50 protein-coding genes and 1 pseudogene (1 of these 51 running past the window's edge) are annotated in these 56,002 nt (G+C 42.9%); 14 read left to right on the plus strand and 37 right to left on the minus strand.

Annotated elements, in window-relative coordinates:
- From H538_RS0120700 to H538_RS0120750, 12 genes and pseudogenes are all read right to left on the minus strand, one after another.
- On the minus strand, positions 1-957 hold the 5' portion of the coding sequence (locus H538_RS0120700; RefSeq protein WP_026679199.1) for a glycosyltransferase family 4 protein. The gene continues 129 nt to the left of window position 1, outside the view; only the first 957 of its 1,086 coding nucleotides appear in the window; it begins with the start codon at positions 955-957; the stop codon falls past the left edge of the window.
- A 115-nt stretch (positions 958-1,072) separates the two neighbouring features.
- Entirely contained in the window at positions 1,073-1,732 is a 660-nt protein-coding gene (locus tag H538_RS0120705) for a YveK family protein (RefSeq protein WP_026679200.1), read from the minus strand.
- Positions 1,713-3,104 carry an O-antigen ligase family protein gene (locus H538_RS0120710; protein WP_026679201.1) on the minus strand — a complete coding sequence of 464 codons (1,392 nt, stop codon included), beginning with the start codon at positions 3,102-3,104 and terminating at the stop codon, positions 1,713-1,715. The genes H538_RS0120705 and H538_RS0120710 overlap by 20 nt, the downstream gene beginning before the upstream one ends.
- 240 nt (positions 3,105-3,344) lie before the next feature.
- Positions 3,345-4,232 (minus strand): N-acetyltransferase, encoded by an 888-nt coding sequence (locus H538_RS26525; protein ID WP_322786427.1) that lies wholly within the window; start codon positions 4,230-4,232, stop codon positions 3,345-3,347.
- Positions 4,215-5,321 (minus strand): annotated as a pseudogene (locus H538_RS26530) (DegT/DnrJ/EryC1/StrS family aminotransferase); the annotation flags it as partial. The gene H538_RS26525 and the pseudogene H538_RS26530, both read right to left, overlap by 18 nt.
- A 4-nt stretch (positions 5,322-5,325) precedes the next feature.
- On the minus strand, positions 5,326-6,558 hold the full coding sequence (locus H538_RS0120720) for a glycosyltransferase family 4 protein (RefSeq protein WP_026679202.1): 1,233 nt from the start codon (positions 6,556-6,558) through the stop codon (positions 5,326-5,328).
- Positions 6,559-6,585: 27 nt separating this feature from the next.
- The gene (locus tag H538_RS0120725; protein WP_026679203.1) at positions 6,586-7,731 is read right to left on the minus strand and encodes a glycosyltransferase family 4 protein; all 1,146 of its coding nucleotides are present in this window, start codon (positions 7,729-7,731) and stop codon (positions 6,586-6,588) included.
- Positions 7,732-7,855: 124 nt separating this feature from the next.
- Complete coding sequence (locus H538_RS0120730; protein ID WP_026679204.1) at positions 7,856-9,187, minus strand: nucleotide sugar dehydrogenase; 1,332 nt, start codon at positions 9,185-9,187, stop codon at positions 7,856-7,858.
- Positions 9,188-9,202: 15 nt separating this feature from the next.
- The gene (locus H538_RS0120735) at positions 9,203-10,219 is read right to left on the minus strand and encodes a Gfo/Idh/MocA family protein (RefSeq protein WP_026679205.1); all 1,017 of its coding nucleotides are present in this window, start codon (positions 10,217-10,219) and stop codon (positions 9,203-9,205) included.
- 362 nt (positions 10,220-10,581) lie between these two features.
- Complete coding sequence (locus tag H538_RS0120740) at positions 10,582-11,496, minus strand: NAD-dependent epimerase/dehydratase family protein (RefSeq protein WP_026679206.1); 915 nt, start codon at positions 11,494-11,496, stop codon at positions 10,582-10,584.
- A 133-nt stretch (positions 11,497-11,629) separates the two neighbouring features.
- Positions 11,630-12,952 carry a flippase gene (locus tag H538_RS0120745; RefSeq protein WP_026679207.1) on the minus strand — a complete coding sequence of 441 codons (1,323 nt, stop codon included), beginning with the start codon at positions 12,950-12,952 and terminating at the stop codon, positions 11,630-11,632.
- Positions 12,945-14,168: a glycosyltransferase gene (locus H538_RS0120750; RefSeq protein WP_154658052.1), complete on the minus strand. Its 1,224-nt coding sequence runs from the start codon at positions 14,166-14,168 to the stop codon at positions 12,945-12,947. The genes H538_RS0120745 and H538_RS0120750 overlap by 8 nt, the downstream gene beginning before the upstream one ends.
- A gap of 462 nt (positions 14,169-14,630) precedes the next feature.
- Between H538_RS0120750 and H538_RS0120760 the strand changes: the two genes are divergently transcribed.
- The 6 genes from H538_RS0120760 (at position 14,631) to H538_RS0120785 (ending at position 19,206) form a co-directional block, all read left to right on the plus strand.
- Positions 14,631-15,377 (plus strand): glycerophosphodiester phosphodiesterase, encoded by a 747-nt coding sequence (locus H538_RS0120760; RefSeq protein ID WP_026679209.1) that lies wholly within the window; start codon positions 14,631-14,633, stop codon positions 15,375-15,377.
- 34 nt (positions 15,378-15,411) lie between these two features.
- Complete coding sequence (locus H538_RS0120765; protein ID WP_026679210.1) at positions 15,412-15,759, plus strand: hypothetical protein; 348 nt, start codon at positions 15,412-15,414, stop codon at positions 15,757-15,759.
- Positions 15,760-15,790: 31 nt separating this feature from the next.
- Positions 15,791-16,813 carry a glycosyltransferase family 2 protein gene (locus tag H538_RS24685; RefSeq protein WP_035351826.1) on the plus strand — a complete coding sequence of 341 codons (1,023 nt, stop codon included), beginning with the start codon at positions 15,791-15,793 and terminating at the stop codon, positions 16,811-16,813.
- On the plus strand, positions 16,800-17,570 hold the full coding sequence (locus tag H538_RS0120775) for a CDP-alcohol phosphatidyltransferase family protein (protein WP_026679211.1): 771 nt from the start codon (positions 16,800-16,802) through the stop codon (positions 17,568-17,570). The genes H538_RS24685 and H538_RS0120775 overlap by 14 nt, the downstream gene beginning before the upstream one ends.
- Before the next feature lie 67 nt (positions 17,571-17,637).
- Positions 17,638-18,456 carry an ABC transporter permease gene (locus tag H538_RS0120780; protein WP_035351828.1) on the plus strand — a complete coding sequence of 273 codons (819 nt, stop codon included), beginning with the start codon at positions 17,638-17,640 and terminating at the stop codon, positions 18,454-18,456.
- On the plus strand, positions 18,457-19,206 hold the full coding sequence (locus H538_RS0120785) for an ABC transporter ATP-binding protein (protein WP_026679213.1): 750 nt from the start codon (positions 18,457-18,459) through the stop codon (positions 19,204-19,206).
- Here H538_RS0120785 and H538_RS26325 read toward each other — a convergent pair.
- A complete protein-coding gene (locus H538_RS26325) occupies positions 19,203-19,370 on the minus strand; it encodes a hypothetical protein (protein ID WP_154658053.1) in 168 nt (55 codons plus the stop codon). The genes H538_RS0120785 and H538_RS26325 overlap by 4 nt on opposite strands.
- Before the next feature lie 286 nt (positions 19,371-19,656).
- Between H538_RS26325 and H538_RS0120795 the strand changes: the two genes are divergently transcribed.
- The 3 genes from H538_RS0120795 (at position 19,657) to H538_RS24690 (ending at position 23,153) form a co-directional block, all read left to right on the plus strand.
- A complete protein-coding gene (locus tag H538_RS0120795) occupies positions 19,657-21,021 on the plus strand; it encodes a sugar transferase (RefSeq protein WP_026679214.1) in 1,365 nt (454 codons plus the stop codon).
- A gap of 183 nt (positions 21,022-21,204) precedes the next feature.
- Positions 21,205-22,149 (plus strand): LCP family glycopolymer transferase, encoded by a 945-nt coding sequence (locus H538_RS0120800; RefSeq protein ID WP_026679215.1) that lies wholly within the window; start codon positions 21,205-21,207, stop codon positions 22,147-22,149.
- Between the two features lie 95 nt (positions 22,150-22,244).
- A complete protein-coding gene (locus tag H538_RS24690; RefSeq protein WP_051291602.1) occupies positions 22,245-23,153 on the plus strand; it encodes a C39 family peptidase in 909 nt (302 codons plus the stop codon).
- Between the two features lie 55 nt (positions 23,154-23,208).
- Here the strand turns inward: H538_RS24690 and H538_RS25245 are convergent, their stop codons facing one another.
- Positions 23,209-25,296 carry a SpoIID/LytB domain-containing protein gene (locus H538_RS25245; RefSeq protein WP_026679216.1) on the minus strand — a complete coding sequence of 696 codons (2,088 nt, stop codon included), beginning with the start codon at positions 25,294-25,296 and terminating at the stop codon, positions 23,209-23,211.
- 370 nt (positions 25,297-25,666) lie between these two features.
- On the opposite strand from H538_RS25245, the gene secA2 reads away from it, so the two are divergent.
- Together secA2 and H538_RS0120820 are read left to right on the plus strand one after the other, a co-directional pair.
- The gene (gene secA2 / locus H538_RS0120815; protein ID WP_026679217.1) at positions 25,667-28,036 is read left to right on the plus strand and encodes an accessory Sec system translocase SecA2; all 2,370 of its coding nucleotides are present in this window, start codon (positions 25,667-25,669) and stop codon (positions 28,034-28,036) included.
- 1 nt (position 28,037) lies between these two features.
- The gene (locus H538_RS0120820) at positions 28,038-28,952 is read left to right on the plus strand and encodes an accessory Sec system S-layer assembly protein (RefSeq protein ID WP_026679218.1); all 915 of its coding nucleotides are present in this window, start codon (positions 28,038-28,040) and stop codon (positions 28,950-28,952) included.
- Between the two features lie 32 nt (positions 28,953-28,984).
- Here H538_RS0120820 and H538_RS0120825 read toward each other — a convergent pair whose 3' ends face one another.
- The 15 genes from H538_RS0120825 to H538_RS0120900 all read right to left on the minus strand — a co-directional run bounded on the left by H538_RS0120825 (position 28,985) and on the right by H538_RS0120900 (position 46,938).
- The gene (locus tag H538_RS0120825) at positions 28,985-29,962 is read right to left on the minus strand and encodes a nuclease-related domain-containing protein (RefSeq protein WP_026679219.1); all 978 of its coding nucleotides are present in this window, start codon (positions 29,960-29,962) and stop codon (positions 28,985-28,987) included.
- Positions 29,925-30,236, minus strand: a complete 312-nt coding sequence (locus H538_RS0120830) for a hypothetical protein (RefSeq protein WP_026679220.1) — start codon at positions 30,234-30,236, stop codon at positions 29,925-29,927. Before H538_RS0120830 ends, H538_RS0120825 begins: the two co-directional genes overlap by 38 nt.
- Before the next feature lie 15 nt (positions 30,237-30,251).
- On the minus strand, positions 30,252-31,763 hold the full coding sequence (locus H538_RS0120835; RefSeq protein WP_051291609.1) for a glycoside hydrolase family 10-like protein: 1,512 nt from the start codon (positions 31,761-31,763) through the stop codon (positions 30,252-30,254).
- A 76-nt stretch (positions 31,764-31,839) separates the two neighbouring features.
- Positions 31,840-32,730, minus strand: a complete 891-nt coding sequence (locus H538_RS0120840) for a BadF/BadG/BcrA/BcrD ATPase family protein (protein ID WP_035351856.1) — start codon at positions 32,728-32,730, stop codon at positions 31,840-31,842.
- Positions 32,731-32,756: 26 nt separating this feature from the next.
- Complete coding sequence (locus H538_RS0120845; RefSeq protein WP_026679223.1) at positions 32,757-33,845, minus strand: DUF871 domain-containing protein; 1,089 nt, start codon at positions 33,843-33,845, stop codon at positions 32,757-32,759.
- Positions 33,846-33,869: 24 nt separating this feature from the next.
- Complete coding sequence (locus H538_RS0120850; protein WP_026679224.1) at positions 33,870-34,196, minus strand: PTS lactose/cellobiose transporter subunit IIA; 327 nt, start codon at positions 34,194-34,196, stop codon at positions 33,870-33,872.
- Positions 34,180-35,391 (minus strand): anhydro-N-acetylmuramic acid kinase AnmK, encoded by a 1,212-nt coding sequence (anmK, locus tag H538_RS24700; protein WP_051291603.1) that lies wholly within the window; start codon positions 35,389-35,391, stop codon positions 34,180-34,182. The genes H538_RS0120850 and anmK overlap by 17 nt, the downstream gene beginning before the upstream one ends.
- A complete protein-coding gene (locus tag H538_RS0120860) occupies positions 35,391-36,725 on the minus strand; it encodes a 6-phospho-beta-glucosidase (RefSeq protein WP_026679225.1) in 1,335 nt (444 codons plus the stop codon). Before H538_RS0120860 ends, anmK begins: the two co-directional genes overlap by 1 nt.
- Before the next feature lie 17 nt (positions 36,726-36,742).
- The gene (locus H538_RS0120865; protein WP_051291604.1) at positions 36,743-37,036 is read right to left on the minus strand and encodes a hypothetical protein; all 294 of its coding nucleotides are present in this window, start codon (positions 37,034-37,036) and stop codon (positions 36,743-36,745) included.
- An 83-nt stretch (positions 37,037-37,119) separates the two neighbouring features.
- Positions 37,120-38,406: a PTS sugar transporter subunit IIC gene (locus tag H538_RS0120870; protein WP_026679227.1), complete on the minus strand. Its 1,287-nt coding sequence runs from the start codon at positions 38,404-38,406 to the stop codon at positions 37,120-37,122.
- Between the two features lie 30 nt (positions 38,407-38,436).
- Positions 38,437-38,745 (minus strand): PTS sugar transporter subunit IIB, encoded by a 309-nt coding sequence (locus tag H538_RS0120875; protein WP_026679228.1) that lies wholly within the window; start codon positions 38,743-38,745, stop codon positions 38,437-38,439.
- Positions 38,746-39,012: 267 nt separating this feature from the next.
- Positions 39,013-42,342, minus strand: coding sequence for a CDP-glycerol glycerophosphotransferase family protein (locus tag H538_RS24705; RefSeq protein ID WP_051291605.1), 3,330 nt, complete (start codon positions 42,340-42,342; stop codon positions 39,013-39,015).
- Between the two features lie 141 nt (positions 42,343-42,483).
- Positions 42,484-44,739, minus strand: coding sequence for a CDP-glycerol glycerophosphotransferase family protein (locus H538_RS0120885; RefSeq protein ID WP_051291606.1), 2,256 nt, complete (start codon positions 44,737-44,739; stop codon positions 42,484-42,486).
- A 62-nt stretch (positions 44,740-44,801) separates the two neighbouring features.
- Entirely contained in the window at positions 44,802-45,200 is a 399-nt protein-coding gene (gene tagD, locus H538_RS0120890; protein WP_026679230.1) for a glycerol-3-phosphate cytidylyltransferase, read from the minus strand.
- A gap of 625 nt (positions 45,201-45,825) precedes the next feature.
- Entirely contained in the window at positions 45,826-46,938 is a 1,113-nt protein-coding gene (locus H538_RS0120900) for a DUF2628 domain-containing protein (protein WP_154658054.1), read from the minus strand.
- A gap of 182 nt (positions 46,939-47,120) precedes the next feature.
- On the opposite strand from H538_RS0120900, the gene H538_RS0120905 reads away from it, so the two are divergent.
- Positions 47,121-47,378, plus strand: coding sequence for a hypothetical protein (locus H538_RS0120905; RefSeq protein WP_026679233.1), 258 nt, complete (start codon positions 47,121-47,123; stop codon positions 47,376-47,378).
- A 48-nt stretch (positions 47,379-47,426) separates the two neighbouring features.
- On the opposite strand, the gene H538_RS0120910 is transcribed toward H538_RS0120905, so the two are convergent.
- Genes H538_RS0120910 through H538_RS0120920 form a run of 3 tightly spaced genes read right to left on the minus strand, consistent with a single transcriptional unit; the run spans position 47,427 to position 49,137 of the window.
- Positions 47,427-48,269: a DUF4097 family beta strand repeat-containing protein gene (locus H538_RS0120910; RefSeq protein WP_026679234.1), complete on the minus strand. Its 843-nt coding sequence runs from the start codon at positions 48,267-48,269 to the stop codon at positions 47,427-47,429.
- Positions 48,269-48,820 carry an HAAS signaling domain-containing protein gene (locus tag H538_RS0120915; protein WP_026679235.1) on the minus strand — a complete coding sequence of 184 codons (552 nt, stop codon included), beginning with the start codon at positions 48,818-48,820 and terminating at the stop codon, positions 48,269-48,271. The genes H538_RS0120910 and H538_RS0120915 overlap by 1 nt, the downstream gene beginning before the upstream one ends.
- Entirely contained in the window at positions 48,820-49,137 is a 318-nt protein-coding gene (locus H538_RS0120920; protein WP_026679236.1) for a PadR family transcriptional regulator, read from the minus strand. Before H538_RS0120920 ends, H538_RS0120915 begins: the two co-directional genes overlap by 1 nt.
- A 261-nt stretch (positions 49,138-49,398) precedes the next feature.
- Between H538_RS0120920 and H538_RS0120925 the strand changes: the two genes are divergently transcribed.
- On the plus strand, positions 49,399-49,956 hold the full coding sequence (locus H538_RS0120925) for a GNAT family N-acetyltransferase (RefSeq protein ID WP_026679237.1): 558 nt from the start codon (positions 49,399-49,401) through the stop codon (positions 49,954-49,956).
- 360 nt (positions 49,957-50,316) lie between these two features.
- Positions 50,317-50,634 carry a zinc ribbon domain-containing protein gene (locus H538_RS26870; RefSeq protein WP_281172209.1) on the plus strand — a complete coding sequence of 106 codons (318 nt, stop codon included), beginning with the start codon at positions 50,317-50,319 and terminating at the stop codon, positions 50,632-50,634.
- Positions 50,635-50,943: 309 nt separating this feature from the next.
- On the opposite strand, the gene H538_RS0120930 is transcribed toward H538_RS26870, so the two are convergent.
- From H538_RS0120930 to H538_RS0120950, 5 genes are all read right to left on the minus strand, one after another.
- Positions 50,944-52,392 (minus strand): PH domain-containing protein, encoded by a 1,449-nt coding sequence (locus tag H538_RS0120930; protein WP_026679238.1) that lies wholly within the window; start codon positions 52,390-52,392, stop codon positions 50,944-50,946.
- Positions 52,385-52,867 carry a PH domain-containing protein gene (locus tag H538_RS0120935; RefSeq protein WP_026679239.1) on the minus strand — a complete coding sequence of 161 codons (483 nt, stop codon included), beginning with the start codon at positions 52,865-52,867 and terminating at the stop codon, positions 52,385-52,387. Before H538_RS0120935 ends, H538_RS0120930 begins: the two co-directional genes overlap by 8 nt.
- An 88-nt stretch (positions 52,868-52,955) precedes the next feature.
- Positions 52,956-53,633, minus strand: coding sequence for a CoA transferase subunit B (locus tag H538_RS0120940; protein WP_026679240.1), 678 nt, complete (start codon positions 53,631-53,633; stop codon positions 52,956-52,958).
- A 5-nt stretch (positions 53,634-53,638) separates the two neighbouring features.
- Complete coding sequence (locus H538_RS0120945) at positions 53,639-54,325, minus strand: CoA transferase subunit A (protein ID WP_026679241.1); 687 nt, start codon at positions 54,323-54,325, stop codon at positions 53,639-53,641.
- A 35-nt stretch (positions 54,326-54,360) separates the two neighbouring features.
- The gene (locus tag H538_RS0120950; RefSeq protein WP_026679242.1) at positions 54,361-55,887 is read right to left on the minus strand and encodes a peptide chain release factor 2; all 1,527 of its coding nucleotides are present in this window, start codon (positions 55,885-55,887) and stop codon (positions 54,361-54,363) included.
- Between the last annotated feature and the right edge of the window lie 115 nt (positions 55,888-56,002).

The raw sequence follows: 56,002 nt of genomic DNA on the forward strand, positions 1-56,002 counted from the left end.
AGCGATAACGATCGTGATGGAGCCCCATAATGATGTGGCCTGAAACAACACTGCCGCCGCACTGAAAATAATGCTTAATGCATAAATCATGAGCACCGTTGCTTGATGAGAAAACCCCATTTTTAATAAACGATGATGCAAATGGCCTTTATCAGGTGCTGCGATCGGCTTACGATTCGCGATTCTCCTTACGATTGCATAGAGCGTATCAAATACCGGAACCCCGAGGATGATGATCGGTACAACAAAGCTAAATAATGTGACGCTTTTATAAAGTCCAAGGAGCGAAATAATCGAGATGGAGTAACCTAAAAAAAGTGATCCGGCATCCCCCATGAAAATTTTCGCCGGGTGAAAGTTATATACTAAAAATCCAAGTGTAGAGCCGATTAAAATAACCGACATGGCGACGATCAGCATATGCCCGTGCGTACCAGCAATAAAGGCGATTGTGCTTGTAATAATGACGGAAACACCTGCCGCAAGCCCATCTAGCCCGTCAATTAAGTTAATGATGTTTGTAATCGTAATAATCCAAACAATAGTTGCAATAAAATCAAGGCTGCCTAATTGAAATTGCCCGATAAGCGGAATCGTTATAAGATCAACGTTTAAACCGGTACTGGCAACAATCACCGCTGCACAAAATTGGCCAAGTAACTTTGCTTTTGCGCTTAACGTATATTTATCATCGAGAACGCCGATGATCAGTATGAGGACGGCACCGATTATGATGCCCGTTAACTGTATATGATAGAGGCCGGACAAAAAGTAACCGACAAGAACGCCTGCAAAAATGCCGATCCCCCCCCATCTTGGCATTACTTTATCGTGTACTTTTCGATGGTTCGGTTTGTCGGTTGCGTTAAGAAGACGGGCGATTCGGATAATAAATGGCGTTACAAGAATGACCGTGAGAAATGAGGCTATTGTCGCCACCAATAATCGAGTGTCCATTGTTCGTTCTCCTTCACCAATGTCACTCTTAAGTTGCCCAATTTAACCAAAGTCATTCAACTTAACTTTGTTTGCAGGACTTGAGAATTCAGCTGTTCCACGAAAGGTGGAGAAATCATCTCCTGAATACTTCCGGTAGCAATAAAAAACTCCCGCTGATCATCAGACCGACAAGCAATCCAAGAATGGCGCGTTGTTTTGGATTGTCATCGATGTTTGTCATTGTGACTGGAGTAATGACCTCTATTCCTTTGACCTTTAACCGTTTTTCTTCGAGATCAAAAAGAAATTTCTGCTGCATGACCTTCCCTTCATCTGTTGCGCGCACTGCTTTTAATGCATCTATTTTCTGATCGATTAAAGTTGTCCATCGCTTTTTCTCTTCATCGCTTTCTTTCAGCGCCTGGGCAACGATTGCCCTTAGCTCATCTTCCGCATTTTCGCTTCCTTTTAAACTTAAATTAACGGTTTTCAGCCCTTCTGGTACGGCTTGAAACCGGGACTGAATGGCAGCGGCCGGTTCTTTGAGTTTTTTTACGCGCGCTAAAAACGGTTCACTCATCATGTAATCTTTCATTTTCTCAGGGGATGAGAGTGTCGATTCTTCGAAATTAGCGAGACTAATTTTCGCTTTTGCTTCATAAAGAGGCTTCGACTGAAGCGCCATCCAATAGGCGATGCCACATGTTAAAACAGGGATCAGAATATAAACCGGCATATATTTTTTTAATCGAGAAAGGGTTCGTTTCATCATCTCACTCAAATGCTTGTCCATGATTGACTCCTCTATTTGATCTTATGAGTTCGTTTGAAAGATCTTTTTTCCGCTGAAAATGAATGAACGCAAAGGAAAAGGCAAATAAAAGCCATAAATAATTGAGCGAAATTTGCGAGCTCGGGCTGATGCATGAGAAGGAAAAAGCGATCATCCCGCCGATTAAACCTTCGCACACCATTTTTTCATATCGTAACGTTCGCTGAAATAGTTTGCAAAGCTGGACGATTGTCCAAATATAGATAAGCAAATAGCCGACAAACACAAACATTCCATAATTCACAAGAATCTCCACCCACCAGTTATGGACATTTATAATCCCCCCTGTCGGATAGTGGGAAAAATGGGCTAAATAAAATTCCGCATTTCCTGATCCAATCCCAAATCCGAAGCTTTTTTCAAAGAAAAGGAGGCTATTTTTGATGAGATTCGTACGAATATCTACAGATGTATTTCCCGCTGTGTTTAAGCTGTGTAAGCCTTGTTCAAAACGGGAGAAAAACTCCAGGGCTTTTTCCCGAAACAGAATTAGCGCGCCTGTTCCCGCAATAATGAGCCTTTTTTTTACCAGTCTGTCCGTTAAAAAGAGGAACCAAACCAGAACGCCTAAGCCAATAGCGATATCATTGGCCCTCGATGACGTTAAGAGCAGCACATAAAGAGATAAAACAAGCACGATGAAGCCGATCCCTTTTAGGAAAAAGGAAGGGATTCGATGAATGAACGCCAGAAGGAAAAAGAAGCTGACGGCGATAAAGCTGGCATAATCGTTTTCATTGACAAAAACGGCAGTGGGAATGCCCTGCTGGTACAATGGCGCAACGTTAATTCTTGAAATCGGCAAATGGTGCCTGGTGAAATGGTTCCATAAGCCGATCAATATAAGAAACGTGAACATGAGAATCCAAATGTAAAAAATGTGAAGAAAATGCTTTCGTTCGTTCAGTAAAAAGACGGCAAAAAAAATAAGCGATACACCAATGGCAAGGAAAATAAAGTCGAGCAGCCCAACTTTCAATGAACGAACCCAGGCGAGCGAGGCACACGCATAGAAAAGCCAGAAAAGATGAAATAACAAAACAGGTTTTATTCTGTTATTTTCCCAATCAAGAAAGGTCTTTTCTTTTATAAAATAAAGAGCGAATACGAAAACCATCACAATATACAGCATCCGATAGGGAAATAAGCTGACCGGGCCGATTTTGACGTTGAAAATGGCCGCTCCGAAAAACGAGCTGATGATGAGTAAATAAAGGACGATGACCGGAAAAGATAAAGGAAAGATCCACGGTTTGAACACGACTAAAAAGAGAACTGCGATAAAATAAAGGACAAATAGGGCGCTCGCTATTTTTACAGAGATAAAGGCCATAGATCTTCCCTCCTTTACGTTTGGACAATAAAATGTGCGTTTTGGAAAATAAAAAGTGACTTTAATGAAATAAATTTTGACTTTTGGAAAATAAAATCTTACTTTCGGAAAATAAAATGCGTTTTTTGGAAAATAAGCTTCACATTCCAAGCATCTTGGACATAAAATTTCAAATTTCTACGGTAAAGAGAGCCGATCGGCCAAAAAATCGCGGATTTTTATCAAAATTAGCAAATCTTTTTATTGACGTTCCAGCCTTTGTTCTTCTGGCACATCTTTTAATTTTTTCGCCGGAACGCCCGCGACAATTTCGTATGACAGGACATCCTTCGTCACTACGCTTCCTGCGGCGACCGCTCCTTCTTCCTGGATCACTTTGCCGGGTAAAATTGTACTATTCGCGCCAATTCTTCCGCCGTCTTTCACCGTCACCCCGAGAAAGTGGCTAAATCGTTCATTTGACCGCGCCATAAAGTTGTCGTTGGTTGTGACGACAGCCGGTGCGATGAACACTTCATCGCCAAGATTGGAGTAAGCGGTAATGTAGCTATTTGTTTCGAGTTTGCAGTTCTTACCGATGACGCAGTCATTTTCAACCGCAACTCCGCGGCCGACAATCGTTTTTTCTCCAATTGTCACGCGTTCACGGATCGTTGCAAGGTCGGCAATATACACGTCATCGGATATTGCGGCGCCTGCATACAGGATCGAAGACGTGCCGACGGTAACCCTAGCACCGATAGCTGTCGACGGCAGGCTATTATCATTTTTCAATGTTGAGTTGGCGGCTCGCACCGGTTGTTTTCCGATCACTGCACCGTCCTGGATAACAGATCCGTCGCCGATCACCGTCCCATCATAAATGACGACATGATTGCCGATGTTGACATCGCGGCCAATCTCAACCCGTTCGCCGATCGTTACATGCTGGCCGATGACGACATTGTCTTTTAACCTGACATGTTTTCCGATGCTTGAATAATGCCCGATTTCCAAATGGTTGCCTGTTATGGCTCCTTTTTCGATGATGACGTATTGCCCGCGCTTGATCGTCTTTTTTGGGATTTTAAAGCGTGATGTGATCGGAATTGCGGTCAACATTTTTTCCTTCTTATAAAATTCGACCATTTTCGAGATGACATATTCTTGCTGCTCGATGCGCAATTCCGGATACATCGGGAGTGACAGCACTTCCTCGGCCGCTTTTTCTGTTTCAGGGAAATCCCCTTCTTTATAGCCTAAACTGCTGAAAACGGGCTGAAGATGGAGCGGTTTAGGGTAGTACACCATCGTGCCAATTCCGTTTTCTTGTAAAAATTGCTGCAGTTCGGCCCGGCGGCTTACACGAACAGTATATTGGTGAAAGACGTGGTCATTTTCGTCTGCAACAAAAGGAGGAGTGACAAATTCCCTCATCTTTTCATCGATTAAGCTCGTATAGATCGCCGCATGCTTTTGCCGGGCTTCATTCCATTGTTGCAAAAAGGGAAGTTTAACGTGCAAGATCCCGGCCTGTAGCTCGTCTAATCGGCTATTGCAGCCTAACTCATGATGATAATATTTCGGCTTGCTTCCGTGAACGCGTAACATACGGAGTTTTTCAGCGATGTTTTCATCGTTTGTGATGACCATTCCGCCATCGCCATAGGCGCCGAGGTTTTTTGATGGGAAAAAGCTAAACGTTGCGGCAAGGCTTCGTTGTCCGGCATGCTCTCCGTTTTGCTTTGCGCCAATTGACTGTGCTGCGTCTTCAATGACGGCAATGTGATTGTTTTTAGCGATTTGACTGATCGCTTCCATATCGGCCATCTGCCCGTACAAATGAACAGGAATAATCGCTCTCGTTTTTTCTGTTATCGCCGCTTTTATTTTTTCCGGGTCGATGGTATATGTACGAGGGTCAATATCGGCGAAGACAGGCGTCGCTCCAATTCTCGCCACAGCGCCGGCCGTTGCAAAAAATGTGAACGAAGGAACGATCACTTCATCTCCTTCTTTTATCCCGCACGCAAGAAGCGCCAGCTGAATCGCGTCGCTTCCATTTCCGACGCCAATTCCATAACGTGCCTGGGACAATTTTGCAATCTCTTCTTCAAGATTTCTTACATGCTCGCCTAGAATGAAATGTGATCCTGACATGATTTCATCCAGTTTGGCTAATATGTCTTCCTTCAGCGTTCTGTATTGTTCCGTAAGATCGAGCAAAGGTACATTCATTGGTTTACCCCTCTTTCAAATGATCATTTAAAGAACAAATCGTCAGAAACCTTTCAGCCAACTTTTTCATATCATGATGATCCGTTACGTAGCGAAAGCTGTTAGATGCGATTTTCAATTTTTCATCGTTCGATAGTTGGAGCAATTTTTTCAATCCTTCGGCAAAGGCCCGCTCATCTTCTGGAACGACCGTAAGCCCCGCGCCAGCGTTTTCAACTATGTTGTTCGCGACATTTCCGGCAAATAAAATCGGCTTTCCGATCAGCAAATAGTCGTTCAGCTTATTTAAACTAATGCCGTATTTGTAAAGCGGCGTATTGAGCATTGACACTATCAGTACATCGGCGAGGTTAAGTGTTGCCATTACTTCATGTTTCGGAATGCCGCCAAAAAAATAAACATTTGGCACGTTTTCTGCTAGTCTCATCAAATTGGGCTTATCAGGGCCGTCCCCTATGAAAACATAGGCGACTTCTTCCGGGTCCGTCCATTTTGCGCTATTGACGGCCGTTTCGAGAGAGTTAGCGATGCCGTGCGCCCCGACATACATGGCGATTTTTCCATGCTTTCGTTTAATTTCATCCAGCTCCTCACGAAGAGAAGGTTCGCGATGTTTTTCAAGGATACGTTCCAATTTTATTCCGTTCGGGACGAAATGAATGATGTTTTTGTCGACGCCAAACTGGCTGATATATTCGATAGCGCCCGGAAGCGTTACGATGATCCGTTCCGCCCGTTTGTAAACAAATTTTTCAATTGCGCCAAACATGAGGACAGCGGGATGCCTTTTGGACATAGAGCCTAAATCGACGAGGGTTCGCGGCCAAAGGTCCCGAATTTCGACAACGTAAACTGCCTTTTTCCATTTGCTTAAAAAGTAGGCGGCCAAACAGGCAAATAAATGGACGGAAGAGCCTACGATGACATCTGGCGTCTCTTTCACCTTCATTCCTCTATAAAGCGCCATGAAAAAATAGCTGATCATATTGAGGACACGCTTGATTCCATTCCCTTTATAAGGGAGCGTCCACATCCACTCAAATTGAACGCCGTTCACATTCTCGCTGTAATTTTTCTTCTCTTCGTTCCGCCATTTAAATTGATAGGCTAAAAAACTGCTGGCAAAAATGCGGATTTGGTGGCCTTTCTTTACTAGTTCGTGTGCCAGATCGTAATGTCTTGTAATACCTGTATCTGTTGGTTTTAATGCGACGTGATTTAAGATCCATATTTTCAATGCCTTAATTCACTCCAATGCTGCGACTCATAATGGATATGGCTCTAACGTAGCATCCTCCACCTTTTCAAGTGACTGATACATTTGAATGAGCCGTTCGCTTTCTCTTTCCCAATTGAAGTTCTCGATAACCGCCCTTCTGCCGTTTTCGCCCATTTTCCTTGCCTCGATCGGGTGCTCGATCATCCATTTCATCGCGTCTCGAATTTCAGACGGGTCAAGCGGATCGACGCAAATGCCGCATTGGTTATCTTCAACGAACTCTCGCCAGAGTGGAAAATGGGAAGCAATGGCCGGAATGCCTGCTGACATATATTCAAATAATTTAATCGGGTAGGACACCTTGTAGCGCGGCTCGGGATGAAGCAAGACAAGGCCCGCAACCGCCTTTGAAAGCTCCGTTTTGATCTCGTTCCGGCCGAGCCATCCTTTATGATCGATATGCCGCCAGCCTGATGCGTTTTTCAATTCTTCCTTTAATCCTTTCGGTGAAAAATGGCCGGCCAACGTTAACGTTCCTTTATGCGTTTCATTGAGAAGTTCAATCGCCTTTGCCATCTCCCGCACTCCCCTTAACGCGGTAATTCCGCCAATATAGAGAAAGTTCGCTTCTTTTTCCCCGTGATTCTCGCTTTCTCCTGAAAGCTCATTTACTATTGGGAAATTATGAACCGTGAATGTATTTGGATTGTACATTTTAAAACGATTGGCGATCGTCGGCGTTGCGGCGATTACGGAGTCGAAGCGCTTTGAGGCAAATTTCTCCGCATGGCGGGCGCCTACGGAAACGATTTTTCGCATCCCAATAGGAATCCACTTTTTCGAAAGAACTTGTTCAGGAACATCCTCATGTACGTCATAAATCACTTTTTTCCCATTCTTTTTAAGGAGAAGCGCGATTCCGATCAATTCAGGGTCATGAAAATGATAGACATCGGCATCCACTTTTAAACTTTCTTTATACACTTTCCATGTCGTGCCAATCATCCGGGTGAATCGGCTTTTCGAGCGGGACTCGACTCCAATGACATGAATGCCGTTATGAATATGGCTATCGGCATTAGCGGCTACAAGGAAAACTTCGTGGCCTGCCTGGCGAAGGGATTGGCATTCTTTCACAAAAATTCGTATATCATCTGCTGGATGGACCGACGTTAAATGACAGACTTTCACAAGATTACCTCTTTCCCGGACGATTGATGAATTGATATTTCTTTTAAATGGATTGATAAGTCTTCGAAATTGATCGATATCTTCCACGAATAGCTGTATAGATCCTCGAAATTGATCGATAATCTTATAACAAATAGTAATGCTCGATTTTTGCCGCCCACTGTTTCAGCCCATTGCGCGTGTCAAAGAGGACCTTTGCATGTTCTGCAATCAGTTCGTAATTAAATGTGCTATGATCGGTCATTAAAATGACGAGATCCGCTTCATGGAGAAGCTCAGGCGTAACAGCGACTGTATCTATTATTTTGTCTTTAAAATGAAAAGATGATACATGCGGGTCGCACACTTTCCATTTTGCACCGGCCGCATCTAACTGCTCTAAAATAGGGATGGCCGGGGATTCGCGCATATCGTCAATGTCCTTTTTATATGCTGCCCCGAGTAAAACGATGGCCGATCCGTTGAGCGCTTTTTTATGCTCATTTAAAATTTTCGTGCACCTGCTAATGACGAAATCGGCCATGCTATTGTTAATTTCTCCTGCCGTTTCTATCAGTCGGGTATGATACTTATACTCCCGCGCTTTCCAAGTTAAATAAAACGGGTCGATCGGAATGCAATGTCCGCCGAGTCCAGGACCAGGGTAAAATGGCATGAATCCGTACGGTTTCGTCGAAGCGGCTTCAATCACTTCCCAGACGTTTATGTTCATTTTATGGCATAAGATCGCCATTTCATTGGCCAGCCCGATATTGATGTTTCGAAACGTATTTTCTAAAATTTTTTCCATTTCGGCGACGGCAGGGCTAGATACTTCATGGACGTCCCCTTCCAATACGGCGCGGTAAAGGGCGGCAGCAATTTTTGTACAGGCCGGGGTCACGCCGCCGACGACCTTAGGCGTATTTTTCGTATTATAAACTTTATTGCCCGGGTCGACCCGTTCAGGCGAATAGGCAATGTGCAAGTTGCGGCCGCAATCGAGCCCGCTTGATTCTAAAATCGGCTTTAACAGTTCTTCCGTCGTGCCCGGATATGTCGTGCTTTCTAATACAACGAGCATTCCTTCATGCAAGTGTTCGGCTATCGCTTTTGCCGAATTTTCGACATACGATGTATCGGGCTGAAAATAGTTGTCGAGTGGAGTGGGGACGCAAATCATGACGGCATCGACTTCGCGGATGAATGAATAATCGGCGGTTGCCCGAAGCCTTTCTGATTTCGTCAAAACGGCAAGCTCTTCATCAACGACATCGCCGATATAATTTATTCCGTTGTTCACCATTTCTACACGGGCTTCCTGAACGTCGAAGCCAATCACCTTGTACCCGGCTTTCGCTTTTTCAACGGCTAGCGGAAGGCCGACATATCCTAAGCCAACCACCCCGATCGTCGCTTTCTTCGTTTCGATCTTCGCGTACAGTTCTTTGCTGACGCCATTTAATGTCGCTATCATGTGTAAAACCCCTCCCTATGAGAAGTTCCTAACATTCACTGGCTGCTTGATGGCCGCTGACTCATACAAGGCTAATACAAACCGCAGGGCACTAAGGCCGTCTTCTCCTGATACTACAGGTGGGCGATCGTCTTTTATCGCCTTCATCATGTCTTCGATGATGACCTCGTGGCCGGATTTTTGCTGCGGAAAGTGCTCGATCCTTTCAGTTATCGTTTTTTCGTCTATGTTTTTGACAGACCAATGTTCAATTTTGGTTGCCGATTTCCCGCCAATTTTAATGCTTCCATACTCTCCGAAAAGGCTGATCGACTCTTCATAGTTTTCCGGATAAATGGTCGTTGCCGCCTCGATGACTCCAAGCGCCCCGCTTTCGAATTTAACTACGCCGACAGCTACATCTTCCGCTTCAATTTCTCTTATTCTCGTATCGCACATGCTGAAAACTTCCACCGCATTTCCTGCCAGCCAGAGCATTAAATCAAGATTATGGATCGCCTGGTTCATAAGGACGCCGCCATCGAGCGACCTCGTCCCGCGCCAGGTTGCCTGATCGTAATACGCCTGATTGCGATTCCACCTGACCGTTGCGTTGATATGGCTGATTTTCCCGAGCCACCCTTCCTCCACCACTCGTTTTAATTCGCTGATAGCGGGGCGGAACCGGTTCGGATGAACGACCGCCAATTTCACCTGATTGAGTTTAGCCGCCGCGATCATATCCTCGGCGTCTTTTAAACAAAGGGCCATCGGCTTCTCGACGATGACATGCTTCTTTCTCCCTGCAGCTAGCATCGCCAGTTTTGCATGCAGTCCGCTCGGCGTGCAGATGGACACGGCGTCGATACGGGGGTCGTCAAGCAATTCCTCTGTCTTCGTATAAGGTGTCGCATCATACGTTTGTTGATAAACGTCCATATTTTCGGGGATCGTATCGCAAACGGCGACAAGCCGCGCACCCTTACAACGTTCTATCGCTCGCGCGTGCTTTTTCGCAATATGGCCGCACCCGACAATCGCAAAATTCACCACTGGCAAAACCCCTTTGAAAATGACCTAATTAATACGTGTTCAAAAAGGAGGACAAACAGGGCCAAGAAGTTCAAGGAAGCGTAGCCTCCGCGCACCGGAGCGACGAGCAATGCAACCTGATTTACTGCGAGTTGCACCGAGGAAGCAAGCTTCGGAGCAATGCTAGTAGACACAGGTGCATATGTCCTGTTAATACGTGAGGAGCACAGGAGCAAGCTGACGCAGAAATTCGTAGGCAATGTTTCCCGGACTTTTTGAACTTCATCTTTACATTCATATGCAAAAAAAGTGAGCCTCATTAAAAGATTTGGCTCACTTTCAAAACCAAAAGCCATACGCCCGTGAGCGAATGGCTTTTAAACTTAACGATTTTCATTTAACGCCTGTATGGTCGTGCGTATCCCTTGTTCCAATGATACTTCTGGTTTCCAGCCGGTCTTCTCGACGAATTTATGATGGTCGAGACAGCTTCTGTAAATGTCGCCTTTGCGCGGCATGCCATAATTCGGTGACATCTTTTTACCCATTTCGGTTACGATGACATCAAATAATCGATTAATGGTCACTTCTTCATTCGAACTAATGTTGTAAATGCCGTCAGCAGCATGGAGTGCTGCGACATTCGCTTTTGCAACATCCGTAATGTAAATGAAATCCCTCGTTTGATTTCCATCGCCGTCAATCGTCACTTGTTCATCTTTCGCCAGCTTGTCCAGGAAAATTTTAATGACGCCGCCTTCTCCTTCTTTCGTCTGTTTCGGGCCGTAAATGTTCGCATAGCGAAGAATGGCATAACCGATTCCGTTGGTTCTGCATAATGTTTCGATGTACATTTCTGCTGAGGCTTTTGAAATGCCGTATGGAGACATCGGCATGTAAGGCTCGGTTTCCCTTAAAGGAACCCTTATATTGTCCCCATAAACCGCGGCTGACGAGGCAAAGACCACCTTTTTTACATTAAGCTTTGCCGCAAGCTCGCAAATCTTGATCGTTCCTTCAATATTTTGCTTCATATCAAAGATAGGATCGGCAAATGATGTTGGGACAATAATTTGCGCTGACAGATGGATGATCGCGTCAATTTTTTTTGCTTCGAGTACCTTTTGGACTTCCGGATCCAGAATATCCCCTTCAATCAATACGTCGCCTTCTTCCACATTGTCGCGGCTTCCAGTATAAAAATTATCGACAAGGATCGGCTGATGGCCTTGCTTTTCCAGCTCTTTTTTCGTAAAGGTGCCGACAAAACCCGCACCTCCGGTAATCAGTACGTTCATATGTATTTCCTCCATGAGGTTATGATGTCCATTCAATTTTAGCCTTTTCACTATCGATTTGCAAAAAAGAAAAAGCCTCTTTGCATTGTAAAATGCAAAGAGGCTTTTATACCAATCACCGCCACAATTTGTTTTATAGAATAGTCAACTTGCTTATTAGGCGTTTATAAATGCGAAAATCGGCCCTGTTAATGAGAAGAAAGCGGGCAATTGGTTCGCCTGCGACTTGCTTAAAAATGATCACTTTTATGGCAAAGCTTACGGCATATGTCAACGTTGCCGATAAAGCGGCGCCTTTTAATCCGATGAGAGGGATGAGCCACACATTTAAAAGGACGTTCAGCAACACATTAAAAACGGACAAATACATGTTAAGCTCCGGCTTACCGCGCCCGGCAATGTCGTTCGATAATATTTTCTCAACCGACAACAATGCGATGCCCGGCAAAAGGATTCGCAGGAGAGTAGCGCTTTCGGTGTATTTTCCCCCGAATAAAAGGACGATCCATTCAGTTGGAACGCACAAGCCAACGATAGTAAGGCCGATCGAGACCGCCATCATATTCCGGCTGACGATCGAAGTCAGCCGATTTCGCTCCTCTTCTGTATCAAAGGAAGCAATTTTCGGGTACAACACGCTGGAAAAGGACGCGGCGAAAATCGCCAGCCGTTCCGCAATGTTCATCGCAATGACGTAAATGCCGACCGCTTGATCCGCCAACAAGAAACCGATAAGAAAAACGACAAGACGATAATTTAGAAAACTTGAGAAATTGCTGATGTATGCTTTTAAACCATAGTTTACCGATTTCCGAAAATAGTCGGCCGAAAACGTCGACAGCACCAGGCGCAACTGATATTTCTTTTTTAACCAGCCGACCATAACGATGGCTGTTACGATATTTCCGCATAAAAAAGCGAAAATCGCCCCTGGCAATTTTAATTTTAAGAGAATGACCAATAGGCCAACAAATGCTAGAATGGCAAGCTGGTTAACGACCATCATCGTATTGTATGCTTTAAAATCTTGTAATCCTTGAAAAACGGTTAAAAAATATTCCCGCAAAAACAAAAAAGGAAGAGTTAGCAAACAGACGTAAAGAAGCCCATCCGGCGTATGGCTGAAAAACTGGCCGGAGTAGAAGAAAACAATGATCGCGCCTAGAACCATGCTGATTAATCCAAGCGCAAGCCCGATAACCATGTTATTCGTATACACGGTTTGGATCGTTACTTCTTTCTTGCTGACATAATAAATCGTTGATGTATTAATGCCGAGGGTGAACAACATCAGGAGCACACCGGGAAAAAGAGTAATTAAAGAATATTGTCCCTGTCCTTTTGGCCCTAAATACCTTGCAAGAACGATGAGCAACATAACACCAAATAAAATGTTCATCACTTGTCTCGTAAACGTTAAAAAGCTATTTTTCAAAAACTGCCGGTTTTCATTCATGTTCTTGATGGCTCCAATTCTTTAACCCGGTAATAAAATCGGTATAATTCTTTTTCGCATAATAGTATTCTTTCCACGTTTCATATGCTTTCTTACTATAATGTTGTTTTTCTTGCACGGATAATTTTGCAAATCCCCCGATTGCTTCCGCCAGCTGCTTCGGAGTGAGGTCCGGAGCCAATAACATCCCGTTTTCTTCTGTTACAAGCTCCTTCACTCCGCCGACATTGGTTGCAATGGCAGGTATTCCCGAGCTAAAAGCTTCCATAATCGTGACCGGTATGCCTTCACTTGAACTGACATTGATAAAGACATCAACCGGCTCTTTTTCATAAAATGCATAAATTTCCTCGTTTGTCAGGGCTCCTGTAAAACGATACGAAACATGAGGAGGCAACAAATTTTTTGCTTTCTCTTCAAGTTGCGCCCGATGCGGTCCGTCGCCGATATGTGTCCAATGAGCCTTGATCTCTATTTCTTTTAACGCGTCAACTAGAAGTTCAAGCCTTTTAACGGGTTTAATATAGGAGCATGTGACAATGCGAAAAATGCCATCGTCCGAACGTCTGGCAAGAAAACCCGGGTCTATTGTGCCTAACCGGCTCACTTTTAGCTTTTCCTTCTTGTCAGGGTATTGTTCCATCAAGTGGTTTTTCCCATCTTCCGAAATAGGAAAGATGAGATCGAGCGTTTCTATCATTTTTTGTTGCAACGGCAAATAAGGGGGAGAATGCCGGGTTTCATACAAATCTCCTCCGTGCGCGCGCGATACGGCCGTCATTTTTGGATTCGTTTCTTTCAATAACGCTAAGGCAAGCGCAGAAGGAGTCAACCAATACGAATAAAATAAACGATCGTCCAGGCACTTGAACTGCTTTTGAATATAATTGCGGATCAAAACCGCCCGGCCTAGCCAATTGATTAATATGAACGGCGCTTTCCATCCTTTTCGTTTGGCCCGGCCAAGATCGCTTTTCAGCCATTTTCGCGCTTGCCGGTCGCGAAAAAACGCTGCAACTAATTGAAGGTAGCCAACGTTACCGGAGAGTTGGTGTACGATCGCCCGGTCAAGCGTTTCCCTCCGTTTTCCTGTCCCGTTTACGGAAACAATGTCGATTTCTTCAAACTGGCAGGCAATCGTTTTTAGCTCCGTATCGAAAAAAGATTCTCCGGGATAATAAGGGTATCGATTGGTTAAGATTACGATTTTTTTCATTTGCCCACTCCGCAACAGTCATAAAACTCCTTTAAAGTAAAAAATAAAAACGCCGGTTATCATCAAATCTTCCCCGGCGCGAGTTAATGCAATATAAAATACATAATGACGAGCCAAATCGGCGCGCATAATGTAACACCCCAAAACAGCCCGATCATCAAATCTTTTTCTTCATTTTTTGCGTTCATACTACCCTCTCCCTTACCGCTCTTTGATTCAATTCTTCTTTTCGCTTTACAGTGCGTTTGTTTTCGAATAGGATGAAACAATAGTATGATCCAAATATGATATAATTTATGGTATGCACTTTTGCTGAAGTCGTATCTACATATTAGAAATTATGCCCAATAGAAGCATTTTAATACGTCCCATGGCTATATTTGGGACATTTTTAAAGCAATTTTTTACACGATTAAACGAATCCTATCATTAACCATACGTTTAATAGGAGGAGGTTGCCAAATGGAACGTACGATGATTATTGCCCATCGCGGGGCGGCTGGTGAGGCACCTGAAAATACGCTCGCAGCTTTTCAATTGGCCGTTGAACAAAAATGTGATGCCATTGAGTTAGACGTGCATTTGACAAAAGATGGAGAGCTTGCCGTCATTCATGATGACACCGTGAAACGAACGACAAACGGCAAAGGCAGAGTCGGCGATATGACAGTTAAAGAGCTGAAGAAACTGGATGCCGGCCTCTGGTTTGGCGAATCCTTTCAAAAGGAGCGAATCCCGCTTCTCGATGAAGTGTTCGAGGTTGTGCCGGATCATATTTTAATTAACGTCGAAATTAAAAATGTGCCTTCTTTTTATAAAGGAATTGAAAAAAAGCTGTATGAGAAGCTCGTTCAATATAACCGGATTGAAAATACGATTGTTTCTTCCTTTGATCATCAATGTTTAACAACAATGAAAAAGTTGGAAAACAGCTTAAAAATCGGATTACTTTATCAAGTGAATTTGCTTGATCATGTTGCTTATACAAAATTATTCGATTTTCCAATTTATTCTCTTCATCCCCACCGACATTATATAAAAAAAGAAAACATAACCGATGCGATGGAGAAAGGATTGGCGGTATATCCGTGGAACGTCAATAAAGAAAAAGAAATGAACGACTTTTTGAAGCTCGGGATTTCCGGCATCATTACCGACTACCCGGGTAAGTTATATAATTTACGTTCGGAAGCTTCAATTCCTTCGTAAAACTTTGTCTAGTTGTGTAAAATGAGGTGAGTTTATGGAAAATTATATTAAGCACAAAATTACGTTGCTAAAAGAGCGCAAAAAAACAATTATGGTTGAAAAGTATAATTATGAACGGGTCCTTCTCGCCGCCCAAAAAGAGTTAATTAATACGGAAATTGCAATCGAAATTGCTGAAGAAATGAAACGGCTTGATCCAAATTCGATCTCCTTTAACACGAAAGAATATGAGGCGCTTTTAAAATTGAAATACGACGCCGAAAAAAAACTAGAGGAAATCGAAAACTCTAAACCGACGAAAGTCTTCCTTGAACTTGAAGCAATTGACAATTTATTAGAACGGCTGGAAAACGAAAATCACCAACCAATGGCAAGCAGATGACGGTCGTGCAGTAGAAAAAAGGAGAAAGAATATGTCTTCACCGTATTTTTTTAGTTTATTACTTGTTGTTCGAAACGAAGAAAAATATATCGCAAATTTGCTTGAGCGAATGATACACCAGGATTTTGATGCGAACGCATATGAAATGATTGTCGTTGACGGGATGTCGGATGATCGGACGCCGGAAATTATTCAAGATTATGTGAACCGGTTTCCAAATCGGATTAAATTTTACACGAACCCGAAAAAGACGCTTCCTGTTGGCTGGAACATCGCCATTAAGCATTCTTCAGGGAAATACGTGCTCAGGGTGGATGGCCATAGCCAGGTGGAACCTGATTTTCTCAAGCGCTATTACAGCGTCATCCAAAAACATCCGGAAGCGACATGCGTTGGCGGTGTCATTGATACAAAAGGGATCGGCTTCTGGGGTGAAGTGAATGCCTACGTCTATTCTCATATTTTTGGCGTCGGCAATTCGAAATTCAGAATAACGACAAAAGAGTGGGAAGGATATGTGGACACCGTTCCATACGGCGCCTATAAGCGCGAAATCTTTGATAAAGTCGGCCTGTTCAATGAATCGCTTAAACGGAATGAAGATATTGAAATGCATGCAAGGATCCGCAAAGCCGGAGGGAGATTCTTTTTATCAACGACGATCCAATCCGTCTATTTTGCGCGCGATTCTTACAAGGCGTTTGTAAAAAAGTCGTACGACGACGGAAAATGGGGAATGATTGCTTCAAGGGATGGTAAAGGCACGCTAAGGTTGCGCCATTTAATCCCGCTTGTTGCCTTTTTGTTCGGCGTTCTTTTAGTTGTCGCCAGTTTCTTTTTCAAACCGGCGTTTGAAACCCTTTATACGCTTGCCGGAATTTATTTTGTGCTCTGCGTAATTTCTTCATTCCCGCTTATTAAAATCCAGGGACTCTCTTCCTTTTTCGCCGCCATTCTTGCCTTTTTCTCGCTTCATTTTTCAAGAGGGATAGGAATGACGGTTGGTTTATGCAGTCCTTATTTTTGGAGGGGGAAAGAACATGTCTCAAAATAAACGGGCGACCTTGCCGTGGGATTCGGAGAAAATATTGGCACTAAGGCAATTTTGCCAAAAAGATAGGGAACTGGAAGATATATGGACATGGTATGTACTCCGGAGAATTTCCATTTATTTCTCTCTACTTTTTTGCAAGTTAAAAATCACGCCAAATACGATTACATGGGTAAGTTTTCTTTCGATGCTTATCGCCGGCTATTGCATGGTGTTCGCCAGCAGCAAAGCCTTTTTGCTTGCGTTTCTTTTTTACAACATTGGCTTTTTATGTGATTGCATCGATGGGGAAATGGCCCGGATTCAAAAGAAAACAAGCAATTACGGATACTTTTTAGACATATTGATCCAGGCGACGAGCATTCCGATTTATTCGTCCATCGGAATCGCGCTTATCCAGTTGCAAAGCGGTATTACGCTTTCCGTAACGTATGCAAGCATCATTTATTGGATGATGGTGACCGCGACGATGTCACTTTCAATTGCCTTTGCCCTTCAATTAACCGCAAGCAAGGTAAAGGAAATTGACCCGGTGAACCAGATCAGGGTAAAGTCTAATCTCTTTGAATGGGTCGGTTTTTTCACCGGATTGCCCGGCTTTTTCTTTGTTTTATTTTTGCTGAACCTGATCGGGTTATGGCTTCCAGATTGGCTTGAACGTCTCTATATGGCAGGATTTCTCGCACTCTTTTTTGCTAAAGCCATCGTCCGCTTAAAAATTACGTTAGGATCCCTGGGAGATCAAGCAAGCGAGAATTGATTTAACCTATCGTCAAGTATATAATGAAATCTAGTGTCAAATTGAAACTATGTAACGAGGGGAAACAATGAAATTATTGAAAATCCTGGGCTTGTACGATTTGATGAAATACAAAGCCTTAGTATACTTTTTAGTTCACCGTGAAGTTAAAGTACGCTATAAAAATTCCGTACTCGGTTTTTTCTGGACATTAATTGAGCCGCTCGGGTACATGATTGTATATTCGATTGTCTTTAAAAAGATTCTAAATGTTAGCAGAGGACTAGACCATTATGAGTTGTTCCTTCTTTCTGGATTAATTCCGTGGATGTTTTTCTCAAGGTCGATCACAAGGGGCATCCGCTCGATTCGCTCGAATGCCAAACTAATTAAGAAAATCTACTTCCCAAGGCACATTTTCCCGTTGGTCATCGTCTTGTCGGAGTTTGTTTCCTTTATTCCGGCCTTTGTTTTAGTTATCCTTTATGGCATCATTTTAGGTGTCCCTTTTGACTGGCTGCATGTGTTGATCTTGCCAGTTGTCATGATTTTATACATTGTCATTGCGTATGGATTTGCATTAATTTTATCGATTTTAAACGTCTATTTCCGGGACATTGAATTAATGTCGACAATCCTGTTGCGGGCCGGACAATATTTAGTGCCGATCATTTATCCGATTTCGCGCTTTATGAAAAATCCGGATTTAGCCCATTATTTACCTTATTATTTGATCAATCCGTTAGCCGTTATTATTAATTCATTCCATACGGTTTTCGCGATTTACAAATCCGAAGCGATATCTTACTGGTACTACCTTTACGTCTTTATTTTTGCCGTTGTATTGCTGTTTGTCGGCATGGCGATCTTTAGAAAGCTTGACCGAAAAGTAGGAGAAGTGGTGTAAATGAGTATTATTGAAGTCAATCACGTATCAAAAAAGTTTAGCAAACCATATGAAAAGACGTTAAAGGGCCAACTCATTTCGATGTTAAAAAGGGAAAAAGTCCATAACCAGTTTGATGCTCTGAAAGACGTCACCTTTGATGTCAAAGAGTCTGAAGGCTTTGCAATTATCGGTCATAACGGTGCCGGCAAGAGTACGCTTTTTAAAATTTTATCGGGCATCATTCACCCTGACAGCGGGGAAATTAAAGTGAAAGGCTCTGTAGCGCCGCTCATCGAACTGAGCGCCGGTCTGCATCCGGATTTAAGCGGCCTTGAAAACATCAATTTGAATTGTGCCATTCTTGGCATCGAAAAAGAAAAAATCGATGAAATTACGCCGAAGATCATTGAGTTTTCCGAGCTGGAGGATTTTATTAACGTTCCTGTAAAATATTATTCTTCAGGAATGAAAGCACGACTCGGTTTTTCGATTGCCGTTCATAACGATGCCGACATTTTATTAATTGACGAAGTGTTGTCTGTCGGCGATAAAGAGTTCAAAAAGAAATGCAACGAAAAAATGCTTGAGATGAAAAAAGAAGGAAAAACGATCGTCATCGTCTCACATAGCTTAAAGTCACTGAAAAAACTTTGCGACCGGGCGATGATTTTGAAAAAAGGACAAGTTGTCGATATCGGCGACTTTGACAAAATGGTCGAATTGTACGAAACAAAAGTATCGAAAAAGAAACCAGCGAAGCAGGGCTAACGCTCTCCTTCGCTTTTTTTAATTACTTGTTCAAAAAGGAGGACAAACAGGGCCAAGAAGTTCGAGGAAGCGAAGTCTTCGAGCACCGGAGCGACGAGCAATGCAACCTGTTTCACTCCGAGTTGCACCGAGGAAGCAAGCTTCGGAGCAATGCTAGTAGACACAGGTGCATATGTCCTGTTAATACGTGAGGAGCGTAGAAGCAAGCTGACGAAGAAATTCGCCGGCAATGTTTCCCGGACTTTTTGAACATCCTCTTTATTGACTTTTTTTCGAACATGAGGATATAATAAATCAGATTGTAAAGCTTATATGAAGCTACTTTTATTTTTTTGTAATTTTCTCGTTTACATTTTGTTGTGAAGTGGAATGTATAAGAGAAGTTGCAGCATTCATTTCTAAAAAATTTATCTGCTCAAACTAGTTTGCTAGATAAAGGAGCACTAACTCATGAATAAGATTGAAACACCGATACAAAAAGTGGTCATTATGCTTGTTGACCTTGGCCTTTTGACTGCTTCTTATTTCAGCGCTTTTTATTTACGAAGCGAATATTTGGATGACCGTAACTGGGAATCCTATTTCCACGTCTTACCATGGATTTTATTGACCGGATTATTTTTCTTTTCGGTTTATGAACTTAACTTATATTCCCGCAAAACGATCTGGGATTTATACAGAAGCATTTTTATTTCAACAACATTTATCATGTTCTTTGCGATGGCGGCATCGTTCTTGTTCCGCGCCTTTGCGTTGCCTCGTTCGGTCATTTTGCTGTCGTACATTTTATCGATCGTATTTCTCATTACATGGAAAATCGTCATGTTTAAACTTGTGGTCCGATCAAAACAAGGCACGATTCTGCTTGTTTCGAAAGACATGGCCAGCGACCTCGGGATGATCAATAATGAACTTCCAACGATCAAAGGCATGAATATCGTTACCGTTGACCCTGAGTTGCCGCTTGAAAAAATTTACGCAGCCGTTCCGCAGGCCGACTCCATTATTATCGGCGCCAACTGTTCAGAAAAAACAAAGACTAAAATTATTTATCACGCGGTTGAAAATGACAAAATTGTTTATGTCGTCCCATCCCTATATGATTTGTTAGTATCGAAATCGGCGATTACTTCGCTTGATGATACGCTTGTGATGGGCGTAAAGCCGTTCGGCCTTTCGTGGGATCAACTTGTATTGAAACGGTTGTTTGACATTGTCGTTTCCGCTGTATTGCTTATTTTCTTGTCGCCATTGTTCATTATTAGCGCCATCGCGATCAAAATTGAGGATCCAAAAGGAAGCATCTTTTACAAGCAAGAGCGAATCGGGCGTTACAATAAAGCGTTTTACATTTATAAGTTCCGCTCCATGGTAGAAAATGCGGAGAAGATGACCGGACCTGTGTTAGCAACGGAAAATGACGACCGCATTACGAAAGTCGGGAAATTTTTGCGTTTGACGCGAATTGACGAACTGCCGCAATTAATCAATGTCCTATCTGGCAGCATGTCGATCGTCGGGCCGCGCCCGGAACGCGACTTTTTCATTAAGCAATTTACGAAAAACAATAAGTCGTATCAATACCGAAACACTGTAAAGCCAGGGATTACCGGCTACGCGCAAATCAACGGCAAATATACGACCGATGTAGAAAACAAACTCCGGTTTGACCTTTACTATATTCGAAATTATTCCTTCTGGATGGATATCGTCATCTTAATGAAAACGATCAATGTTGTGTTAGATAAATCAAAAGCGGAAGGAAGCGCAGAGAAGCCTGCGGCAAAGAAAGACAGCATGACCATCCATTCATAATTCAATGCTATGAAACTGCAAAGCTGCCAGTATACAAAACTGGCAGCTTTTATTACTTTGTTTCGGTTGATTTTTACGTTTTTTGACAGTATAATAGCTTGTGATTCTTCAATATGTTAAACAAATTGGTATTCAAATAGAAAGACTATTGAATCACCTCTTTAAAAAGGAGGAAGATCATAAATGGAACAATCAAGAGCGAATCGACATAAGAAAAAACGTTCAAATTGGCGTAAAATCATCTCATCCATCCTTGTCATTTTGCTTCTTTCAGCAGGCGGATACGGATTTTATATCTATCATTCCATCAAAGGCGCAGCCAATGAAATGCACTCGACAAAGTATTGGAGCGGTTCAAAACTGCGGACAGGCCCGCTTGATCTTGAAAGCGGCCAGCCCATTTCCATCTTGATTATGGGAGTTGACGAACGGGCCCATGATGTTGGGCGCTCAGATACGCTCGTCATGGTCACGGTCAATCCGAAAGATGAATCGATCAAAATGACAAGCATTCCGCGTGATACACGGACTGAAATCGTCGGGCACGGAACCATTGATAAAATCAACCATTCCTATGCGTTTGGCGGACCAAAAATGACGATTCAAACTGTTGAACACTTCTTAAATGTTCCTGTCGACTTTTATGTAAAAGTCAACATGAAGGCCTTTAAGAAAATTATTGATGCACTTGGCGGCATTACCGTTCAAAATAAGTTTACCTTTACGACGCACAAATATACGTTTAAACAAGGTGAATTGACATTAAACGGCGATCAGGCACTTGACTGGGCCCGTATGAGAAAGAAAGACCCTCGTGGTGATCTCGGCCGTAACGAGCGCCAGCGCCAGGTCATTCAGAAGGTCATCAATGAAGGGGCCAAACCTTCGACGTTGACAAAACTTGATGACATTATTAACGTTCTCGGCAAAAATATCGAAACGAACATGACGTTTGACGAAATGAAGACGATTCAGGCTAACTATATGGGAGCGAGAAAACATATTCAATCCGTAGAGATTGGCGGCTCTCCGCAAACGATTAACGGCATTTCTTATTATGTCGTTCCCGAGCAAGAGCGTCTCGCTGTCTCCAACGAATTGAAGAAGCATTTAGGACTTAATCAATAAGACGGGATTTTTCCCGTCTTATTTTTTTTAACAAAGGAAATGTCGAACCGATGTATAAATAGTATAAGGGAATTTTATTAAGGGGGATTGGTTAGATGAAAAAATTACGGCTTATTGTCATTGTATTTGTTGTAATGTTTGCTTTTCTTGTTGAGGCGGGAATAGGCCAGGCAAAAGTGACAAAAATAAAAAAGACATTATACATATCGGTTTCCGGCGGGAACATTAGAACAGGCCCTGGGACGAAATATAAAAGGATTGAAACATTGAAATTCGGTACGAAATTAAACGCCTATGAACAGACGACGGGAACTGACCATAAAACATGGTATCATGTGACTTACGGCAAAAATAAATCCGGATGGGCTTCTTCGATTATCGTTACGATGAAAAACCCTGTAAAGCGCGTTTTAATTAGCGCTCCTCTCATTTCCCAAATGCCTGAGCTACCCAGAGGCTGTGAAGTGACGAGTCTTGCGATGATGCTGCAACATGCCGGAAAGAAAGTTAGTAAAATGACGCTTGCGAAAAAAGTAAAAAAAGATCCGACACCGTATCGTGTAAAAAACGGGAAGACGTATTTCGGCAATCCGAACACAGGCTTTGTCGGCAATATGTATACGTTTAGTAAACCCGGATACGGCGTTTATCACGGACCTGTGTTCCAATTGGCAAGGACGTATTTAGGCAACAGGGCGGTAGACTTAAGCGGGAAAGATTTTTCTACTGTCATTCAATATCTCGATCAAAAAACGCCGGTCTGGGTTATTGCGAACACGCATTTTGCCCGTCTTTCCCCTTCCTACTTCAAAACGTGGTACACACCGACCGGCAAAATTAAAATTACGATGAAAGAACATTCCGTCCTCGTTACCGGCTATGACAACAACTATATTTATTTCAATGATCCGTTGGCCAATGTAAAAAACCGTAAAGCGGCAAAACGCAATTTCATTGCCGCATGGGAGCAAATGGGGAAACAAGCGATCAGCTATAAAAAGTGAGAAGAATGAATAGAAAAAGGCTTCATTCACTTGAATGAAGCCCTCTTTTTCATCTTTAATTTTTCATTAGAGTTGGAGTAAACATCGTTGATTTCAAACCTACACGTGAGCGGAATTTGTCTCCCTTCAGTTCAACCATTGATTGGTCTCCGGTTACCCGCAATTTAACGGCGTGTCCCCCGCTAGTCTGAATGACTTTAATATCAATCACTTCATTTCCGACTTCAGGGAATTTTTTCGCAAGATCAGCAAAGGACATTTCTTTCGTCCAGCCTTTTACCGTGTCATCCGATTTGTCATATGGATCTTCAACGCCGCGCAAATACGGGACGGCAGAAGACCAGACAAGTTCCGAATCTAACGTATGCCCGCCGGCAGAAGATGAGAAGTACGCCGTGATCAGCGTATTTCCGTAATAAATGACTTCCCCTTTCGTCGCTTGCACGAATTGATTCACATTGGCAGCTTCAACATTGACGCCTGCATAAACCTGGGATCGTTCATCGTTGTACATATCAAATTTACTTGCAGGTGATTTGATATTCGCCACCGCATAGTTTCTTGCAGCCAGAATTTGCGCTTTAATGGACTCAATCGGCCATTTCGGCGAAATTTCCCACGGAACGACACCTTGTATGTAATCTTCTACATTCAAACGGTTCACAACATCCATTTTTCCGCTTGAAGACATCGAGATTTCTAACGTTCCCCGATATTTATGACGATCGTAATATAATAATTGCCCCTTTTCAGAAACAACTTTAAAGGATCCATCTATCGTTTTCGTATTGTTCCCGTTCGTTAAGCTGAATTTCCCTTTTTGAACCGTAATCGTTGTCGCAGTCGCTTTAGCCGGTGTAAATAACACATTGCCGTTCATATCCTGGATGGTGTAATTGCCTAATCCCTGGACATCGGCTTTGCTTAAACCGAGAGATAGCGCTATCCGTACATCTTTTTTCGATGTATCGATCGTTTTAAACGTTATCCCTGTGTAATAATGGGACAAAATTTGATGGTAATTAAACCCTTCCTCCGCCATGCCTTTAGCTCCCCATTGGGTCATCCCGACACCATGCCCCCAGCCTTTTCCGGTAAATAAATACCCTTTATATGCGGGGCTATTTTGCGCCTTGTCGTGTAGCCTCGTTAATGTTTTCGGTTCGGCCACGCCGGTTTCTTTATAGTTTATTGATTTTTGGAATGCTTTTACCGCTTTATCCGTGCTCTCGCCAAACGTATTATCGATGTCAACGCGGTATCCGGCCTTATTCAAATTCACTTGCAGCTTTCTGACATCCAGGCCATTCATTCCTAAGCGTAATGTCCGGTTGAATCCTTCAGGGTATGTGACCGGTACCTCAGGCTTCGGCTCATCTGGTTTTGCCGGCGGATCCGTCTCGTCCTTTACTTTTTCTACATACTTGCCGGAAACGTAACCGTAAGAATCCTTATGCTTGATCTTCAGCCAGCCGTTCTTCTCTTCCCCGGTCACCTCAACAATTGATCCTTTCTTTAAGGAAGTAAGAATTTTCCCATTGGTGTTTGGCTGCGTTCTTACATTTAAGCCATCAGTCGTTGTTTTTCCTTTATAAAGAACTTTTGAAGCTTCCGGTTCAGGCTTATCTGGAAGTTTTTCTTCTATTTTTTTTACATACTTCCCTGATACATAAGCGTATGTACTTTTATACTTTATTTTCAGCCAGCCGTTACTTTGCGCACTGACGACTTCAACCGTCGTTCCTTTTTTAAGCGTTCCAAGCAACTTCCCTTTTGTGCTCGCGGATGACCTTACGTTTAAATTTTCCGTTGTTGTCCCTTTATAAAGAACTTTTAATGCCGCTGGCTTTGCCACAGCCGCTGTCGATTTTTTCACATATTTCCCGGACACATAGGCAACACCCGACTTATAGTTGATTTTTAGCCAACCGCCGCTGGCTGTTCCGACAACATCGACTGTCGATCCTTTCTTTAATAAGGCAAGAACTTTCCCTTTCGTACTAGGTGAAGTTCTCACATTCAAATTGGCCGTTGTCTTTCCTTTGTACAACACTTTCAAGCTGCCTGCCGCAAATGCGTTCGATGTTGAAAACAGCATAAAAATGACAAGCAGCGCAGCACTCACTCTACTAAGCTTCTTCATCTCCGCCCTCCCAATTGTATAAGATTCATAACTTCTACTTTTTATATCGGCAGGTTCCGGAAAATTTCTTCTATTTCCGACAACTATTGTCTATTTTAATAGAAAACAGGACTTATTTCCTAGTAATTTTACATAAAATTACTTGATCGGTTTCCTATTTCCTGTTGTTTATTTTTCTAGAAAATTAAATTTTTACAGAATTACACCAATTATTTTTAGGAAATCTCATCCAGAGACGGTTGATTATGATATAATCTTCCTATATGTTCCCTATTAATTTTTAGGGACTTTTGGCCGATATTTTCTATAGGAATAGTCAAAGAGTAACAGATTAGCAAACTAGTTTACGATACAAGAGGAGAAAAATATTATGCTAGGAATGGTAAAAAAAGTCATTCAAGAATACTCCCCTGACATTAAACGATTAAAGAAACAAGTGGAGCGCATTAATGAACTTGAACCTCAAATTTCCGCTTTATCTGATGATGAGCTCAAGGGAAAAACGATCGAATTTAAAGAGAAACTAGAACGGGGCAAGTCGCTTGATGACATAAAAATAGAAGCATTCGCCGTCGTTCGGGAGGCGGCGAAACGCGTTCTCGGCCAGCGCCACTATGATGTGCAGCTGCTCGGGGGGCTCGTCCTTCATGAAGGCTCAATCGCCGAAATGCAAACAGGTGAAGGAAAAACATTGGTCGCTTCCCTTTCAAGCTACTTACATGCCCTTAAAGGTAAAGGCGTTCATGTCATTACCGTCAACGAATATCTGGCCCGTCGCGATTATGAAACGATCGGAAGAATTCACCGGTTTTTAGGATTGTCGGTTGGCTTAAATTTAGCAGAATTGTCAATGGAATCGAAGCAAGAGGCTTACAAGGCTGATATTACATACGGAACGGGGAATGAATTCGGGTTTGATTACTTGCGTGACCATATGGTGCTGGATCCTTCTGAAAAAGTCCAACGGCCGCTTTATTATGCGATTATTGATGAAATTGACAGCATCCTGATTGATGAAGCCAGGACGCCGCTTATTATCGCCAATAAGTCGCACCTTTGTGCAGACCTTTTTTACATTACAAACCAGGTCGTTTCAGGATTGAAAAAAGATGTGCATTATGAAGTGGTTGTTGACTCGAAGCAACTTTTTTTAACGGAAAAAGGAACCGAAGTCGTCGAGAAAATGTTTGGTATTTCAAACCTATTTGATGCTCAGCACCAGCTTTTGTACCATTTTATTTTGCAATCATTACGCGCCCATACGGTAATGAAACGGGATGTTGACTACATTATTAAAGATGGCGAAGTGCTCTTGGTCGATTCATTCACCGGCAGGGTCATGGAAGGTCGCAGTTATTCTGAAGGGCTTCAGCAAGCGATTGAAGCAAAAGAAGGGCTCGAAATTAAGGATGAAAACGAAACTCAGGCGACCATCACCATTCAAAATTATTTCCGGCTTTATTCTTTGCTTGCCGGGATGACCGGTACAGCGTCCACCGAAAAAGCGGAATTTCAGCATACATACGGGCTACATGTGATCGAGGTGCCGACAAACAAGCCGAAACAGCGGATCGATCTTCCCGATGTCGTTTTTGCAACGCTTGAAGACAAATATAAACGGATCGTGGCTGACATTCGAAAGTACCATGAAACCGGACGCCCGATCCTTGTCGGAACGACGTCGATCGAACAGTCGGAATATTTATCCGGGCTTTTAACAAAGGAAAAGCTCCCGCATCTTTTATTGAATGCCAAAAGCGAAGAACAGGAAGCTCGAATCATCTCTTTAGCCGGGCAAAAAGGAAGTATTATGATCGCAACGAACATGGCCGGCCGCGGTACTGATATTTTGCTCGGTGAAGGTGTCGCAGAGCTCGGCGGCTTGCACATCATCGGAACGGAACGCCACGAAAGCAGGAGAATCGACAATCAGCTTCGCGGACGTGCCGGACGCCAGGGGGACCCGGGCTCTTCCCAATTTATTTTGTCGCTAGAAGATGAACTGTTTACGAAATTTGATAAAGACGAAATGGACCGCTGGAAGAAGAAGGTGGTGACGAACGAGGAAGGGGAAGTCATTCAGCCTGATCCGCTCAAGTTTGTGAATAAAATCCAGCTGGCGATTGAAGGCATCTTTTTCTCGGCCCGCGAACATTTGTTAAAAATCGATGATGTATCTGACCAGCAGCGGAAAGTTGTCTACGCCCTCCGCAACCGTCTGCTTGAGGAAACGGCTGTTTTATCGGTCGCAAGCAGTAGTGTCAAAGAGCATGCTGAGCATTTAATTGAAACGTTCTGTTTAAAAGATACGGCATGTGAAGATTGGGACATGGGCGGTTTCACTGCAAAATTGGCCGACATTTTTCCTGAGCAACCGATTCAACTTGCCAATTTTAAAGGATTGGAGTATGAAGATGTCGAAGTTAAAGTAGATGAACTTTTGGCGAAACGGAAAGAATGCCTCGATTCGTTCACCGAGGAAGAAAAACAGGCGATCGAGAAAGAAATGAAAATTTTAATGTTGCGCGCCTTAGATGAACTATGGCTGCAGCATTTAGACCGGATTAACTTTGTAAAAGAAGGGATTCATTTAAACAGCTACGCTCAAGAAGACCCGTACCGGATGTATGAACGGGATGCGTTTGAATTATTTAAAGAAATGCAAAGAGAATGGCACGAACAGCTTGCCATTCAGCTTGCACATCGGATAAAAGTAGTGCGGGCAGGAACGGAGGGATAAGATGCTTTCATTATTTAAAAAAAATAAAAATGTGGAAGAAAAGGATGCTTCTGTTGAGGCTGAAAATTTTGTCGAACGCGAGGCAACCAGGCAGGAAACACCCGGAGATGAACAAGAGGTGGAAACATATCTTGATTTTCATCCGGATTGGGACGTTTCCAACCAGGAACGATACGTTTACGGCTTTCACCATGCCCAATTGCCAAAATTAAAGCCCAATCAAGTGTCCATCTCGGGTATTGACATTGTCCAGGACAATGAATTTTTTATCGTCAATGCGTTTATTCGGAATACGGTCGAGAAGCCGATCCGGTTTGAAGAAGTAGTCCTATTGTTGCTTGATAGAGAAGGAAAAATTGCCGCCCGAAAAACATTTGACCTTGAAATTTTAGGAGAGATTCCCCCTAATGCTTGCAGGCCATGGACTTTCCTTTTTTCAGAAGAAGATGTAGTAGCGGAATCGTTTCCTATTGACAATTGGACGTTAGCTTTTGAACTAAGACAAAAGGAACCGTCCGGGCATTCGCTCATGTTGGATGAAGCATGGGAAAACAACTTAAATGACGTGCAAAAAACGAGATTGCGAGAATTGGTAAACAATCTCCCGCCACTTGCCTCCGGTGAAATTAATTTTATGGGAATTGAAGCAAGAATGAGCGATACGGACGAATTGCATGTCACTCTCTTGATCCGAAACGGCAGCGAAAAAGATATTCACATTGAGCAAATCCCGCTTTTCGTCGAAGATGCAAGTGGACAAGTTGTCGCAAAAGGCGGCTTCCAATTGAATCACTTTGAGGTAAAAGCCAACACAAGTAAACCGTGGACGTTCATCTTCCCGGAATCGTTATTGGAGACGAAGGAAATCGATCTTTCCAGATGGAGAGTCTTTTTGCCGGAACATCAGCAAGCTTAAAAAACGCCCTTCAAAGGGTGTTTTTTATTATGCTATTCAATCGATTCATCCAAAAATAAATCATACTCCCTCCATCTTTTCGTTCCCGAATGTGGCAAGTTCATTGAAGTTAATAGTTTGTAGGCAATAGAGCTAGAAGGAAGCTGTAAAAAATTCCTGAATTGCTCATTCGTGATGGAGGATTGAAAGAGAAGAAAATAGTCGTTTAAAGCATTTTTATGGGCATCTCTTGAGGAAAAAGAGCAAGTTGTGCAAACCCATTTTCCCCACTTTCTTTCCATCGAGAGTTTTTTGCATTTAGGACAATGAACGCCCATTAGAAGATCGGATCTATTAATTTGAAATCGCTGAAGTACATCGAAATTTTTGGGGACATGCCAGGTTAAAAGAAGGTTACATAATTTGCGGATATCCTTTTTGGAGAATTTTTCTTCTTTGTGGGACTCTTTATACTCGTAGATTTTCTCAAGCAGTTTTGTGCTCCGAATGACACTTTGCAGCGGTAACTGGTGATGGAGGGATGTTTTAATAATCGTGTTTGAATTCGCCATAACAACAAGGGGCTCGATCGGTATTGCGGGGAAATGTTTGTTTTTCAGCCATTCCGTAAATTTGAACGTTTGATAGTTGACCTGCTGAATCGGATCTGAAAACACTTCTTCCATCCCATTGTTTGTACGAATAAGTTGTTGGAAGGCCGGATCGAAAATCAGGGTGCCTGAAATATTTTTCACTTCGATGATGAGAATAAAAGATGTGGACAGAATTAATGTATCGATTTGAAAGAAGTATGCCCCATCTGAAAGTCGGAGATCATGGAAAATGAAGTATTCTTGATCGGGAAGGGATCTTAAATAATAGTCCAGCGACTGCTCTCCTTTAAAACCCGCCAAACTTTTTGCTAACTCTTCTTCCACTTCACTGTATTTTGGATGCGAATGATGCAACCGCCTCAATAAAGCTTCCAACTTTCTAATTTTTAGCGGTATTTTCCGATCTTTTACAATCAATAATGACACTCCCTTTCTTGATTTTTAGATTAATTTCTGCGCACGAACCACAATTCCTGCTATCAGATGTAATTTCTCCCTCAATGTGGGCAACTCTATCCGCCAATTCGGGTGCTCTATCCGCCAATTCGGGTGCTCTATCCGCCAATTCGGGTGCTCTATCCGCCAATTCGGGTGCTCTATCCGCCAATTCGGGTGCTCTATCCGCCAATTCGGGTGCTCTATCCGCCAATTCGGGTGCTCTATCCGCCAATTCGGGTGCTCTATCCGCCAATTCAAAAGCGCCCTCTTAAGGGGCGCTTTTGACAAATGCTAATCGGCTTGGCTTGCTTTCGTTGTGGAGCCGGTCGACAGCGGTGATCGCATACATATAACGCTTGCCGGGTTCCTCCGTTGTATCAACATAGGACTGCTTGCTGTCACCATTTTTTCGGACGGTTGCGATAATATGTTTCGGGTTCGTAAAATTGAAATCCTCTCCTTCGAACCGGTAAATGACATAATAGGCGGCATCACTTTTCTTTTGATCTTTCCACAAAAGCTTGACCCCTTCATCACTTCTTTTAGCTTTCATTAAGGTCGGCCGCTTCGGCGGAGCGTCGTCCAGCCACGGCATTGTCGGAACTAATGCAGGGTATGGATACACATCGTTCGCCAGGCGGTCTTTAATGCCGAGCGGATTGCGGTCCAAATCTTTAAAGCTGAAGTGCATGCTTCCCTGGATTTGCGGAAACAGCCTGTTGTACTTCAGCTGGTTCGGAAGTTCATCGGGATTGTTCCAGGCGGGATCCGAATTGTTCGCAATCTTGTAATCGGCCTGTCCAATATACAAATGAATGTTCCTGCCGTCCACTTCTTTCGTCCACCAATCAATCAACTTCTCATAAGCGGCCGGTTTAAATCCGAATGCCCAATAAATTTGCGGCGTGATATAATCAATCCAGCCTTGCTGAATCCACGTTCTCGTATCGGCAAATAAATCATCGTAGTTCGTTTGGCCAGCAGTCGTGTCCGATCCAGTCGGGTCCACCGCTTGATTCCGCCAGACGCCGAATGGGCTGATGCCGAATTTCACATAGTTTTTTTCCTGCTTGATTTTGGCTGAAAGCGTTTTAATGAGGTGATTCACATTGTCCCTTCGCCAGTCGTCTTTGTTCGCAAACTTGCCCATTCCGTATTTCTCGTATGTTTCTTGATCGGGGAAATCCTGTCCTGCAACGCGGTACGGGTAAAAATAATCATCCATATGCACCGCATCAATGTCATACCGTTTTACCACTTCCATGACGCCATCGATGATAAAATCTTCCGCTTCTGGAATACCGGGATTATAATACAGCTGACCGCCGTAGCTGACGACCCAATCACGGTGTTTTCGCGCCGGATGGTCGGCCGATAAATTATCGATCGTCAGCCCTTTTTCTAACGTAATGCGGTACGGATTAAACCAGGCGTGGAATTCTAGGTTACGTTTATGGGCCTCTTCCACCATAAACGCAAGAGGGTCATAGCCCGGGTCTTTTCCTTGCACACCGGTTAAATATTTGGACCATGGGCCGTAGTTGGACGGGTAAAAGCTATCGGCCGTCGGTTTGATTTGAACGACGACCGCATTCATTCCCATCGCTTTTGCTTTATCAAGCATTCCCGTATACTCCGCTTTTTGCTGCTGAATAGGAAGGCCAGGTTTTGACGGCCAATCGATGTTCGCTACCGTCGCGATCCAAACGGCGCGCAATTCCCGTTTGACATAAGGGGAGTCCCCACCATTTTTCGCCTTCGCCATCGTTCCGGGAAACATAACGCAACCGAAAAAACTTAAAACAAACAACCATTTTCCTGCTCGCCATGCCGACTTCACATGATCTCCTCCCAATCTATTGATCATTCATTTCTTGCATAGCCAAATAAAAAGCTCCTTTTGCCGACGAAACGTCCTCTGTGACGAAGCGTGCACGTTGAATTTTTTGCTTCACCGATGAAGTAAACGAATCTTGAAAGTACGGAATCGATTGAAGAATCCCCCCTTTCAACGCAATCTGAACATTTTGAGAAAAACCTAGCCTTTTATAAAGAGAGCCCGTTAGTTTAGCTAACTCTTCCCCTGCCTGATTCAAAATGGATAGTGCCTGTCCATCTCCGTCATTGGCTAGATTCACAATACACGGGACTAGTGCAGCCATCTCATCCTTTGTCGACGAGTAAACGAATCTTTTAATCTCTTTTACTTGTTTTAGCTGCAATTCTTTCAATAATGCTCTGCTGAGAGAGCCTGGCGGCAAACCGGCATCCGATTCGATGGCCATTTGTTTCAACGCTTGAAGCGAGATCCAATAGCCGCTCCCTTCATCGCCGAGCAAATGCCCCCATCCTCCTGTATAGTCATAGCGGGATCGATATTTTCCGATGCAAATGGAACCTGTTCCTGCAATCGTTAATATTCCTTCATTTCCTTTTAATAAGGCGGCATGCGCAATGACCGCATCATTGACAATTTTCACTTTCGCCCGGAACTCGCCGGTAAGTTTTATTGTTAACGGTTCCGGATCCGCGCTTTCGATTCCAGCAAGGCCTAAGTAAATACAGAGGCATTTTCCCGGCTCAAGTCCTTGCTGCGATTGGCGAATCGCTTCTATAATATGAGCGGTTGCCTCCCGATAGTCGATTAATACGTTGCCGAAACCACTTATTCCTCTTCCTGCCTCTTCTCCATTTAAGCGAAAAGCGACGGCTTCTGTTTTCGTTCCGCCGCCATCCACGCCGATCATATAGTCCAACCGTCCCTCACCCGCTTTCACTTCTTTAACGTAAATCGAAAAGCATCCCACGGCCCTAGAACATCGAGCAAAAAAAGTTCTTCGTCTTTGATGCGGCCGACGACGTTCGTTTTCCCCGAGTTTTTCATCTCTTTTAAGGCGATTTGCAGTTCCCCTTTGTACTGGCCGTACAATTCGTTCTCGATTAAAAGGTCGCCACGGCGAATGTCCGGCGTATACGTTGGCGGGAAGGATTCGCTTTTATATTTCACGCGGCTTTGTGTTGAACGAACAAGATAGTCTGAGACGTCCCCACGGTAAACATGAGGTTCTTCCAGCACGATTTTTTTCTCTAACTCGGTGATCGACTCATGCAAATGGACGGAAAATGTGAGCACATCACGGTCAACTTCCGCAAGCAGCCGCAATTCTTCCTCCGAAGCATAGGCGTTGGCAATGATCACATCATCGATGACGCCTGTTTGAAAAAGGTGTTTCGCCTGAACATGAATCGGCAGCCCGCGGTGCATCTCAAGGGTGCACAATCCTTCTGTTACCGGCCACGGCCCGAAAGTGGCATCGTTTGAATGGATGAATGCTGCCGTTTTCAGACCCGCACTTTTAAACTGCCTGCTACATTTAAGAAAATGTTCATAAGAGAGCCCGGTATAGCGGTGCGGGTAAAAATTATGCGAGCCAATTAACCGCTCTTTATTCGGCTGATGGCTTAAAATGTTGTCAATGTATTTCGTTCCGTTCGACATATTCAGTTCGATTTTCAAACCATACGGATTATAGGTCATCATCGCTTCCTCTCTTCCGGAAAACCCGAGGTCAAGCCGAATGCCGGACGCCCCCAGTTCATGAAAAAACGAGAGATCGCTATAGGAAATTCCGAGACGGTCAAACACCCGGGGGGAAATATCGACAATCGTTTCCATTCCTAAATCGCTGGCAAACGAGATCGTTTCCTTGAAGTCTTTGATGATCTTCCCGGCATCGCCTTCAACCGACAAAAGACAGGTGAAGATGCGCTTGAATCCGTACTGGTGGGCGAGCCCGATATATTCCTTATCTTTTTCAACCGTCGAATGTTCCGGGTAAATGGAAATGCCAAGCTGTTTCATTCTTCATCGCTCCTTTATGACGCTTTACGCTTCTTTATCTTCTTTTAGTTTTTTGATGATCCGGATCATGTGCTCGATTAATTTCTGTTCGGAAATCGCCGTCATTAAATGGTCCTGGGCATGAATAAGCAAGAGCGATTTTTCAATTTTAGAGCCATTCAATTCTTCCTGGATCAATTTCGTCTGTGTTTTATGGGCGATGAGCATTTCTTGCTGAACTTCTTTCATCAACTCTTCCGCTTTTTCGAAATCGTAATTTTCAGCGGCTGTTAATGCTTCATAGGCCAATGAACGGGCATTGCCGCCATGGGCGATCATTTGAAAAATCTCATTTTCAAAGGTTGGGTTCATCTCCTCCAATTTCCTCCTCTACTAGTCGATTGTCATCTATTCTGTACTTTTGCCCTGGAGGGAACGTAATGTTTCCTAAAATGACCGGCTCTCTTGCGCCTGTAGCATTTGGGACATTGCCCGGGTTTTGGGACAGCGTCTCATTGGCCAAAAGGGTGAAGGCAACCGCTTCTTTCGCTTCCGATGAAAATCCGAAGTCTTCTTGAATGCCAACAGAGCATTCATCTTTCAGTAGTTCTTTAATCATTGAAACGAGCGTCAGGTTATAGCTTCCTCCCCCTCCGATGATCACTTCATTGGCTTTGACTTTCGGGAAAATGAATGCCCGGTAATTTTCAGCAATTGACGTTGCCGTAAAAAACGTCACCGTTGCGAGCACATCATGCTTTGATACATGGCTAAATTTACGCAGCAGATCCGCCGTAAATTCCTTGCCAAACATTTCCCGTCCTGTCGTCTTCGGCGGTTTTTTAGCAATAAATGGATGGCTCATGCACTCGTTGAGCAATTGTTTATGGATAGCCCCTTGTGCGGCAAGCTTTCCTTCTTTATCAAATGGTACGTTAAACAATCGCCTGCACACTTCATCAATGATCATATTTCCCGGCCCCGTATCGAACGCATAAACGTCATCAAGAGACGCATTCATAGGCAAAACCGTACAATTTCCAATACCGCCGATATTTTGCAAAACACGATTTTTCTCCTGGCTACGGTATAAAACGTACTCTGTATACGGGACTAATGGGGCTCCCTGGCCGCCGGCCGCCATATCCATCGTCCGAAAATTGGAAACGACGAGCGTGTTCGTTTCATAGCTGATCACCGCTGGCTCGCCGATTTGCAACGTAGACCGAACGAAAGCTCCTTCATCATGCGGCTGATGGTAGATCGTTTGCCCGTGTGACCCGATAAAATCAAGTCTTTCAATGGGCAACTTATTTTTCTTGCAAATTTTTTTCACGGCGTCGGCAAATAGGTGCCCGAGCTTAAAATTCAAGCTGCAAATGAGCTGAGCATTCGACCGGTCTGCCGATAGGCTGCTTTCGATCTCTTTTTTAATTTCTTTGGAAAAAGGAATTGTCAAAAAGTCTATTAAGTTTACGTTTGTAGCGATGCCACTATTCTCGATTTCAACTAACGCCGCGTCGATGCCGTCAAGAGACGTTCCGGACATCAATCCAACCGCGAACATTACGCAAGCGCCGCCTCGTTAAAAAATTGCGGCAAATGCTCTTTATGGGCTTCAAGCAGTTCATCAAGGACTGCTTTGGCGACCTGGTCGCCCGGGACGAGCGGGTTAATCGTCATCGCAAGCAAGGCTTTCTCGTATGCTCCTGTAACCGCTGCTTCGGCCGCTACCCTCTCAAACGATTTCATTTGTTGGATGAGCCCGTTCACTTCAACAGGAAGTTCTCCGACTGCGATCGGCTTTGGTCCATCCTTTGTGACGACACAATTGACTTCAACTGCGGATTCATTTGGGATGCCGGCAATAGCCCCGTTATTTCGCACATTCAAGGTTTGAATGTCGCGCTTATCATTGTAAATGGAAGAAATTAAACGGCAAGCAGCATCGCTATAATAGGCGCCCCCGCGCTTTTCAAGTTGCGGTGGTTTAACCTTTAAATTCGGATCGCGGTAGAGCTCGAACAGCTCTTCCTCCAGGCGTTTTACCACTTCCGCCCGCGTCGTGCCGGATTGAAAGGATTCAAGTTCTTCCTCAAGAATTTCTTTCGTCTTGTAATAATAACGATGATAAGGGCAGAGAAGCATGCCGATCGATTTCAAGAAATCCGGCTGCCACGGAATCGGAGCGATGTTCTTCATCGTCAATTGCTTCCCGGGATCCGTCAGCATATCGATGACCCGGTTCGTCACGACTTCTCCGTCCAAATAGACGTTTAATCCGTAAACGAGGTGATTCAAACCGGCAAAATCAATGTGAACCCGGCTTTCCTCGACCCCGAGCAATTTCGCGATTGATATTTTTGTATGAATTGGCAAGTTGCAGACGCCGACAACTTTTTTATGCTGGCTGTAGCGAAGCAAGGCCTCTGTTACCATGCCCGCCGGGTTTGTGAAATTAATAAGCCACGCATTCGGACACAGTTCTTGCATATCTTCTGCGATGTCAAGTAGGACCGGGATCGTCCTCAACCCTTTAAACAGGCCGCCTGCACCAACCGTTTCCTGCCCGATCACCCCGTGCGAGAGTGGAATTCTCTCGTCTTTAATCCTCGCCTCAAGCAATCCGACGCGCATCTGAGTCGTGACAAAATCCGCATCCTTCAGAGCTTCCCTGCGATCCAATGTTAAATGGATGCTGATCGGAACCTTCGCCTTTTTTACCATTCGCTGCGCCAAACAACCGACGATTTCCAATTTCTCTTTTCCCGCTTCAATATCGACGAGCCACAACTCACGAACGGGCAATTCATCATACCGCTTAATGAACCCTTCGATCAGCTCGGGCGTATAACTCGATCCTCCGCCGATCGTAACAATCTTCACTCCTTTATTGCCCATGTTAAACACTCCTGATCTTAAATTTTCGTTAAATAGATTAATAGGTAAGATAATGCCGAACATCCGGCCAACGAGAACAGAAAGCATTTCAAAAGGGGCTTCCTTTCTTTAAAAATGGCATCGATATACGTAAGAACGATCGTCAACGCCATACTTGCCGAAATGCTCGTGCTGATAAAAAGGCTGATGTCTTTCCGAATCCCGAGCGCTGTAAGAACCGGGACAAAGACAATATTTGATCCGCAAACGATCAATAAAAACGTAAAAATGCCTTTAAGGCTGAACCTCCGCAATCTTCCTTCGCTATCCATATGCAATCACCTCAAAAGGAAAAGTGAGAAGCGCGCGAAAAACGACTCTCACTTTTATTTGGAATTCCTGTCCCTCTGTTCGCTTACATCGATAAAGTAGTGCCGCTATCAGCCTGCTCGCTTTGTTCCATCTTCGCCATCTTATGGTCATATATTTTGAAAAATGGGAAGTAGATGACAAAGGAAATGGCGATATTGATGACGACAAGGACGACAGCTCTCCAGTCGCCGCCAGTCGCCAAATAAGCACCAATCGGAGCCGGCAAAGTCCATGGCGGCATAATATACGTCGCAGATACTAACCCGGTTGTCGTTGCGACATACGAAAGAATCGTCGTGACAATCGGCGTAATGACGAACGGAATGATCAATAGCGGATTCAATACGATTGGCGCCCCAAATACGATGGGCTCATTAATATTGAATATCCCTGGAATGACCCCCGTCCTTCCCACCGCTTTTAAATATTTGGAACGGGAAAAGAAAATCATCGCAAGAACGAGACCTAAAGTCGCCCCGGAACCGCCGATCCAGATGAACCATTGGAAAAACGTTTCTGGAGCCGTATACGGCAAGTTTTGCGAACCAGTCGCCGCCACTTCCGCGTTTTTCGCAAGGTACACTTCCCATAACGGCCGCGCTACCGGACCGACAACGGAATCTCCGTGAATCCCAAACGACCAGAAGAAAACGATGAGAATAACCGGTACGAGAACGCCAAAAATGCTGTCCCCTGCTTTAACAAAAGGACTGACAACTTGTTCAACGACATGATGCAAATCGACGCCGAATACGACGGTTACAAGTGACATTAATAAAATGACGATGGCGACAGGAATGAGTGCTTCAAACGAACGCGACACCGATGACGGCACTTGTTCGGGCATTTTTATTGTAATTCGCTTCGTCTTGCAAAATCGCAATATTTCAACGGAAACGATCGAAACGAGCATCGCAACAAACAATCCGTGCCCTCCCAGATTCGTCATTGGCAGCATAAATTGTCCTTTGACGAGTTGCGGGGTAATGGTGAGTAAAAGCGCGGCTACCGATAATTGGCCGCCTGAAAGCGGGTCTAATTTATAGCTTTTTGCCAGGTTATAGCCTAAACCGAAAGAAATGTATAAGGTCATAATAAACATCGTCAGGCGGTAAGGAATTAAAATTTCAAAAATATGCTTTTTCGCCCATAGAGCGAGTGCCCAGTCTTTCGGAACCGGCGGGAAGGCCAATATCAAAAAGAAGCTTCCAACAATGATGAACGGCAGCGCGGAAATGACGCCATCGCGAATCGCTCTTAAATGGCGCTGCTCCGAAATTTTTGCCATTGGCCCGGACAATTTCTTTTCTAAAAAATCGACAAAACTCATGTAAACCCCCCCGTTACATTTAACGTTTACTTACATGTTTAAAAGTTCTTTCAACTTTTGTAGCAATAGCGGCCCTCCTAAAGGTGTATATGCTTGCGGTGGAATCGGACCACACGGGATGGAAGCTTCATCCGCAATTTTCTTTACCGAATCCAACCGGTGCCTTACTTGAGGGGCAACCATAATAGCATCCCAGCCATTGTCAACTTCGTTTTCCAATTCACCCGTACCGGTCGCAAGCACTTCCATTTCCATCCCTTGCTTTTCGGCTTCTTTTTTTAAAGCGCTTACAACAATTGCACTTGACATGCCTCCTGAGCACACAAATAAAACTTTCATCATTTATCGTTCCTCCCCATTTTATCTATCTTCAACATCCGTTTAGTCTATTGGCGAATCCCGATCACCCCCAATAAAGATTGGAAAAATTCAAACATTTACCTCTATTATACAATGATGAAATTTAATTTCAATACAATTTTATAATACTTCAAAATTTTATTTCAATCATTGTAAATCGACATTTCCAAAGGATAGCTTTCGACATACTCTGGAATGTTTGCCGGAAAACTAAAAAACGCCTTGACTGGCGTTTTTTAGTTTCGTCTATTTAGAAAAAAGTCGGTCTACAACACGCTCGGTAGCTTTTCCATCTTCTAAGCCGCAATATTTTTCATAAAATGCTTCGTACCGTTCGCCATAGCGCTGTTGAATCTGATCAATATTACGGACCGCATCGATGATGTCATCCGTCGTTCGCAGAAAAGGCCCCGGCGCTTCCTCTTCAAAATTCATATAGAATCCGCGCAGCTGATCTCGATACAACTCGAAGTCATACGTGTAAAACAACATCGGCCGCTTCAAATTGGCAAAGTCAAACATAACGGAAGAATAATCGGTCATTAAAATATCCGTAATTAAATAAAGCTCTTGAATATCCGGGTATTTCGAGACATTGTAAACAAAATCTCGAACTTCTTCCGGGATATGGATCTTGCCACTAACGACAACATGCATCCGCAAGAGAAGAATATATTCTTCCCCCAGTTTCTCTTTCAGCAGTTCAAAATCAAACGGGATATCAAATACAAATTTGTTCTTCTCCTTTTGATTGTCACGAAAAGTAGGTGCATAAAGGATAACTTTTTTATTTTCAGGCAATCCAAGGCGCTCTTTAACTATTTCAGCCATCTTCTCTTTTTCCGGTTTATAAAAAATATCGTTTCGCGGATAGCCTACCTCAAGTATATTCCCGGTATATCGAAAGGCACTTTTGAATGCATTTGTTGCATATTCGCTGGGTGAAATTAAATAGTCCCATCTTTGGCTCGCTTTATATATCCGTTCTACATAATCTTCGCTTCGTCCATGGACCTGTTTAATATCAAACGCCATTTTTTTCAATGGTGTTCCATGCCAAGTTTGAATATAAATTGTCTCTTTTCTTTTCTTCAGATGAGTAGGGAAATTTTGGTTATTAACCCAATATTTAGCTTTAGCTAAGTAATAATAATATTTTGGGCTTAACCGTGCCACACGTATCGTATGGTCATCATGAAAACGATGTTTTTTATTATAAAACCAGACTTTATTAAATTTCAAGCCACGCTTAATGATTTCCTCATAAATCATCTTTGGACTATCCGCATATTGTTTACCGACTCCACTTTCGAAAACAATTAACTTATTATCAACTGGTAAGACACGTCGCATGATATTGTATAAGAAATGCATAGTTGGAAAATAGTAGTGACTTTTTCGGAACCGTTTATAAAATGCTCTAACAAGTTCATCTTCGGATATCTTTTTAAGAATAGACTTCCTCGTTTTAAATTTGTCAACTGCCTCATAAATACGTTTACTTGCATTAAGATCCGTGTATTTTAAAAACTTAGAAGCTCTCACTTGATTTTCCGGTTTCATTAAAAAGTCATTTTTAGCATATTCTTCAATATGTTGAAGAATTTCGTTAACATCATACACAATATCCCCCGGTAGATCGTTATCTAAATCAAGATGTGACCCTCGTTTTCCTATAAATCGTTTCCTATCAAACTGGTAATAAAGAATAGGACGATGCAAGAAACTAAAGTCAAAGCCAACACTTGAATAATCAGTGAGCATCATTGCACTTTCTTTCATTAAGTATTGAACATCAACTTCCCCCTGACTTATTACTCTAACGGGCGCGTCTTTGAAAAAATGTGTGAATTTTTGCATGTTAGGGTGTAAACAAAGGATAATTTCAAATTGATATTTATTCGCGAGATCATGTAGACTCGGATGATAAACTAATTCGCGATAACGGTCAAAGTACTCACTTTCTAAAAACGCATCATCCGTAACTAGCCACTCACGCCAAGTAGGAATAATTAAAAGTTGCCTTTTTTTATCAACATCTTTTTTCAGTAAACTGTCAAAACGTGATAAACCAGTAACCGCGACTTCGTAAGAATCGTATCCAAAATCGTTAACAATCATTCGTTTTTCAAAATCAGAGCTTACGATAAACAAATCGGTAGAAAAGCTGGGAGAGCTCTTTCCATAAAAGTGAACCGTGTTTTTCGTGCCCATTACACCATGTTGCAAAAATATTTTTTTAGCTTTAACAGCTTTCTTAAATTCATTTGTACGTAATGGATAAAGATAATCGGGATGATGAGATCCAATTATACGGGTTGCCATCAACGTATGCCAAATGTGCTCCTTTGACTTAAAATAAAGGATATTCCCTAAATCTTTGATATTTCTTAATTCTGTAGAGTTCTCCTCAATAACATAAAACACATTACGTTTTGGATGATTTTGCCTCATATATTTAAAAAAATGATAACCTGTATCTTGTGCTTTATATGGACGTTCACCAACAACCCAAATTTCACGTTTTCGATAAAATAGGCGGAGCAACCAGGCCCAGCGCATCATTTTTTTCAGATAAAGAAATACATCCCTTTCAAATTCATCTACTTGAAGTGATAATTTAAACGCCTTAATTGTAAAATATGGCGTAATACCATACATTTTATTTTTGCCCTTTGCATAACCACCTTTTGCAAAGTAGCGGGCCTTAAAACGCGGGTTCCCTAATCGTATTAATGTTTTATCTTGTTGATCATGCAAATTTAGTTCTAGATATAAATCATAAATATCTTGTAGTAACGAATGTTCTATAACCGTATTTGTTAAATCAATATCAATATGATAAACATATCGATTTAGTCCATATTTTTCTTCAACATCTTTCTCGAGTAATTGTATTGAAATAGGAACCCTCGCCTCAATATTAGTATCTCGACCTTGTAAAAACAAATAACTCGATTTAATTATTTTTGAATGCTTTGTAAATATTCTCCCACTAATTTTCAATCTCTCGCCTTTTGTTTTTAACCGATCAATTGTTGCTTTTATATTTGGTTTTAATTCTTGGTTAACAGCAAAGGCTAAATTCCCCTTTTTCGTTATGAAAAAGATGCACTTTTGCCCATCCACTTCAAAATAGTCGAGACCTTCGCAGTGCGTATTTTGAAACCGGCCTAATCGAATAAGATATTCAGCATCATATCCTCCATCGTCACGCAATACAAATTCCGCTTTTTCTTCGATTGAAGCAAGCCTTTTCTCGCCAATCTCTTCTTTAGGGACGCTAATCAAAAGATAAATGTCATAAAAATCCCCTTCACTATTATCAAACAGGCTTTTGTTATCTGTTAAATGAATATTGAACTCAAACTGCGAAGAAGGAGTGATTTCCTCTATTTTGTATTTTTTTTCGTTCGATCGCGAGACAAACCATAACTCTTTCGCTTTATAAGCTTCCTTAGCGAATGCCCCCTTTATGGTTAGATGAGATCCGTTTTGTGTGATGGCAATATTTCGCTTCAGTTTAATTATTTTTTTACGAAACCATTTTCGCTTTAATTTTTGAATCAGGCTCATTCACTTTCTCCTCCCTAATGCTACCAACTTAGTCTATAATAACTTTTAAATTTTTTCTACTGGTTATTTTCGTATATTTATAACTAAAAAATAAGGACAGTCGCAAAAGTATTGCAACCGCCCTGATGGTAGTTATTCATATTATTTATTTAGAAAAACACGTTCAACGACTTTTTGGGAAGAATGTCCGGTTTCAAGATAACAAAACTTGTCGTAAAACTCATCCAATATTTCTGAAGGCTTGAAATCGTTCGCTTCAATTTCACGAATCGACCGGATGACTTCAGGCGTCGTTTTCACAAGCGGTCCGGGAGCGTACTGTTCAAAGTCAAAATAAAAGCCTCTTAGCTTGTCGCGGTATGTTTCAATGTCATAGACATAAAAGATCATTGGCCGCTTCAAATTCGCATAATCAAAAAATACAGAAGAATAGTCCGTTATCAACAAATCAGCAATTAAATAAAGCTCGCGAATGTCTTTATGGCTTGAAAAATCATAGGCAAATCCTTCAAAAGGCGCCAGGTCAAAGTTTTCAGCAACGAGATAATGCATTCTTAAAATGAGCACATAATCATCGCCAAGCTTCTCTCGCAATAAATTTAAATCTAAATCAAGATCAAATTTGTACCGGCCTTTGCCGTAAAACTGGTCATCCCGCCATGTAGGCGCATATAAGATGATTTTTTTATCCAGAGGAACACCAAGGCTCTCTTTCAATTTGCGGACAGAATCCGGGTTATTCTCCAAATGCAAGAAGTCATTTCTCGGATAGCCCGATTCAATCATTTCTTTTTCAAATTGGAACGCTCGTTTGAAAATTTCGGTTGAATACGCGTTTGGAGAAATTAAATAATCCCATCTCCGCGCTTCGCGGATAAAATTTCGCTTATATTTTTTCGTATTCGTTCCTGGCATATGAACTTCATCCATATCGGCAGCCAGTCTCTTTAAAGGGGTGCCGTGCCATGTTTGTAAATAAATAGTATGAGCCGGTTTTGGAATCCATAACGGCAAGCGGCTATTGACCACCCAGTATCGTGCCCGTGCCATTAAAAACAGCCATCGAATGGAGAAACGTCTAACGCAAGGAATACTGTCATCCCCGCGGCTTTCGTATGTTTTCCGGTTAAAGCTCCATACCATTTTATACTCTGGATGATTTTCACATAAGTATTCGTAAATAGCCCGGGGATTGTCGCTATATTGTTTTCCGGCAAAGCTTTCGAACATAATTAAGTTTTTCTTCGCCGGCAGAAATCCGACAAATTTGAATACGAGTAAATACGCCGCTTTCGTTAATTTATGGCGTTTTACTTTGCCGCCAAGCTTTTTCGCGCGGGAGATCAGCTCTCTTTTCAAACTATATTCAGCAATGCGAAGTGAAACATTTCTGCTTTTTTTCCGGGCTTTCAGGCTGAATTTTTTCTTGCCGTTTTTCGATTTCAAAATAATGGATTGACCCGGATTTCCTTTATGGCGAATCCACTTTAATGGGGACGCTAAAGGAACTTCACCTTCAATTACGTCATTATCTTGTAATTCCATCCAAAGCTTTAAAGATCGATCCTCCGGTACGGATCCGAATGGACCAAGTTCAACTTCAACTTCAAACCCCGCGGAGTCGTAATTTCTTCCTTTCTTTCCGTAACGTTCGGTTAAGTCATTTCGTTTAACCGTTCGGGCTTCAAAACGATATTCATTCCCGTCTTTATGCTTTAATACAAGCGTCTTCTTCCGATTTTCTTCTGTTGACGTTACATCAGTATGAATCACATAGCCCGTTAACGATAATTTTCCACTTTTGCTTAGCGACATCTCTTCGATTTTAGCGATGACACCCGGTTCACGGGCCTTAATTGAGACATTCCCTTTATTTGTCGTATAAGGAATGATCACATTTTCGATGGCTGGATTCGTGTAATACAGCAATTCGAGATATGGTTCGTTGCTTTTTAAACGATATCTTTTAATAACTGGCCCGCGTTCATTATCTTCGGAAGCATCCGCTTCATCCAAATCCGTTTCATTTTCCGCCTCATCGTCCTCTGCAGGATCATCTTCACCTAACGTTGTTTCTTCTTCTTCCGTCTCTTCGTCCGTTTGCTCCACTTCTAAAACGATATAAGCGTCCCAAACGCCGCCTTCCGCTAGTTGTTCAGCGTATTCTGCCAGAGGAATAACCGCTTCTAAACGGCGGAACTCATCGATCTCTTCTATTTGATGCAATGGAAATGAAAGCTCTTGAGCTGACTGGCGGTTAATGAAAAGAATCGACTTATTTACTGCATTTTCATAAGCTTCATTATGTTTAAAATGAATTTGCAAACGATACTGATCGTTTGCAAACGTTAGTGAATGAAGGGTACGATTTCGAATCGTAGTGTTTCTGACATCCATTTCTGCAATTACTCTCCTTCAATAGAAAACTCGGCTATAGCCGAGTGTAATGAACTAATCTTTTATCCGTTTTGCACAGAAAATAAATCTTCTTTAATTTTTGAAGTAGAAATACCGATCGTTCTTGGCAAATAAACAACTTCGCAATATTCTTTCAAAAAGTCAAATTTCCCTTTCCAATCATCGCCCATGACAAATACATCAACGTCATGCTCGATCACGTCGCGCACCTTTTGATCCCAGGAATTTTCCGGAATGACTTCATCCACATAACGAATGGATTCTAAAATAAGCTTTCGGTTTTCAAAGCTGTGATACGCTTTTTTATCTTTGATCGCATTAAATTCATCGGTAGAAATCGCAACAATGAGATAGTCCCCTAATGCCTTTGCGCGTTTTAAAAGATTAATGTGTCCCCAATGAAGTAAATCAAATGTACCGTATGTTATCACTTTCTTCATTTACAAATCTCTCCTAACCATTTCCAATAATAATTTTTTTAACCGAATCTTGTTGTCCTCAACTGGATTTGGTCTTAAATTTTTCGTTCACTGTATCTCTATCTATCATAAAAGCAATGGATCATCCCATAAAAAAAATTCAACCTTCATTATAAGTCGAAAGTCCCAGGATTTCAATTATTATCGAAAAATGCCTGTCTAAAATAATCCTTTCGTTTATTATATCCTGTCTCTGTCTGTACGAAATGAATGGATTTAATTCCCAAAGTATTCTACGCTATGTTATCCCCTATTTTAAGGTGCCTCAAACCATTTTTATGCTTATTAAAAAAACTGGCCAAACGTGACCAGTTTTTTTTCCTCAATGTACATACTATAGTTAATTGAATTGGACAGTTAACTTGTATGCATACGGCGAAGCTTTTCCATTCGATCTTTTACCTCCGCATAATACGTTCCTTTTTTTATTAAAATAGAGCACTTCCGCATTTTATGGTTGCGTTTTTTATCTTCTGCTACACCTAAAATGCCAAAGTAATCTTCAAAAGTTCGCGTTGATTTCTCACTTTGCCTTTTCCCTAAATAAATGCCGTATACACCCGATTCTTTCACCTTTACATAAAATTTAAAACTCAGCCGGTTTATCGATATAAAACATATCAACAATCTTCGAACGGGCAATCTTCCATTTGCCTTCTTGCTTTTTAAGTGTATGCAGCCTTGTTATCACTTGATTTTCAAACTCCGGTCCATTCAACTTGAATCTGCTTTCATTAAGCTTTACCTGGACAACATTCGGATGGATATAGACAAATTCAATATCATTCACCTGGTAAACAAAGTCGAATGTTTTAAAGGTCTTTTCCGTTCGCACCATTTTCTTATGGTAATCACTGTTTTTGGAAAATCCGTCATTATAAATCGTAGACATATAGCCTTCAAGGTCTTCTGATTGATAGCTTTCCGTATTTTTTCGGATCACATCGATGACGTCCTGCAAAATTTTTTCTTTATCCCGTTTTTCTTTGCGTTCGGCTAAAGCTTTTTGATGGGATTCGCTATCAGCTAAAACTTCCATTGTCAGCTGATGTTCCATTTTTGTTGTCTGTCTGTCCAGATAGGAAAAAAGGCTAACGACAAGGGTGATGATGATGCCATTTAAGAGAAATGCTAAGGTGGAAATTCCGATTCCGCCCCAACTAGTTCCGCCTATTTCTTTCATGGCTTTTGTGATAGCAGAAGAAGATGCTTCGATCTTTTTTATCTTTTTGATTGTTCTTCTGACATGGAAGTGATAGAGGCGATTGCCCATGAATCCCATGAATGAATGCATGATGAATCCAATGATCAAGTAGGCTATAAAAAGGTTCATTCGATTGAAAGCCAATATTAGTTCAATTATAACGAGCAAAGCGAAAAAAGCGGCAAAAGGCACATACATTTTTCGATACGACAGCCAGATCAAACCTCCGAAAAACGCACTCCAGTTCCATGTTTGGCCCACCGTTTCTTTTGACCATTGCTGTAAATAATAGTCTTTTTTCTTTTCGCCAACTACCATTCCCAGTTCATCAATTATGTTTCCGGGGACTTGCGCCAGATTCGCTTCTTGTTCTTTTGGAGCAGGATGCTCCTGAATCATTTCTAAAAGAGGACTCATTTTTGTGATGGGATGGCCGCAGTTATAACAAAATGAAGCTTTTTCCGAGACTTTTGCCCCGCATTCATGAATAATCAAGCGATCCCCCCGTTTCACTACACAGTATGTTGCAGTTTTCTTATACCCATTTATTTTACCATATGAAACGCCTGAAACAGCTTCATGGGAACCGTAATGATTCAAAGATTCACGAATTTTCCCTTTTCTGTTTTTTATGATCAAGAATATTCGATTATAATAAATATAAGGGGGGATTCCTAATGTATATTTCTCTAATTATTGTCGCTGCGCTTGTTTGCGTGATTGCATTAGTTGCGACGCTTTATGTCGGAAAGCGCGTGGATGAAACGATTCAAGCACATGAAAATACGGAAGGGAACGCTGCCGAAGAAGAACTGGCGCGCTCTCGCGATTACGAAACAAGCTCTTTCAAAAACGTCCGCAACCTGACGTGGATTTATGTCATTACATTTCTAGTTGTGATCATTATTTTCGGTATTGTTATGTATGTTTCTTAAAAGGTTGGATGGCCCTGCCCGTTTAAAGCAGGGCCATCCAACCCTATATTACTTGACGTTAAAATCAAAATCGCCGGAGCTTATATCCACTTTGAGAGCATATTTACCTGATCCTAATTTGCCGTGGATGCTGTTGTCCGATTTCGTCTGATAGTTCATCGGCAAATTGACATTTCCGGTGCCAGAACTGCTGTCAAAATCTAAAGCGAGGGAGGATGGCGCTTTGTTGACGTTAACCGTTACATCACCACTTGATCCATCAATGGCGATATTTTGTTTGATCGTATCCAATGAAAGTTCGGTATTCCCTGAATCAGCATGAACCGCAATGTCCCCCTCTAGATGCTCTCCCGTTATATCACCGGAAGAGACCCCGAGCTTAATCTTTTTGCCGGATACTTGAGCGATGTGAATATCACCGGAAGAAGTTTCGACTTGCACTTGTTCGGCCTTTACTCCTCTTACGCTCGCGTCGCCGCTTGAGATATCGACCATTATTTTTTTGTACACTTTTTCAGGAACCGATATTGTGAGTGTTGTACTCGAATACCGTATGCCGAAGCCGATACGGGAATCAAGGCTGATTAGCAGTTGGCTTCCTTCTTGCTTCACGCTAAATTTCATTGCTCTAAGCCCTGCTTTATTCCCTTTCCCCATCAGGTGAACATCAATTGCGTCTTTTTTTGCTGGTACAATTTTAACATCACTAGACCCTGCCGAAACATTAACGGAATCGATTCCACCTGCGGAAACCGATTTCCTTTTATCGATTGATACGGTCTTTCCGTAAAGAAATGAAAATGAAAAATCCTGTTTGGCAACTGCGGTTGAAACAAGCCCCACGATTCCAGCTAAAAAAACGATCGCGGATATCAACATCCATTTTCTCATTAACTTCGCTCTCCTTTCACGATCCGAACATTAAATCTTGCATAGTTCAAAATCATTCGATAAAGAAATTTCCCGATGTAAATCATCACGATGCACATAAACACTCCGAAGCCAGTCAAAGCCATTGCCATAAAGAGTCGTTCCATAAAACTTATATCTTCCAAAAAGACCGGGGATAATACACCGATTCCGCTTGTTGCTATCGCAAAAGATGCGATACATAATACGGCATAAACGACTAAAATAACAATAATCGGCATGAGAAGAAAGACAATGTTAAAGAAGCTTAAACTGACGATAGCGAGCAGTGCCTTCATCATGTTATGCATGGATTTATCAGACTGAGCTTGCGAAAGATGATACTGGGCGAGTATCTCACGGGCAAGCGTTTTCGGAGAACCGAGCTCATTAGCAATTTCATGCTCCGTTTTGCCCTCGGCCATCCCCATTTCAAAATGTTCCTCATAATCATAGATGATTTCTTTTCTTTCGCCTTCGGGCAACTTTTTAATAAAGTTTCCTAATTCGCTTATAAATTGTTTCTTTGTCATTAGACGGCCGCCTCCTTGATGAGCATATTCACTCCTTCTGAAAACTTTAGCCACTCCACAATAAGTTCTTCCATGTACGCTTTTCCTTTACTCGTAATCCTGTAATACTTTCGCGGTGGCCCTTCAGTTGATTCCCGTAAATAGGTGGTAACCAGCTCTTCTTTCGTTAACCGGCGTAATAATGGATAAAGGCTCCCGTCTGCCACCTCGATGCGCTTTGAAATATTTTGAGCCAGTTCGTATCCATATTGATCCTTTTGGTTTACTAATACGAGCACACAAAGCTCCAGAACCCCTTTCTTAAACTGAACATTCATACATTCACCGCCTTTTAGTAATCCTATCGACTAATGAAAATTTATCATTCAGTACTGATCATAGTTCAATACCGGGCGAAAATGACCAACAAACTCCACGCCAACTATAATTTACCATATAGTATTGAACTTTGCAAGATAGTGATCAGTAATTTATTGTGATTTTTCAAGACCTGAGTTCTCTATTTTGTTTTCTTCCTCTTTGACCTATTATAATGATAGCAGAGGTTATAGGTTTTAATAATCAAGGAGGGGTTCCATGTGCTTAACATTGAAGTCAGAAGGCCGCGAATCGAAGATCGAGATGAGCTCCATCAATTTTTTCGCACAGTCGTAACGGATACATTCAGAAAAGAAGGATTATCGGCGCTTGTTGCTGATATCGAAAATGAAATTGAAAGCAAGAAGCAATACTTACAATATGACCTGGACAGCAATGGGAAAGAGCGGTATTTTTTGATTGCCTGCGATAAAAATGATAATAAAATAATAGGTTCTATTGAACATGGCCCGGCGAGCAGCCTGATGATCAATTGCACCAATGGGCGATTAAAAGGGGTGCCTGAGATCGGGACAGTATTTGTGCTTCCGGATTTTCAGAGGCGCGGCATAGGAAGCCTTCTGTTGAATGTCATGTTTTTAACGCTCTTGAATCGTGGGATTAACGAATTTTGTTTAGACAGCGGCTATAAAACGGCACAGAAAATATGGAAGAAGAAATTTGGAGCCCCGGACTATTTGCTAAAAAATTATTGGGGCGAGGGACAAGATCATATGATTTGGAAAAGGCGGACGGCAGATATGCAGATCATATTTTAGTTTCGGTTTGGTTTCTTCCATCTTCTATTCTTGCGCTATTCTATCATTTCAGAGGCAAACTTTTCGGATTTACTAATCTTCAAGCTGAAAAAGATTCATCAGTCGCCTCCGATTTTTTCTGAATATGCTTTATCTTTAGTCTACATGAAAATCTCTCATTAATGCTATTTGCACTATTCATTTTACTTATGAATCATCACAACGAAAGAAGTCATTCTATTTTTAGAAAAAGAAAACGTCACGAATCTTGTCATCGGGCGGGTTTCCGAGATCGAGAAAAACACAAAGAAGGGCCAAAAGAAAAAGTCGAAAACAACAAAAATAAGAAGGCAACAGCTTTCCCTTTGGAACCGGGGAAAGATCAAACAAAAACTAACGTATAAAGCTCAGCTGAAAGGAATCAAAGTGGAAGAAACGGAAGAAAGCTATACGTCCCAAACCTGTCCGTTCTGTCATGGAAGACATAAAATCAATGGACGTCCATTCAAATGTTCTGTTCGCCAAACAGAAATCCATCGGGACGTAAACGGTGCCCAGAATATCGCACGGAAGAAGTACCCGATGGAAGTAAGCCACCTCCTTGAAGTCATATTTAAACAACCGGTCTGGTATAAGCGATATGTGAACGGGAATCCCTGTTTTTTTAATAAGACAAGGTCAGGATCGATCAGAGTTTAAAAGTATGGCCAGAACGATGGCGTAGTAGGCACCGACCTTGCCCGCAGGAAGTTGTGTTCCGACCTCTTGTGTTGCTCACCCAAGTTCGACCGCTGCTTCTTCTCTGGAAGAAAGTAAGTTGGATGTTTGTGAGAAAGCAACCACGGTTAGAATCCCACTACTGTCTATGGCAGTAGCTTGCGGCTTTAGCCGTGGGAGTAGGTCACCCCTGGAGAAAATAATCCTACGATTGAAGTCGCAGGCTCAGCAGTTATAACCATTGAAGGCATGATTACGATCTAAAAGAACTCGGATGGCCCGAGTTCTTTTTTACATTGTTGAGCTTCTTCTACTGTACCAGTTCCAAACAGCCTCTAGCTGTGATGCCTCAAATAGGCGGATCCCGCTGACTGATTTCCCCATAACGGCAATCGATAAGGAGAGCAGCCCTTTTCGCCTTATTGGAGCTGTCGCTGACAATGTCATCGATTGAATGTGCGGACGGCGAACATAATACGTTTTTCTTGCCAAATCTCTCGTCTGAATAGCCAGCTGTTCATTTGACAGCATCACACCCTGCGTGCGGTAAATGAACAGGAACCATACCGTATCAAGCGGAATAAGAACGAGCGAAAGAATAGCGTGCTTGCCGAAAACCAAGAGCAATAGGCCGGAGACGAGGCACACAGCTAGCAATTGCCAGCGAATGAAATAGAAGGCTCCACGCCCCGGGGCCCGATCGGAAATCTTGCTTTCATGATACTGCGGAAGAAACTGCTCGAACAACTGCGCAAGCTCAGCTTTCTTTACAAACGGATGCAAAATCACATTTTCTTTTTTATCGGATTGAATGACATAGACTTCGACCTCTGCGTACCCGAGCCATTGCCGGAGCCATCCTTCTTTTACGCAAATCGCCTGTACACGGTGAATGTGAAACGCCGTCTGCTTTTTGTTTAAGAGGCCGTATGAAATAGAAATTTGCGAGCCGTTTTTCTCCACTGTATACCCGCCGAACTTGACAATATAAAACAAAATGGATAAGACCCATGCAAGCAAGCTACCCGCAATAATCGCGAGGATAATAGCAGTAAATCCTGACAGATGATGGATGATCCATGAAGTCATTGACTTATAGACATCCTCTGGAAGAACATCGTCGGCAAAGGATAACATACCGGCAACGGCAGTAATGACGATCCCAAGGTGGGTGGTCGTGCATGCCGCAATCAATAGGTCCTTTGTTCCGAGGCTAATCCTGGCTCCTGCCCGATGGTTTTCTGTTTGTTCTGGCAGAATCTTAATTTCAGCAGTACCGTCCTCTTCAGAAGCAGAAGAAGGACTTCCTTTTTCTTTTCGAAGAGCCGCTTGCAGCTCCTCTGCCTCCTTACGGGTAATGGCTGGTATGACGCCATCCGCTTCATTCCCTCCCCCAGGTGTCTCCAATTTCACCTTCACAACCCGGAACAGACGCTGGATAAGCGGTTCCTCAATAGAGACAGTGTGAATTCGCCGAAAGCTTATATATTTTTCATCACGAAAGAAAACCCCTTTTTTGATCACGATTTGTTCAGCTTCTATCGTATACGAATAGCGCAGCCAGCCGACCAATCCGAAACATACGTTGACGCCAATCAAGAAAGGCGCTGCATACGTCCACAGCCATGGGTGCTTATTCCCTTGAACGACCAGCACGATAAGGGCAGGAAACCATCCTTTAATCGCTTGAATGACAAAAAGAAGAATATAGGCTGGATGCAATCGCTTCGGCTCATTCATCATCATCATCCTTTACCCTTGCAAGTATAGCGATTTGGCTCTGGAGTCTTCTTGCATCCTCCGATTTCAGGCCGCTTATTTTATGGCGTGATGCAGCGGTGACAACAGTAACCGCAGCCAGCCCATACTTTCTCATAAACGGTCCGCTTTCCATTTCGACATGCTGAACACGAATCATCGGAACGAGCACATTATGGATAAAAAAGATGCCTGATTGAATTTCGATTTCCTGCTCGAATACTTCATAGGCAAACCGCCGGTAGCTTAATGTCGGTATAAGCCAGGTGAAAAGTATGAACAACATACAAAACACGGCAAGCGCGATCCAGCCCGGTATGTACGTAAAGCCAAAAATTTTCGCAATCAATAAATAAAGCAATGATAGAATGATTCCCGTCCCATTAAAAATGGCTCCGGAAATGCGGGATAGCTTCACCGCATCCGGATGCCTTCGATTTGCCAGATTTCGAACCATAGCTTTCCCCTTTCCAATGTTTCTAAAAAAAGGATACCATAACATCCAAAAGAAATCTGGGCTTTATTTTATCATTTGGGAAATTTTTTTAAAAGGCGTCGAGTTTAAGTCCGTGCGCAATAATCAGCTCCGCCTCGGTCGATTGCTGAATGTCTTCGACCGTATAACCTTTTGCGACTTCGACTAGAATTAGCCCCCGGGGAGTGACATCGATGACGGCGCGGTCCGTAATAATCCGGTCCACGACATTTTCTCCTGTGAGCGGAAGGGAGCATTTTTTCAAAATTTTCGGCTCTCCTTTATTGTTCACATGTTCCATAATGACGATAATTTTTTTCGCGCCGTGGACAAGATCCATCGCTCCGCCCATGCCTTTTATCATTTTGCCGGGAATCATCCAATTGGCCAAATCCCCGGTTTCGGACACTTCCATTCCGCCTAAAATCGCTACATCGATGTGACCACCGCGAATCATCGCAAACGATTCAGCACTGTTAAAATAGGCCGCCCCTTCAATCGCTGTGATCGTTTCTTTTCCTGCATTAATAAGATCAGGATCGACTTCGTTTTCCAACGGATAAGGGCCAATGCCGAGCAAACCGTTTTCGGATTGAAGGACGACCTCTTTGTCGCTATCGATATAATTGGCGACAAGTGTCGGCATCCCAATACCGAGGTTCACATAGTTTCCATCTTCGATCTCTTTTTCTGCGCGTCTGGCGATTTTTTCTCTTATTCCTGCTTTTTCATTGATTTTTACCGACATAACGATCACCCCGTTTTCCTTGTTGTTAGCCGTTCGATTCTCTTCTCTAGCTTTCCGATGGCAAGCCGCTGCACATAAATGCCGGGGGTGTGAATTTCATTCGGATGCAGTTCGCCTATTTTTTCCACTTCGGCAATCGTGATGTTCCCGGCCGCCGCCATCATCGGATTAAAATTTTGTGCCGTTTTATTGTAAGTTAAATTGCCCATCCGGTCTGCTTTTGCGGCGCATACTAAACTAAAATCAGCTGTAAGCGCTTCCTCGAGCACATATTTTTTTCTGCGGAACGTCCGAACTTCTTTTCCTTCTGCTAACATTGTCCCTACCCCGGCCGGTGTATAAAAAGCGGGGATTCCTGCTCCACCTGCGCGGATTTTTTCCGCCAGCGTCCCCTGCGGAATGAGCTCAACTTCCAGTTCCCCCGATAATGCCTGGCGCTCAAACTCTTTGTTTTCACCAACATACGAGCTAATCATCTTTTTAATTTGTTTATTTTTAAGAAGGATTCCGAGCCCCCAATCGTCCACTCCGCAGTTGTTGGAGATGATCGTCAAATCCTTGACGCCTGTTTCGGCGAGTGCCTTGATCAGGTTTTCCGGAATTCCACAAAGGCCGAATCCTCCGACCATCAATGTCGCTCCATCAGGTATATCTTGAACAGCCTCTTGAAAGGTTGAAAAAACTTGTTTCATCGTAAGTCTCCCTCCTATCTTTCTATCAAACGATTTTATTCAGGTTCAATTTCATTTCCCGTCTTTAAATCTATGACTTTTGTAGGATCGTCCGGTGTCGGGATCGTCTTGCTTTTTGGCGGCTTATGATGGTTTTCCACCCAGTTGACCATAAGATCAAACGCCTGATGGGCATACGGCAGCAATGGCTGAAGCTCCTTGTTTGGATCAGTTGACTGGTTCCAGACAAGGCTGTCGACATGGTTGCCTTTTTCAATCATATACAGCCGGTGGAGCTTCCCTTTCCCCGCTCGTTCGACCAGTTTTTCATAAGGCTTTGCATGAACGGACGGAAAGATGAGAGAATCCCATGATCCGGCGATGCTGATGAGCGGAACATTGATATCCCCTGTATTTTCGATCTTCTTTACATTGTTTTTCACGCTTTTTGGCCTTGACCAATAATCATAGTTTTTAAAGATAGAATCATAGGAACGGTCGCGGACACCGTTTTTGAAATTCAAATAGTTTTGCCACTGGATCCGGTTTGGCGCATTCGGGTCAAATTCATCACGATAGATGTTGAGTGTGACGAACCAATAAATCTGGTCATGGTAATTCCAGAGCCGTTCGGATCCTTTTGGAAGCCCTGCTTTATACATCGCTTCCATCGCTTTTTCTTTTTCTTCTCCCGTGCCGTAAAGCGCCGCCCCGGCGTTATTGACGACCGGAGTAAGCGAGCTGATTAAATTCGGATCATGGGCCCTCCAGAGCACTCCTTCCCAGTCAATCCCTCCGTCAAATAGCGCTGGCTGCCCTGTCTTTTCCGGCCCATCGTGCTCAAGAGCATAACGAACGACATAACCGCCGTTGGAAATACCGATTGCATAAGTGGGTACCTGGTGATCCTTCGTGATGAGCTTGCTTGCCGGGTTCTTTCTGTCATGCCGGTCAATCAACTGATCTTTATAGTTTTTCACTAAAAAGTGTTGCGCCGCCTTCGTTACCTGGCGAAAACGCTCATGCCACTCCTTGACGCTGTCGTCTTCAGACACGAGCGCATTTTTCACTTTGGCGAGCGGATCATCCGGGTCCTCTTCCCCTTGCGTTCCTTTATCGATAGCAGCAAACGCATACCCTTTCGCCAAAACAAAATCGCTGAACAGCAAGTCCGTCGATGTCTCGTTCCGTGTCGCCGGAATCCCGGAAACGACAAGCTTGCCGTTCCACTTGTCCGGCACGCGGATGACAAATTTGGCATCTTCAAATCTGCCATTTACTTGAACCCCGGTGATTTCAGCCTGATGATACATCTTGTACCAGCCAGTTCCATCGGTTGGGCTCCCCCAGTTGTATGGCGCAAGCCCGACATTTCCGTAAACGGTCGCCGCCGCATATTGCTTCGGGTTTTTCGTCGTCAGCCAGTTTCCATCTTTCCCGTTAAAGCGGGTGATCGTTACATCATCTGCCCCTCGTATATTTGCGGGTGCAGCGGCCCGCGCGGAAGTCAGATAAGAGTCTGGCGCGGCAAAAGGCATTATCAAAGCCGAAGCTGTAGCTATCGCCAACCATGTCCGTTTCATGAAATGATCCCTCCTTTTCTAAATTGATTGATATCTGCTGTATTCTGATTGATATCTTTCTTCATTTGATCGATATCCGCCCCGATTTGACTGATATCTTTAAAAATGATTGATA

Source organism: Fictibacillus gelatini DSM 15865 (assembly GCF_000430745.1).
GTDB classification, from domain to species: Bacteria; Bacillota; Bacilli; order Bacillales; family Fictibacillaceae; genus Fictibacillus_A; species Fictibacillus_A gelatini.

Coding starts and splice junctions, on each gene's coding strand:
- secA2 (WP_026679217.1), top strand. CDS start 25,667: ATGCTAGGAATGGTAAAAAAAGTCATTCAAGAATACTCCCCTGACATT.
- H538_RS0120710 (WP_026679201.1), bottom strand. CDS start 3,104: ATGGCCTTTATCTCTGTAAAAATAGCGAGCGCCCTATTTGTCCTTTAT.
- H538_RS24690 (WP_051291602.1), top strand. CDS start 22,245: ATGAAAAAATTACGGCTTATTGTCATTGTATTTGTTGTAATGTTTGCT.
- H538_RS0120835 (WP_051291609.1), bottom strand. CDS start 31,763: ATGTTTCCCGGAACGATGGCGAAGGCGAAAAATGGTGGGGACTCCCCT.
- anmK (WP_051291603.1), bottom strand. CDS start 35,391: ATGTTCGCGGTTGGATTGATGTCCGGAACGTCTCTTGACGGCATCGAC.
- H538_RS0120740 (WP_026679206.1), bottom strand. CDS start 11,496: ATGAACGTACTGATTACCGGAGGTGCGGGTTTTGTCGGCACCTTTACG.
- H538_RS0120875 (WP_026679228.1), bottom strand. CDS start 38,745: ATGAAAGTTTTATTTGTGTGCTCAGGAGGCATGTCAAGTGCAATTGTT.
- H538_RS0120785 (WP_026679213.1), top strand. CDS start 18,457: ATGAGTATTATTGAAGTCAATCACGTATCAAAAAAGTTTAGCAAACCA.
- H538_RS0120930 (WP_026679238.1), bottom strand. CDS start 52,392: ATGAATGAGCCGAAGCGATTGCATCCAGCCTATATTCTTCTTTTTGTC.
- H538_RS0120795 (WP_026679214.1), top strand. CDS start 19,657: ATGAATAAGATTGAAACACCGATACAAAAAGTGGTCATTATGCTTGTT.
- H538_RS0120865 (WP_051291604.1), bottom strand. CDS start 37,036: ATGGATAGCGAAGGAAGATTGCGGAGGTTCAGCCTTAAAGGCATTTTT.
- H538_RS0120935 (WP_026679239.1), bottom strand. CDS start 52,867: ATGGTTCGAAATCTGGCAAATCGAAGGCATCCGGATGCGGTGAAGCTA.
- H538_RS0120765 (WP_026679210.1), top strand. CDS start 15,412: ATGGAAAATTATATTAAGCACAAAATTACGTTGCTAAAAGAGCGCAAA.
- H538_RS0120910 (WP_026679234.1), bottom strand. CDS start 48,269: ATGAGAAAATGGATGTTGATATCCGCGATCGTTTTTTTAGCTGGAATC.
- H538_RS0120760 (WP_026679209.1), top strand. CDS start 14,631: ATGGAACGTACGATGATTATTGCCCATCGCGGGGCGGCTGGTGAGGCA.
- H538_RS0120850 (WP_026679224.1), bottom strand. CDS start 34,196: ATGAACCCAACCTTTGAAAATGAGATTTTTCAAATGATCGCCCATGGC.
- H538_RS25245 (WP_026679216.1), bottom strand. CDS start 25,296: ATGAAGAAGCTTAGTAGAGTGAGTGCTGCGCTGCTTGTCATTTTTATG.
- H538_RS0120730 (WP_026679204.1), bottom strand. CDS start 9,187: ATGATAGCGACATTAAATGGCGTCAGCAAAGAACTGTACGCGAAGATC.
- H538_RS0120845 (WP_026679223.1), bottom strand. CDS start 33,845: ATGAAACAGCTTGGCATTTCCATTTACCCGGAACATTCGACGGTTGAA.
- H538_RS0120945 (WP_026679241.1), bottom strand. CDS start 54,325: ATGAAACAAGTTTTTTCAACCTTTCAAGAGGCTGTTCAAGATATACCT.
- H538_RS0120820 (WP_026679218.1), top strand. CDS start 28,038: ATGCTTTCATTATTTAAAAAAAATAAAAATGTGGAAGAAAAGGATGCT.
- H538_RS0120940 (WP_026679240.1), bottom strand. CDS start 53,633: ATGTCGGTAAAAATCAATGAAAAAGCAGGAATAAGAGAAAAAATCGCC.
- H538_RS0120920 (WP_026679236.1), bottom strand. CDS start 49,137: ATGAATGTTCAGTTTAAGAAAGGGGTTCTGGAGCTTTGTGTGCTCGTA.
- H538_RS0120705 (WP_026679200.1), bottom strand. CDS start 1,732: ATGGACAAGCATTTGAGTGAGATGATGAAACGAACCCTTTCTCGATTA.
- H538_RS0120800 (WP_026679215.1), top strand. CDS start 21,205: ATGGAACAATCAAGAGCGAATCGACATAAGAAAAAACGTTCAAATTGG.
- H538_RS0120870 (WP_026679227.1), bottom strand. CDS start 38,406: ATGAGTTTTGTCGATTTTTTAGAAAAGAAATTGTCCGGGCCAATGGCA.
- H538_RS26525 (WP_322786427.1), bottom strand. CDS start 4,232: ATGGTCGAATTTTATAAGAAGGAAAAAATGTTGACCGCAATTCCGATC.
- H538_RS0120950 (WP_026679242.1), bottom strand. CDS start 55,887: ATGAAACGGACATGGTTGGCGATAGCTACAGCTTCGGCTTTGATAATG.
- H538_RS0120780 (WP_035351828.1), top strand. CDS start 17,638: ATGAAATTATTGAAAATCCTGGGCTTGTACGATTTGATGAAATACAAA.
- H538_RS24685 (WP_035351826.1), top strand. CDS start 15,791: ATGTCTTCACCGTATTTTTTTAGTTTATTACTTGTTGTTCGAAACGAA.
- H538_RS24705 (WP_051291605.1), bottom strand. CDS start 42,342: ATGAGCCTGATTCAAAAATTAAAGCGAAAATGGTTTCGTAAAAAAATA.
- H538_RS0120915 (WP_026679235.1), bottom strand. CDS start 48,820: ATGACAAAGAAACAATTTATAAGCGAATTAGGAAACTTTATTAAAAAG.
- H538_RS0120840 (WP_035351856.1), bottom strand. CDS start 32,730: ATGATCGGCGTGGATGGCGGCGGAACGAAAACAGAAGCCGTCGCTTTT.
- H538_RS0120905 (WP_026679233.1), top strand. CDS start 47,121: ATGTATATTTCTCTAATTATTGTCGCTGCGCTTGTTTGCGTGATTGCA.
- H538_RS0120860 (WP_026679225.1), bottom strand. CDS start 36,725: ATGGGCAATAAAGGAGTGAAGATTGTTACGATCGGCGGAGGATCGAGT.
- H538_RS0120745 (WP_026679207.1), bottom strand. CDS start 12,952: ATGAATGAAAACCGGCAGTTTTTGAAAAATAGCTTTTTAACGTTTACG.
- H538_RS0120750 (WP_154658052.1), bottom strand. CDS start 14,168: ATGAAAAAAATCGTAATCTTAACCAATCGATACCCTTATTATCCCGGA.
- H538_RS0120885 (WP_051291606.1), bottom strand. CDS start 44,739: ATGGATGTCAGAAACACTACGATTCGAAATCGTACCCTTCATTCACTA.
- H538_RS0120775 (WP_026679211.1), top strand. CDS start 16,800: ATGTCTCAAAATAAACGGGCGACCTTGCCGTGGGATTCGGAGAAAATA.
- tagD (WP_026679230.1), bottom strand. CDS start 45,200: ATGAAGAAAGTGATAACATACGGTACATTTGATTTACTTCATTGGGGA.